This window comes from Pseudoalteromonas sp. T1lg23B (assembly GCF_002964665.1).
In the GTDB taxonomy this organism is placed as follows: Bacteria; Pseudomonadota; Gammaproteobacteria; order Enterobacterales; family Alteromonadaceae; genus Pseudoalteromonas.
The window spans coordinates 1,326,873-1,384,543 of record NZ_PQBZ01000034.1 but is presented as its reverse complement, the minus strand read 5'-3'; the positions used below and the strand labels follow the sequence as shown (position 1 = coordinate 1,384,543).

At 43.4% G+C, this 57,671-nt stretch carries 46 protein-coding genes and 1 pseudogene (2 of these 47 cut by a window edge); 24 read left to right on the top strand and 23 right to left on the bottom strand.

The annotated features are described in order from the left end of the window. A protein-coding gene (locus tag C2M32_RS21180; RefSeq protein ID WP_442792711.1) for a S41 family peptidase crosses the window boundary here: on the bottom strand, positions 1 to 158 show its 5' portion. It extends 1,195 nt beyond the left edge of the window; the window shows 158 of its 1,353 coding nt (coding positions 1-158); its start codon is at positions 156 to 158; its stop codon lies beyond the left edge, outside the window. 116 nt (positions 159 to 274) lie between these two features. Next, positions 275 to 1,126, bottom strand: coding sequence for a GNAT family N-acetyltransferase (locus tag C2M32_RS14800; protein ID WP_105169082.1), 852 nt, complete (start codon positions 1,124 to 1,126; stop codon positions 275 to 277). A 254-nt stretch (positions 1,127 to 1,380) separates the two neighbouring features. On the opposite strand from C2M32_RS14800, the gene C2M32_RS14795 reads away from it, so the two are divergent. From C2M32_RS14795 to C2M32_RS14775, 5 genes are all read left to right on the top strand, one after another. Beyond that, entirely contained in the window at positions 1,381 to 2,061 is a 681-nt protein-coding gene (locus tag C2M32_RS14795) for an alpha/beta hydrolase (protein ID WP_234401304.1), read from the top strand. A 187-nt stretch (positions 2,062 to 2,248) separates the two neighbouring features. Continuing rightward, a complete protein-coding gene (locus tag C2M32_RS14790; RefSeq protein ID WP_105169081.1) occupies positions 2,249 to 2,428 on the top strand; it encodes an alternative ribosome-rescue factor A in 180 nt (59 codons plus the stop codon). Positions 2,429 to 2,734: 306 nt separating this feature from the next. Beyond that, on the top strand, positions 2,735 to 3,370 hold the full coding sequence (gene pnuC / locus C2M32_RS14785) for a nicotinamide riboside transporter PnuC (RefSeq protein ID WP_105169080.1): 636 nt from the start codon (positions 2,735 to 2,737) through the stop codon (positions 3,368 to 3,370). A 44-nt stretch (positions 3,371 to 3,414) separates the two neighbouring features. Further along, complete coding sequence (locus C2M32_RS14780) at positions 3,415 to 3,795, top strand: MmcQ/YjbR family DNA-binding protein (protein ID WP_105169079.1); 381 nt, start codon at positions 3,415 to 3,417, stop codon at positions 3,793 to 3,795. 457 nt (positions 3,796 to 4,252) lie between these two features. After that, on the top strand, positions 4,253 to 4,702 hold the full coding sequence (locus C2M32_RS14775) for an Hsp20 family protein (RefSeq protein ID WP_070993300.1): 450 nt from the start codon (positions 4,253 to 4,255) through the stop codon (positions 4,700 to 4,702). A 71-nt stretch (positions 4,703 to 4,773) separates the two neighbouring features. Here the strand turns inward: C2M32_RS14775 and C2M32_RS14770 are convergent, their stop codons facing one another. From C2M32_RS14770 to C2M32_RS14755, 4 genes are all read right to left on the bottom strand, one after another. Then, positions 4,774 to 5,721 carry a bile acid:sodium symporter family protein gene (locus C2M32_RS14770; protein ID WP_105169078.1) on the bottom strand — a complete coding sequence of 316 codons (948 nt, stop codon included), beginning with the start codon at positions 5,719 to 5,721 and terminating at the stop codon, positions 4,774 to 4,776. A 129-nt stretch (positions 5,722 to 5,850) separates the two neighbouring features. Then, entirely contained in the window at positions 5,851 to 8,181 is a 2,331-nt protein-coding gene (locus tag C2M32_RS14765; RefSeq protein WP_105169077.1) for a TonB-dependent receptor, read from the bottom strand. Positions 8,182 to 8,249: 68 nt separating this feature from the next. Further along, entirely contained in the window at positions 8,250 to 8,489 is a 240-nt protein-coding gene (locus tag C2M32_RS21175; protein ID WP_442792719.1) for a helix-turn-helix domain-containing protein, read from the bottom strand. A 128-nt stretch (positions 8,490 to 8,617) separates the two neighbouring features. Next, the gene (locus C2M32_RS14755) at positions 8,618 to 9,400 is read right to left on the bottom strand and encodes a hypothetical protein (protein WP_105169075.1); all 783 of its coding nucleotides are present in this window, start codon (positions 9,398 to 9,400) and stop codon (positions 8,618 to 8,620) included. Positions 9,401 to 9,544: 144 nt separating this feature from the next. On the opposite strand from C2M32_RS14755, the gene C2M32_RS14750 reads away from it, so the two are divergent. Then, positions 9,545 to 10,237, top strand: a complete 693-nt coding sequence (locus C2M32_RS14750; protein ID WP_105169074.1) for a hypothetical protein — start codon at positions 9,545 to 9,547, stop codon at positions 10,235 to 10,237. A 13-nt stretch (positions 10,238 to 10,250) separates the two neighbouring features. On the opposite strand, the gene C2M32_RS14745 is transcribed toward C2M32_RS14750, so the two are convergent. Together C2M32_RS14745 and C2M32_RS14740 are read right to left on the bottom strand one after the other, a co-directional pair. After that, on the bottom strand, positions 10,251 to 10,985 hold the full coding sequence (locus C2M32_RS14745) for a substrate-binding periplasmic protein (RefSeq protein WP_105169073.1): 735 nt from the start codon (positions 10,983 to 10,985) through the stop codon (positions 10,251 to 10,253). A gap of 258 nt (positions 10,986 to 11,243) precedes the next feature. Further along, positions 11,244 to 11,600, bottom strand: a complete 357-nt coding sequence (locus tag C2M32_RS14740; protein ID WP_105169072.1) for a RidA family protein — start codon at positions 11,598 to 11,600, stop codon at positions 11,244 to 11,246. Positions 11,601 to 11,953: 353 nt separating this feature from the next. Between C2M32_RS14740 and C2M32_RS14735 the strand changes: the two genes are divergently transcribed. Then, the gene (locus C2M32_RS14735; protein ID WP_234401303.1) at positions 11,954 to 14,203 is read left to right on the top strand and encodes a cytochrome c peroxidase; all 2,250 of its coding nucleotides are present in this window, start codon (positions 11,954 to 11,956) and stop codon (positions 14,201 to 14,203) included. A 74-nt stretch (positions 14,204 to 14,277) separates the two neighbouring features. Here the strand turns inward: C2M32_RS14735 and C2M32_RS14730 are convergent, their stop codons facing one another. The 5 genes from C2M32_RS14730 to C2M32_RS14710 form a co-directional block, all read right to left on the bottom strand. Then, on the bottom strand, positions 14,278 to 15,945 hold the full coding sequence (locus C2M32_RS14730) for a hemolysin D (RefSeq protein WP_234401302.1): 1,668 nt from the start codon (positions 15,943 to 15,945) through the stop codon (positions 14,278 to 14,280). Between the two features lie 217 nt (positions 15,946 to 16,162). Continuing rightward, positions 16,163 to 17,350, bottom strand: a complete 1,188-nt coding sequence (locus C2M32_RS14725) for a DUF1624 domain-containing protein (RefSeq protein ID WP_158678230.1) — start codon at positions 17,348 to 17,350, stop codon at positions 16,163 to 16,165. A gap of 393 nt (positions 17,351 to 17,743) precedes the next feature. Beyond that, a complete protein-coding gene (locus tag C2M32_RS14720) occupies positions 17,744 to 19,012 on the bottom strand; it encodes a Xaa-Pro dipeptidase (RefSeq protein WP_105169069.1) in 1,269 nt (422 codons plus the stop codon). A 97-nt stretch (positions 19,013 to 19,109) separates the two neighbouring features. Beyond that, a complete protein-coding gene (locus C2M32_RS14715; protein ID WP_105169068.1) occupies positions 19,110 to 19,724 on the bottom strand; it encodes a 1-acyl-sn-glycerol-3-phosphate acyltransferase in 615 nt (204 codons plus the stop codon). Positions 19,725 to 19,752: 28 nt separating this feature from the next. Continuing rightward, a complete protein-coding gene (locus C2M32_RS14710; protein ID WP_070993288.1) occupies positions 19,753 to 20,010 on the bottom strand; it encodes a helix-turn-helix domain-containing protein in 258 nt (85 codons plus the stop codon). A 259-nt stretch (positions 20,011 to 20,269) separates the two neighbouring features. On the opposite strand from C2M32_RS14710, the gene C2M32_RS14705 reads away from it, so the two are divergent. Next, on the top strand, positions 20,270 to 20,995 hold the full coding sequence (locus C2M32_RS14705) for an XRE family transcriptional regulator (RefSeq protein WP_105169067.1): 726 nt from the start codon (positions 20,270 to 20,272) through the stop codon (positions 20,993 to 20,995). A 43-nt stretch (positions 20,996 to 21,038) separates the two neighbouring features. Here C2M32_RS14705 and C2M32_RS14700 read toward each other — a convergent pair whose 3' ends face one another. After that, entirely contained in the window at positions 21,039 to 22,184 is a 1,146-nt protein-coding gene (locus C2M32_RS14700; protein WP_234401301.1) for a S8 family serine peptidase, read from the bottom strand. 480 nt (positions 22,185 to 22,664) lie between these two features. Between C2M32_RS14700 and C2M32_RS14695 the strand changes: the two genes are divergently transcribed. Further along, positions 22,665 to 23,978 carry an amidohydrolase gene (locus C2M32_RS14695; protein WP_105169065.1) on the top strand — a complete coding sequence of 438 codons (1,314 nt, stop codon included), beginning with the start codon at positions 22,665 to 22,667 and terminating at the stop codon, positions 23,976 to 23,978. 38 nt (positions 23,979 to 24,016) lie between these two features. Here the strand turns inward: C2M32_RS14695 and rluA are convergent, their stop codons facing one another. Together rluA and rapA are read right to left on the bottom strand one after the other, a co-directional pair. Then, positions 24,017 to 24,670 (bottom strand): bifunctional tRNA pseudouridine(32) synthase/23S rRNA pseudouridine(746) synthase RluA, encoded by a 654-nt coding sequence (rluA, locus tag C2M32_RS14690; protein ID WP_105169064.1) that lies wholly within the window; start codon positions 24,668 to 24,670, stop codon positions 24,017 to 24,019. Between the two features lie 132 nt (positions 24,671 to 24,802). After that, entirely contained in the window at positions 24,803 to 27,700 is a 2,898-nt protein-coding gene (rapA, locus tag C2M32_RS14685) for an RNA polymerase-associated protein RapA (protein WP_105169063.1), read from the bottom strand. Positions 27,701 to 27,977: 277 nt separating this feature from the next. Here rapA and C2M32_RS14680 point away from each other — a divergent pair, with 277 nt between their 5' ends. From C2M32_RS14680 to C2M32_RS14665, 4 genes are all read left to right on the top strand, one after another. Continuing rightward, positions 27,978 to 29,384, top strand: coding sequence for a PhoH family protein (locus tag C2M32_RS14680; protein WP_105169062.1), 1,407 nt, complete (start codon positions 27,978 to 27,980; stop codon positions 29,382 to 29,384). 114 nt (positions 29,385 to 29,498) lie between these two features. Further along, the gene (locus C2M32_RS14675; protein ID WP_105169061.1) at positions 29,499 to 33,218 is read left to right on the top strand and encodes an ATP-binding protein; all 3,720 of its coding nucleotides are present in this window, start codon (positions 29,499 to 29,501) and stop codon (positions 33,216 to 33,218) included. Between the two features lie 568 nt (positions 33,219 to 33,786). Next, positions 33,787 to 35,529, top strand: coding sequence for an arginine--tRNA ligase (gene argS / locus C2M32_RS14670; protein WP_105169060.1), 1,743 nt, complete (start codon positions 33,787 to 33,789; stop codon positions 35,527 to 35,529). Between the two features lie 429 nt (positions 35,530 to 35,958). After that, positions 35,959 to 36,861, top strand: a complete 903-nt coding sequence (locus C2M32_RS14665; protein WP_105169059.1) for a diguanylate cyclase domain-containing protein — start codon at positions 35,959 to 35,961, stop codon at positions 36,859 to 36,861. A gap of 24 nt (positions 36,862 to 36,885) precedes the next feature. On the opposite strand, the gene C2M32_RS14660 is transcribed toward C2M32_RS14665, so the two are convergent. Further along, entirely contained in the window at positions 36,886 to 37,260 is a 375-nt protein-coding gene (locus C2M32_RS14660) for a DUF3192 domain-containing protein (protein ID WP_105169058.1), read from the bottom strand. Between the two features lie 154 nt (positions 37,261 to 37,414). Next, the gene (locus tag C2M32_RS14655; RefSeq protein WP_105169057.1) at positions 37,415 to 38,362 is read right to left on the bottom strand and encodes a D-2-hydroxyacid dehydrogenase; all 948 of its coding nucleotides are present in this window, start codon (positions 38,360 to 38,362) and stop codon (positions 37,415 to 37,417) included. Between the two features lie 74 nt (positions 38,363 to 38,436). Here C2M32_RS14655 and zntR point away from each other — a divergent pair, with 74 nt between their 5' ends. The 7 genes and pseudogenes from zntR (at position 38,437) to C2M32_RS14620 (ending at position 46,810) form a co-directional block, all read left to right on the top strand. Then, on the top strand, positions 38,437 to 38,850 hold the full coding sequence (gene zntR / locus C2M32_RS14650) for a Zn(2+)-responsive transcriptional regulator (protein WP_105169056.1): 414 nt from the start codon (positions 38,437 to 38,439) through the stop codon (positions 38,848 to 38,850). Next, entirely contained in the window at positions 38,834 to 40,033 is a 1,200-nt protein-coding gene (locus C2M32_RS14645; RefSeq protein WP_105169055.1) for an SO_0444 family Cu/Zn efflux transporter, read from the top strand. Before zntR ends, C2M32_RS14645 begins: the two co-directional genes overlap by 17 nt. Positions 40,034 to 40,132: 99 nt before the next feature. After that, positions 40,133 to 41,242: a 1-acyl-sn-glycerol-3-phosphate acyltransferase gene (locus tag C2M32_RS14640; RefSeq protein ID WP_199886160.1), complete on the top strand. Its 1,110-nt coding sequence runs from the start codon at positions 40,133 to 40,135 to the stop codon at positions 41,240 to 41,242. Between the two features lie 118 nt (positions 41,243 to 41,360). Further along, positions 41,361 to 41,608 (top strand): annotated as a pseudogene (locus C2M32_RS14635) (DUF1289 domain-containing protein). A 78-nt stretch (positions 41,609 to 41,686) separates the two neighbouring features. Further along, entirely contained in the window at positions 41,687 to 41,893 is a 207-nt protein-coding gene (locus tag C2M32_RS14630; protein ID WP_105169053.1) for a DUF3283 family protein, read from the top strand. 1 nt (position 41,894) lies between these two features. Further along, positions 41,895 to 42,296, top strand: coding sequence for a GNAT family N-acetyltransferase (locus tag C2M32_RS14625; RefSeq protein ID WP_105169052.1), 402 nt, complete (start codon positions 41,895 to 41,897; stop codon positions 42,294 to 42,296). Positions 42,297 to 42,313: 17 nt separating this feature from the next. Continuing rightward, positions 42,314 to 46,810 carry an EAL domain-containing protein gene (locus tag C2M32_RS14620; protein WP_105169051.1) on the top strand — a complete coding sequence of 1,499 codons (4,497 nt, stop codon included), beginning with the start codon at positions 42,314 to 42,316 and terminating at the stop codon, positions 46,808 to 46,810. 53 nt (positions 46,811 to 46,863) lie between these two features. Here the strand turns inward: C2M32_RS14620 and C2M32_RS14615 are convergent, their stop codons facing one another. Beyond that, positions 46,864 to 47,811, bottom strand: coding sequence for an ion transporter (locus C2M32_RS14615; RefSeq protein ID WP_105169050.1), 948 nt, complete (start codon positions 47,809 to 47,811; stop codon positions 46,864 to 46,866). A gap of 2 nt (positions 47,812 to 47,813) precedes the next feature. Continuing rightward, the gene (locus tag C2M32_RS14610) at positions 47,814 to 50,483 is read right to left on the bottom strand and encodes a bifunctional acetate--CoA ligase family protein/GNAT family N-acetyltransferase (protein WP_105169049.1); all 2,670 of its coding nucleotides are present in this window, start codon (positions 50,481 to 50,483) and stop codon (positions 47,814 to 47,816) included. Between the two features lie 255 nt (positions 50,484 to 50,738). On the opposite strand from C2M32_RS14610, the gene C2M32_RS14605 reads away from it, so the two are divergent. Continuing rightward, positions 50,739 to 51,410: an SIMPL domain-containing protein gene (locus C2M32_RS14605; RefSeq protein ID WP_442792718.1), complete on the top strand. Its 672-nt coding sequence runs from the start codon at positions 50,739 to 50,741 to the stop codon at positions 51,408 to 51,410. On the opposite strand, the gene C2M32_RS14600 is transcribed toward C2M32_RS14605, so the two are convergent. The 3 genes from C2M32_RS14600 to C2M32_RS14590 all read right to left on the bottom strand — a co-directional run bounded on the left by C2M32_RS14600 (position 51,395) and on the right by C2M32_RS14590 (position 53,970). Beyond that, positions 51,395 to 52,159: a substrate-binding periplasmic protein gene (locus C2M32_RS14600; protein WP_105169047.1), complete on the bottom strand. Its 765-nt coding sequence runs from the start codon at positions 52,157 to 52,159 to the stop codon at positions 51,395 to 51,397. The genes C2M32_RS14605 and C2M32_RS14600 overlap by 16 nt on opposite strands. A 132-nt stretch (positions 52,160 to 52,291) precedes the next feature. After that, complete coding sequence (locus tag C2M32_RS14595) at positions 52,292 to 52,798, bottom strand: NUDIX hydrolase (protein WP_105169046.1); 507 nt, start codon at positions 52,796 to 52,798, stop codon at positions 52,292 to 52,294. Positions 52,799 to 52,917: 119 nt separating this feature from the next. Further along, the gene (locus tag C2M32_RS14590) at positions 52,918 to 53,970 is read right to left on the bottom strand and encodes an aldo/keto reductase (RefSeq protein ID WP_105169045.1); all 1,053 of its coding nucleotides are present in this window, start codon (positions 53,968 to 53,970) and stop codon (positions 52,918 to 52,920) included. A gap of 311 nt (positions 53,971 to 54,281) precedes the next feature. Between C2M32_RS14590 and dinB the strand changes: the two genes are divergently transcribed. The 3 genes from dinB to C2M32_RS14575 form a co-directional block, all read left to right on the top strand. Continuing rightward, complete coding sequence (gene dinB, locus C2M32_RS14585; RefSeq protein WP_105169044.1) at positions 54,282 to 55,340, top strand: DNA polymerase IV; 1,059 nt, start codon at positions 54,282 to 54,284, stop codon at positions 55,338 to 55,340. A 1,020-nt stretch (positions 55,341 to 56,360) separates the two neighbouring features. Then, a complete protein-coding gene (locus C2M32_RS14580; protein ID WP_105169043.1) occupies positions 56,361 to 57,080 on the top strand; it encodes an HlyD family efflux transporter periplasmic adaptor subunit in 720 nt (239 codons plus the stop codon). Further along, positions 57,081 to 57,671, top strand: partial view of an efflux RND transporter permease subunit gene (locus C2M32_RS14575; RefSeq protein ID WP_105169042.1) — the start only. The gene runs 2,478 nt beyond the window's last position; only the first 591 of its 3,069 coding nucleotides appear in the window; it begins with the start codon at positions 57,081 to 57,083; its stop codon lies beyond the right edge, outside the window. It begins immediately after the preceding gene.

The window sequence follows — 57,671 nt, the reverse complement described above, 5'->3', positions numbered from 1 at the left end:
CAGTTAAACCATTGTTCGAAATCTTGCTGAGCCTGTTCGACAGAAAGGGGTGTTTGTAATGGTATAAATGATGTCGTTTGGGCTTTACTTGTTATTGAGGTCAGGGTACAAAAAATGAAAATTACAGCGAGGGAAAGCCATTTGTTTAGATACTGCATTTAAATAGTCCTTTGTTATTTTTGCAAGGTATGACGCAGGTATTTGCAAAAAGGTTTAAGGCACTTTTGTATTATTAATAAGTCATGGTTAAACGAAAAGTGCCTGGTTTGGTTAGTTAACCAATTTCAAATGAGGTTACGCCGTATATTCTATCTAATGGTAGATTTGGCGTTTCAAGAGTGTACATTCTGGCGGTTTCAAAAGCTGGCTGCATATCATTACGCTGTGCCAAGGTAACGGCTGCTGCATTAACTTCGGGGACATCCAAGTAAACTGTATCACTGGGAAGGGTCTTTGCTCGCAGTGCTTGGAATAATTGCTGTGCCTGTTGAGCGCTGTTCGCAAACAGTGGGCCAATTTTATATCCGCTTTGGCAGGGGCGGATCACCCCATAACCTGCCAGTTTTCCAGCTTCCATAATGGCCAAAGCATGACAATTTGCTTGGTTAACCCACGCGCGGAGAAAGCCATTTCGATCGGCTGGAAAAAACGCCTGCTCGTAGTCAAAGAGCATTGCCAAGGATAGGGTGCTTATCGGTACAATTTGACTGAGTTCAGACGCAGAACTCCCGCCCGTTCCAGCGAAGCGAATATTGCGATAGGCGAGCTTAAAGCCTGATTTTCTATAATTGTCTTGTTGGGCTACGACGCCATCTAGCGCGATATTACATCCCTTTAAATATTGCAATCCTGCTTGCCATATTTGCCAGCCATAACCTAACCCACGGTATTGAGGGGCGACGATATAAAAACCCAAGAAGCCAAACATGTCGTTGTATTTCACTACAGAGATAGACGCGATGGGCTCATCGCCCAAGTAACCCATTAGAAAACCATTCGGGTCTGCCTGATAATAACATTGTGCATCACTGAGGCCTGGGTTCCATCCCTCGTTAGCAGCCCATTCGACGGCAATATCCAGCTCATTAGGTGTCATGGTTTTTATTGTAAAGGGCTTATTTTTCATGCTTTCTCCTAAAGCGTTACGCAAAGCGAGCGTTGTTAAACTCATACTAGCAAGCTCGGACTTATCCGTACAAGCTTAGTTGAGCCAAGAGGTTTTTCGAATATAATCACGATGTTGGCCTGTACTACGCCTGTGTTAATTCAGTCAGACTTAAGATTAAGCGATTAGTATGAGTGGGGTTACGGGTCTTTCAGGTGGTGGGGCAGACACCTATGTCTCTCATGCTAAGAAAGTAATGATACAAGATAAGGAAAATGATGAAATTAAGTATGATAGCGGTTATTTGCTTGGCCGCGCTGACATCTTTTAGCAGTTGGAGTACAACCATTTTGGATGCACCTCCTGAGTCTGTATCAACAAGCGACAAATTTGTATTTTACGCACATGGTTATATCGTCGAGGGAAAGGATCCAAAGCCTATAAACACTAAAAATGGTTGGGGTGTGTATGATTTTCCTGCCATTAAACAAGCACTGTCCGACAAAAGCTATACTTTAATTGCACATCATAGAGAAAAGAATACCGATCCCTTTGCCTACGCTTATGAGTTAAATAAGCAAGTTCGTAGCTTAGTTGAAAAAGGTGTTTCAGCGAGAAATATCACCTTAATTGGCTTCTCTCGTGGCTCATTTATTTCCGCGATTGCGTCTGACAAACTCTCTGATTTAGAAATCAATACCGTTATATTGGCAGGATGTGGTGGACTCACAGCTAGCAAACACACGGATATAAAAGTATTTGGGCACGTATTGTCGGTTTATGAGCAATCGGATGAGGCTCAAAGTTGTGCTGCATTACATAAACGAAGTACACAAACACGTTCGTTTAATGAGATTGTGATTAATACAGGGCTTGAGCATGGTGCTTTCTATAAGCCTATGAACGAGTGGGTGACACCGGTAAAAGCTTGGGTTAAGGCTCATATGGGTAGATAACCTAGCTTTGTATACCTCACTACGAAAAATTCAATGTGTAGTTTTTCAACCATATGTTTTTATTGGTTTTAATCTAGTTATTGACAGTGAGTGAAAATAATATGAAAAGTACTTGCGTGGGCCATTATTTACATTAATAATTCGCCTCGTCATACGACGTTTAAATAGACAATTATTAGGAGCTCTAATGAGTAAAAAGCATCATCATCATGCGCATCAGCGTGGTGAAATAAAAGACAATGCATTAAAAGCACTGGTCACCAGCCCACTGTTTAAAGCCAAAGTTGAGAAAGCGAAAAAAGGTAAGGGGAGTTTTAAGCGCAATGCAAAACATAAAGGCCAAGAGCCTTATCTTAAGGCAGCGTAAGTAAGCTTTAAGATAAGGTTTTTGTTTGTCTGCAAATAGCCCACAGCAACAGTATATTGAGGGTGAACATACAAGATCCTAAAGCCCGATATGTTCACTCATTAAAGCGCATAGCCGCACCTCATTCCCTCCATGTTTAATACCAGCACATCATCATGCAATCAGTAAAATCAGAGATTGAAATTTAACGGCATTCACAAGGCACTCATAATTCAATAGTGGTACTATATTGCGACTTAATTCAATTGACTGCGTAAGGATGCGTCAGCATTGATACCCGTTAATGATAATTGAGCACCAAAAAATATGAATGAATTAGTTGGCTTTTTCCAACACGTGATCAGTGGCTTTCAGGCGATGTCGGTTTGGGAATATAGCGCCGTTGTATTATCAATCGCTTATATGTTGCTAGCGATGAAACAGAGTGCTTGGTGCTGGGTTGCCGGTGGTGTCAGCACCTTGATTTATACTCTGTTGTTTTTCAACGGTGCATTACTGATGGAGTCATTGCTGAACTTTTTCTACATGGCGATGGCGGTTTATGGCTGGTGGCAATGGCGACAAGGCCAGATGTTAGGGGCGAGACTGACTCTACATGAAGAAAATCAGTTACCTATCAGCAGCTGGTCATTGCGCGCCCACACTTGGTTGATTGTTATCACTAGCATAGTTGCCGTGGCAGTGGGATATGTCATGGAGCATTACACTTATGCAGACTTTGCTTATTTAGACTCCCTCACTACCTGTTTTGGAGTGGTAGCCACCTATCTCTTAGCAAAAAAAGTATTGGAGAACTGGCTATACTGGGTTGTGATTGATGCTGCATCAATTTATCTTTACGTAAATAAAGGCTATTTTCCAACTGTGGTGTTGTTTGTATTTTACACTGTGCTGGCGGCGGTAAATTATCTCCAGTGGAGAAAGTCCATACTGAATAATTAACCATGAATAGGTGTGTCTTACACTCACAATTACAAGGAGGTTTTATGGATCATCGGCAAGTTCATCAGTATTTTATGAGCAAACCAGAAGCCACGGTGAGTCAGCCATTTGGCGAAGGAGTGGATGTCTATAAAGTGAAAGATAAGATGTTTGCCACTTTGGCCCAAGGTAAGGCTATGGGCGATACTCACGGTGAGACTTGGCGGATCAATCTAAAATGTGATCCTGATGAAGCTCAAGCACTTAGAGATATCTTCCCATCGGTGTTACCCGGTTATCATATGAATAAAAAGCTTTGGAATACGGTGTTACTTGATGGCTCAATCCCGCAGGGAGAAATTGAGCGTATGATAGATAATTCATACCTCTTGGTGGTGAAGAAAATGCCGAAAAAGGCACAAACATCACTGTTGTTACATCTATAACAAGCCACAATACGGATTAGGGATGAGTCCCTAATCTCACTTTGGCAATCTTTTGCTTGCTCTTCGGCGCTCATAGCACGTCCTTGCTGAGCTATTTATCAATCCATCACGCATAACATTAGCCGTCAATAGCCTTAACCGCAGCAGTGCGCTTAATTGTTGGATAGATGACGCCTACATGATGCACTCTCAGTTACAGCCTCTTTCTTGGGGTCTTTGCCCATGTAGAGCGAATGATGATAAATGTAAAATTAAAATTCTCATAAAATCATGGGGTTATATTTTTTATAAGAAAATTTAAAAAAAATCTCTTGAAAAGAATTAGCCCCGTCCATAGATAGGATTATGAGGACGCCGACAGGGTCCAAAACAAATTTAACTTTATGTTTTATATGCTGTTTATTGGTTTATTTTAAAGAGTAAACAGCTTAGTTATTGCTTTATGAGGATACAAATTATGCAAACAGTCGATCTATCTCCACTATACCGTTCATTCATTGGTTTTGACCATTTAGCATCACTGATGGATGCCGCTGCCAGAAATGAAAAGCAGCCTAGTTTTCCGCCTTACAACATTGAGGCATTAGGTAAAGATAAATATCAGATCACCATGGCGGTGGCTGGATTTGCTGAGCATGAATTATCTCTACAGTCTGAGGGAAATGCCTTATTGGTTAAAGGCGAAAAGCAGCAACAAAAAGAGCAAGACGAAGATCGTCGCTTTATCCATCAGGGTATCGCACAGCGCAACTTTGAGCGTAAGTTCCAGTTAGGGGACCATGTGAAAGTACTTGGTGCAGAACTGGAAAATGGTCTGCTAGTGATTGACTTGGAACGTGAAATCCCAGAGGCGCTAAAACCTCGAAAAATTGAAATTGGCACGAGTAAGCTACTCGAGAAAAAATAGCCCGTAATTATTCCTTATTACGTTGTTGATCCTAATCAAGCCGCCCTAAGGGCGGCTTTTTGTATTGTGCACTAGGAGTGTTTTGTTTCAGGCTGCTGTCCTGAACCTGACTTACCTACGCAGTGTTTACTCCAAAACCCCGCTAACATTGAGCCACTGACATTGTGCCAAATCGAAAATAATGTGCCAGCGATGGCTGCAGTTGGCGTAAAAAACTTCATCGCCAAGGCCACTGCCAGTCCCGAGTTTTGCATACCCACTTCGAATGCGATGGTTCGACAAACGGTTTCATCTTGCTTGAAACACTTAGGTATCCAATAACCGAGTAGTAGCCCTGTCGCGTTATGTGCGACCACGGCCACAAACACTAGTAATCCAATGCTTTGCAGCTTAGTGCTATTTAATGCCACGATGATGGCAATAATTAGCACAATGGTCGCCATCGAGATGAGTGGTAAATGGGGCTTGATAGGTTTGAGCTGAGCGGCAAAAGCGTGATTTATCAGCACGCCTATTGTTACCGGGAGTAGCACTATTTTTAGCAAGCTGGCGAGCATCGCCGTAACGGGAATATCGACGACCTGACCAATCAGTAGAGCCGTGAGAAATGGCGTGAACATCACGCCGAGTAAGGTACTGATTGCGGTCATGGTGATAGATAAAGCCACATCGCCCTTGGCTAAATAGCACATGACATTACTTGCTGTACCTCCTGCCACTGTGCCAACCAGTACCATACCAATCAGCAAGTCAGTATCAAATCCCAGTACGGTTGCTAAAGCGTAAGCCATCAAGGGCATCACAGTAAATTGCAGCAGCACGGCGATTAATACTGCTTTTTTGTGCTGAGTTACCCGCAGAAAATCTTGGCTAGTCAGTGTGAGGCCCATACTCAACATAATCACCATCAACATGGGAATGATGGCAGACTTAAAATTGATAAATAAGTTTGGAAAAAATAATGCGAATGCACTGAGTAATATTGCCCAAACGGGAAAGAGTTGTGTGGCAGCTATCATGATAAGGGTCGCTTTAGTTAAAACTTCTTCTAAATTATTAGCAAGATAGTATCTTGTGTTACCTCAACATGCTATGCCAAGCTGCACCGACCTCTTTGCGAAGTAATGCCCGAGATTACTATTGGGCAGTTAAAATTGATAACTAAACGACAGTCCAAAGCGTCTTGGCGGTGCCAAATAGTATTCCGCTACTCCAAAGGCGCTGGTAAAGTCATTGGCCCCTATCACATGATATTCATCGGTCAGGTTGGTGACAAAGGCCGATGCTTTAAGGTGTTGATTGATAGGGTAGCTGACGTAAAAGTTCAGTAGAGAAATTGCCGCTTGCTTGGCATGTTCGCTATTAAACACATCGTTGTAGACCTCACTGCGATAGGCCCAACTGAGCCGAGTTGTGAGTGTGTGTTTTTGGGTGAGGGGCCAGAGTTTTTGCAGGCTTAAAGCGGCGGTCCAACGTGGTGTTTTTATCAATTTACTGGCAGTGCTTACTTCTGTAGCGTTACCCACATCGATAAACTTCGCGTCTGTGTAAGACACGCTGAAGCTGAGATTTAGGGTGTTAGAGAGTAAGGCTTCTGCTTCAAGCTCAATGCCCTTGCTTCGTGTATTACCCACATTGTCGATAAATATCTCAACACCAGAGTCTTCTCCTGACTCTCCGCCGCGCAACTGCATATCTTGATGCTCAAGTAAAAACGCGGTGCTGTTGAGTCGTAATCGACTGTCAAACCATTCAGAACGGACGCCAAACTCAAACGAGGTGAGGTATTCAGGTTCAAAAGGTCGGGCTGATATGGTGGAATTAGCAACGCCGTTAAACCCTCCTGACTTAAAGCCTCGTGCGGCATTAAAGAAGTACATGGTATCTTCCGATGGGGTATATTGTAGCCCTAATAGTGGTGAAAAAACTCGCCAACTTTTCTCAATTGCACCATCAGGGGTGCTATCTGTTCGGTTAATCGCGATAACGTCAGCAACATTCAAACGCGTGATCACCTGCTGTTTTTTTCGCTCCCAAGTTAAACGCGCACCGCCAGTTAAACTCCAAGAGGGCGCAAACTGATAGGTACTGTGGGCAAACAGTGCAACGCTTTGGTTGTCGACTTCATTGTTAAAGGTGTTATCTAAGTCAAGGCCTAGATTAAGCGGGTTGTTTGGGCCACCAATGGTTGTCGGCGCGTTCAAAGGAGAGCCATCAAGTGGCTCTGGTAGGGCTTCCAAGCCCTGATATAAGCCCTCAAGAAACACGAATCTAAAGTCATAATCTATGTGCTCATCAATGGCAAACAGCCCTAGCAACCATTTAAAATCATCACTCTGGTAGCCAGAAAGGTTAAACTCTTGGCTAAGTTGGCGCTGAGTTTGCTCATCATGAGTAAAGCCGATATTGACAGGGTTATTATCGAAGTCTCGGCCATAGATAGCATCCAGAGTACGATAACTGGTAATGGATTTTAAATGTGTCTGCTTATTGATATCCCACTCGAGCGTGCCACGGTAACCGATTTGACTCAGGCGGTTTTCATTTTCAGCGGTAGCAGCACTCATAAATGGGTCTGCAAAAATTTGTAACTCAGGGAGCGGGTCAATGGCGGGTGAAAGCTGTGCGACTGAGTTAAAAAGTGAGATCAAATCTGCTTGGTCATTTTTTTTAGACAGCACCGATGGCGCACTGCCATTGCTTTGTAACTGCCTGTCTAAACTAAATTCAACGCTTAACGTTTTTGAAGGTTGGTAAGCTAGCTTCGCGAGTACTCCCAATTCATTCTGACCACCTTCCAAACCACCATTTAACCGCTTAACAAAGCCATCTTCGTGATACTTAGCAACGGCTAATCTGACGCCCCATTGCTCAGTAAATGGCTGGTTGATAAGCAATGAAGCGTCAAACCGATTGAATTGCCCCGCTGTAAGTTGGGTCCGAATCTGTTGCTGATCACTCACCTTGTGGGTCAATATGTTGATGGCACCACCAATCGAATTTTTGCCGTACAAGGTGCCTTGTGGCCCTCGCAGCACCTCAATCCGCTCTATATCGAGAAAGTTAACTATCGACCCCGCCGAACGAGCGTGGTAGACCCCGTCGATGTACAAACCCACGCTAGGATCGGTGGTTGGAATGGGATCTACTTGACCGACACCACGTATGGTAATCCCTGCGCAGTGAGTACAGCCTGAGTTTTCACCCACGGTGGTAATGTCTATGTTAGGTATAAAATAGGCAGCGTCCACCAAGTTATCTAATGCTCGTTGCTCTATAAATTGATGAGACATCACAGAGACGGAAAGTGGCGTGTTTTGTAGGTCTTCTTCCACTTTTCTTGCCTCAACCGTTACATTCATCAGTTCGGTAAGATCTAAAGAGAATAGATCGATGTCATTACTGGCGTATAGATAAGGAGAGCAGGCGACAGTGGTACAGCCAAATATATAGCGAACGTATTTGCTTAACAGCATCATGTCATCCTTACCCTCATTGTTATTGCTGTATTTGTCAATTATTGACCTTAATCAAGGAGGCTCTTAGACTATGTCTTCATGGTCTTTTGGAATTCACTGGGTGTCATATTAGTGCGGCTTTTGAATGCTTTATAAAATGACGATCGGGCGTTAAACCCAACTGACATAGCAACCTCTAATATACTGCACTGACCCGCTCGCAACATTTCCTTCGCCGCCTCGATTCGCGCGTTATTTATACATTCAAAAAATGACGTTTGCATGACCTGACTCAGCGTTTGCGACACGTATTGGCTAGGCTCATTTATATGCTTTGCTAGTTTGTAAAGAGTCAGCTGTGAGTCGAGATAAAGTTTATCACTTTCAATTGCCTGTCGTATTTTCTTGGCGATAAGCTGACTTTGCTGTTCGCTAAGAGCGGAGCGTTGATAGCGCGCTAGGGCGGCACTATCGAGGTGGGCTTGTTCCGTTGCTTCATTATAGAAAGGCTAAATCCAGGTTGTTGGTTTAAGCCAAAATAGCCTAACCCCCATATCGTCAACAAACACAATAGTTGTCCCCAAACGGCTTCAAATAGAACAAAGTTAATATCCGTGATGGCTAACAGTGCCCAAGTACCGTTTATGAACATGGTTGCCACGATAACCCGTAACCATTTCAGTTTTTTATGGGTGAGATCACAAAATACATTGGCAAGTTGTCGGTGATAGCGATGGGAGAGTTTTGCCAGAGAAAGTAAATAACCTATGGTCTGTAGTAACCATACGCCAATGACAAGCATGATAGCGATACTAATAAATATCGAAAGGAAACCGGGCGCTACATCAAGGTCGCTGAAAAACATGTTTTGCAACAGTGTGTTTGGTGCCAATACGATAGCAAGGCTCAGCACTAAACTCGTCATTGCAGGAATATAGTGTTTGATATCTGAGCCATTGAAACGCCATGGAGTGCTGGCAACCAGAGCATTGGCGTAGAGCCAAAGACTGGGTGCTAACAGTAAAAAACACGGTGCCAGAATCGCGATATAGGCAAATACATGTTGCTCAAAACCCACGAAAACAACGCCTCCAGCGCTGAGCAAAGTGAGTGCGAACAGCAGCATAAAAAGCGGAATATAAAATGCCTGTTGGCACATTTTATGGGCAACTAAAAAACAAGAAAATCCACCAACACCAAGAGTTATACCTGATAACAGCATTTCAAAGGGCTGAGACATTACACTTCCTAAATGTTTTATCTTACTGATTAATATGCTTATATTAATTTATTGTGTCTTCGCTAACTGGCTTGGACGACACAGCTACAGATTGAGCATAGCATGAGTCTAAATTTAAATTATGCCTAAATTTTTGGAGTTGTTATGGAGCAATCAATGATGCTTGTTGGTCATATCGTGGCTGGCACAATCGCCATATTTGCAGGTTATATTGCGTTGTTTTCGCAAAAGGGTGGCAAGCGACATATCAAAGCGGGTCACTGGTTTGTTGCTACTATGGTACTAATGACGATATCTGGCGTCGTGGTGGCCTATATTAAACCTATGACCATATCGGTGATCGCCGGTGTTTTTACACTTTATTTAGTACTCACTGCGCTAGCAGTATTTAGGGGCGAAATGCAAAGAAACAGTGGTTTAAACTATGTACTGATGTGTGTCGCTCTGACAATCGGGTTATATGGCTTCTATTGCGTGTATTTGGTGAGTCAGTCACCAATGGGGCGTTTCCAAGGGTTTGCTGCTGAGCCTTTCATCATGTTTGCTGTAATTGCCATAGTCAGTGCTGTGCTGGACTTTCGCTACATCAAAGTTAAAGAAATCAGCCAACGTTCGCGGTTGACGCGTCATGTATGGCGCATGTGCTTTGCGATGTTTATTGCTGTGGGCTCGTTTGTGGAGCAGGGGTTAAAGCGTGTATCAGAGGACATTCGTCACTTTCCTTTAATTGAATACGCAGATCTTATTATTTTATTGCTTATGCTCTATTGGCTCGTTCGTGTGAACCGGTTACTGCCAAGAGCAAAGCAAAAATTATTAAAACGAGCAAAAAGCTAATGGGCGTTATTTATTAGTGGGCTGCTAATTGACTCAGTTGTTGGTAGCGGCCATCAAGCTTCATAGCTTTAAGCACATCAGCAAGTTGATCGGCAAGCTCAGGATGATGTTGCTTGTTGATATAGGTGTGTAGGTTTATTTCAACTAACGGAGGGCTGTGGATTTTTATCTCATTAAATAACCGCGCCGAGCTTTGCATTAAGCGCTGTGCGGTCGCTTTACTGGTCACGGTGATATCGGCCCTACCTGCGAGGATAAGTTCAATGGCTTGGTCAAAGTCGTCGACTAAGATCACATCTTTAAAACGGCTTTGGTTTTTATCTAAAAAAGCGGTGCCTCTTTCATAGGCGATGGTATAGCGCTTCATACTTTGCCAACCATTGACCACCACATTTGCTCTACCGATGACGGATTGATCAATCGTGGCAATGGCTTCGTTGACTCGTGTTAAATTGGGATAGGTTGAAAGGTCTAAATCACTGACTCTGAATAGCTCACCGTCTACTTTTCCCATATTCGCCCAGCTCAAACTGCGTTTGCTCGGTAGCGTCATCACCGTGAGCGTGTAGCCAAGCTCAGCCAAGGCAACGTGCAGCACTTGTACTGTTTTTTGATATAATGGCGTTCTTGGGTCGTTAGTGGTGGCCAAAGTAAACGGTGTTAATGTTTCACTCTGAGCCTTGATTACAGGGCTAAAAAAACCATGTATAGATAAAAAAGCAACGACCAGAAAATACAGCTTTCTCAAGGTAGCTCTTTCTGTTGGCAACAATAATAGTCAGTATAGGCGGTTTTTATTTCGAGTTTGTAGTTTGCGGTGAATGCCTAGATATGTGTTGTAGCGTTAGTAAGGGGACTTTTGAGAGGAATGGGTTGACTAAATTTGCAAGGCAATGCGTGCATAACGTGTATCATGCACAAAATTAGTCAGCTTTATAGTTGAGAATGAAGCTCGCAGATAGCCTGGAGACATCACTCTCTAATTAACTAAATATATTAGTAAACACTAACTTTCTTTAACCGCGGCAACCACCGAAACTTCTACCAATAGCTCAGGGCGCGCCATTGCGGCTTGCACACAGGCTCTGGCAGGGGCGTGGCCCTCCGGCACCCAAGCATCCCATACCGCATTCATTTGCGCAAAATACTGCATATCACTGATGTAGACCGTCGCGCTCAGCAAGTGGTACTTATCGCTGTTGGCTTGAGCGAGTAAATCATCCACTTTGGCAAGCATGGTTTGAGTTTGTTCGGTGATGTCTTTGCTGGCGTCTTCACAGACTTGTCCGCATAAATAAACGGTGTTGTTGTGGGTAACAATTCGGCTCATGCGCTGGTTGGTGTGTACTCTGGTGATCGTCATAAATGCTCCTTGGAAAACCTCTAGTTTACACATGCCTTTTTTACCTTGGATAGCGTTTTATCGTCTTGAGTGTAGGCTGTTTGGTTATATATCATGATTTTTCGATTGTTAGATAAAAAAACATTCGCAGACAAAGTTAACCATAAGTTAACCTTTCTTGTAACTGGCTCATAAACCATTGCTATTTATGGTGTTGTTTTTTCTGGTTATTTATGATTTTTGACAAATAAATCATTTAAAAACAGTGTGTTGTATTTAATTTTGATTTGTTTGTATTTAGTATTTTGCAAATGTAAATTTTTTGGGTTAGTTTTCGGGGTTGAGATCATTCTCAAATTACAAAGGAAACTAACATGATAACAATGAGAAGACGGATTGCTTTACTGATCAGCCTCTGCGTAGTTGCCAGTGAGGTGGCTGCCAGTGATGTACTTCCATCCGAAGAACCGGATTTAGATGCCAAACTCGCGCAGTTGATCGCACAGCATGAATTAACGGGAGATTTAACCACCGGCGCCAATATTCCCGCCGTAGATGACCCCGAAGTACAACTTGGCAAACTGCTATTTTTTACCAAAGCGCTCAGTGGTAACAAAGATGTCGCATGCGCTAGCTGTCATCATCCCTATTTAGGAGGAGGAGATGGTCTCGCGTTGCCAATTGGTACGCTGGCAAAAGATGAGGATGTACTGGGACCGGGCAGAGAAACCTTGACCGATAATCTTTACATACCTAGAAACTCCCCCACTGTTTTTAATGCTTGGACTGAAAAACGTAGCTTGTTTCGCGATGCGCGTGTTGAATTTTTGGATTGGTTAAACCCCGAACGAGGGATTAGTACGCCAGATGTTCCCTATGAGCAGGCTGACCCGAAAGCGGGAGACAGCTTATTACAAGCGCAGTCTCGTTTTCCTGTGATCACCGCTTCCGAAATGCGCGGTTTTGACTTTATGCAGGGGCAATCCAACGAGGCGGTTAGGGCACATTTAGCAGCACGCATTGGCGACTATGGCAGTGGTCAGGGAGAGTTGTTTAAGAACAATTGGCGAGCGCATTTTGAAAAGGTGTATGGTGCAAGCACTTCACCCGGTGAAGAGGTGGTCACCTTTAACAATATCACCAAAGCGATTGCCGCTTACGAAAAGTCCATGAATTTTACCAACAACCCTTGGTTTGCCTATGTTCGGGGTGATAAGTCTGCTATCACTGAGTCACAAAAGCGTGGTGCGTTCTTGTATTTATATTTACCGCCCCCTCCATCGGATGGCGGTGAGCCACCAACGGATATTCCTACGCAGTGTGTTGGCTGTCATAACACCGACAGTTTTACGCAAACCAAGGTATCTAACTATCATCGCCTAGCGTTTCCACAAATTGGCCCAGGTACGGGGGCGGGAGAGACGACAACCAATGATCTTGGCCGTATGCATCGCAACAACAGTGAAGCCGATAAGTTTAGCTTCCGCTCTGGGACATTGTTAAATATCGAAGTGACCGCGCCATATGGGCATGCAGGTAATTACGATACCCTTGAGCAAGTAATGGATCATTACAATGATTATCGCGCCAAATTACGCGATTATTTTGATAACAAAGGTTGGTGTCAGCAGGCGCAATTTAAGCATCGAGAGGATTGTGAGTCACTATTCGTTGATGCTGAGATAAACACCGAAGAAGCCGCCAAAATCGTAGATTTTGAAATATCTGACGGGGCCCCTGTGTTGGTTCCACTGGAGCTCAGTGAGCAAGATCTCACCGACCTTGTTAATTTCATGAAAGCGCTGACAGATCCGTGTGTAAAAGATGCGGCCTGTCTACAAGCGTGGTTACCACAACCACATGAAGGCGACCCTGATGGCTTACAACTGCGAGCCAAAAATGAGCTCGGCGTACCACTTTATCTGCCTGCTAATTGTTTAGAGGGGGATACCGCAAGCTCTGGAGATACTTTGAAGCTTGACCAAGCGGAGTGTGTCAGCGGCAAGATGCAGTACTTTAAGGTACAGGTTGAACATGACAACACGACCTTATATTTGAGTACCCGAGGCGCACAAAAAACCACCCGCTTACTATACAACCCACGACAATGGGCAACGGACAATAATGCGTTGGTGCGTTCGAAACCTGTAAGCGCTGAACAAGTACTGACCGTTACGCTAAACAAGGGCACTCACTATGTGTCAATCGTAGACTCTAAACCTTATCAATCGGTGATGTTGGCAGCAAGCTATGACAGTGCGCTCAGGGAGGCCACGAAGAAACCAAAAGCGTTGCCCGACATGTGCAAGTCTATGCCACCACTCAATTATGGCCAATTATTTGATGCACAGCCGGTCTGCGCGGGCGCGGGAGATAGCCATTTCTACATCAAGATAACGGAGCCTGATAGCCAAGTAGAAATTCGTACTCGCCATGGTTTTGGCAACACCAATTTATATGTTGGACAGTTTTGGCCAAGTCGCAATTTTTACGACTTCTCATCACAGCATTTAGGCAGTGATGAGTATCTCAGACTCGATGGTTTACAACCCGGTTGGTATTTTGTATCAACACTGGGGGAGGGAGCCAATTATGGCACTACAATCGAGGTAGATATCAAATAAGTTCTTTAAATGCAGAACGTTAAAGAAAGGTGATGGCAAACTCAGTGCCTGCCATCGCCTTTATTTGCGTTTACTTACTGTTGGTTGAGGATCCATTTCGCTGAGCTGTGATGTGGCTCGCCATGACGATTGAGGTGTATGCTGTTATCGCTACTATCGAGCCAGAAATACTGTTGCCAATAGGTGTTTTTAATATTCCAAACACCGCCTTGATAAATAAGCTGATAGGCAGATTGGCGCGGTGAATCAACGAGCTTGGCATAACCAGATGACGTTGCGCTGTAGCTGAAAAACAGCTCAGGATTCTGTTTGCTTCTTAAATAAAATGCACCATCCGATGTAGGGACTTTGATAAATTCAGTGGCAGTCCCAGAGGTGGCGACCAATCTGGCGTCATTGCTGAGGCCATTTTGTGTGTGGACAGGTTGGCCGTTTAGCGCAGATTTGAAACTAACTGTTTGGCCCTTGTCGGCGGCTTGTTGAGGCGCTTGCCAATCACTTGGTGGTGTTTTCCAAGTAAGTGACTTCCAGCGCCAGTTATAAGGCATGTCCATGTGTGGGTCAAAGAGGTCTTCATAGCCAGGTTCAGCTTCAATATTATATAAACATTGACGGCGCTCGGCATCGAGTTGAGCCACACGTTCAGCTTGGCTACTGGTGCCGACATTAAGCTCAAGCATACATTCTTCCAGTGTTTTACCCGGCCCCGTTTCATTAGGTGCAAGCACATAGGTGTGATCGCGATGTTGTTGATTGTCATACCAGTTCAGCATGGCTTGTTCATCAAATGATAGCCAATTGTCTACGAGCGTTTGTGCTTCTAATCGAGCGACCTGCTCTCTTTGCTCTGGGTGCACAGCCATCGTACGAATAAATGCGGCCCATAGATCTTTACTGGCTTCAAGCGCAACCAATGCAACTGGTTTCATGCTGCTGATTTTATAGCTATTCCAACCTGAGTCTAGGCGAGTATTTTCATGCCAGATCACATCGCCGCTGCTAAAATTCAACACATCTTTTGTGTCGTGGCTATGTTGCTCGGCACCTTCGGAGCACAAGTAAGCTTTAACCTGCCACACTTTTTCGTAGTTATCTTGAGGTAGCCTAACGGTATGTTCAGGGCTAAATGAGTCTTGGAATAGGTGAACTGCGCGACCAAACAAAAAGTAGTTATGATCAACATCAGCCAGCGCGGAGTAGCCGCCGCCATCCCAGACCTTGATTCGTTTTTGCTGTGCCGTTGCAGCGTCTACAAAATGTTGAATAAAACGTTGCTGACCACGGCGAGCCGCGTCTACACCACCTTGACCTGCAACATCATCATAGCGGCGCATAAAGTGATCTTGTTGTAAATCCGCTGGTTCTTGAGAGATAGCGCTGAAGCAATTTGGGCCGGTTGGATCAATACTGGCATTAGACACATTGAACCCGGCAATATCAACCCAGCGTTCGCCCACAATTGCGGCATACACATTATCAAAGCGAGGTTGATAATTGGTGTTGTTATTGGTGTTTGCGCTGATCTTTGAGATTTCACTGTAGGCACTACTTAGATCGGTATTTTTCGCTAAGCCATATTGCCATGTTGGACGAGGATCGTTGGGATCTGGGCTAATAATATGCTCAGCATCTAATAACTCCAAAGCGGCTGTGCGTGTTAGCCACTCATGGCCCATTGGCATAATACCGCCGCCACCTAGTTGCGTAAAAGCAATACTATTGGTTGATGTTGTTATAGCCATTAATAGGCAAAAGCTGGTTTTTTTCATTGTGTTTCCCGTGTTATTAATGATTTTTTATTAGTAAACACATGCTGGAGTGTTTACGCGGGAAACACTAAATTATTTAACTGAATATTACAAATTTTTTACTATAAAGGTTTAAAATTCACTTTTGTTCCTTTAAAGTAATTATTGTCTTTTTAATGGGGGCAAAATAATGCCCTCCATCAGCTTGGATTTACAAATAACTCAAGATTGCATTGTTAGATTGTCGTTTAAGATTGGCATAGTGTTTACACGGGTAGTACAAGGCGAAAAGTAGCAGTAGCCAAACCGCATAGGTTAGCCACAAACTGGGCTGATAGCTTGCTGGTAAGTCACCTGACGCAAAAAACATATTGATAGGTTCACCAAATTTTTGCCAGGTATATAGGTGGGCAAAACCATTGATGATGGGCACATGAACGACGTAAAAAAACAGCGGTACGGCGCCGAAAACTTTAAGCCAACTAAGGTAGCTATACAGCTTGTGTTTGGTGTTAAGCTTTTCTAATTGCCCCAATAAAATGAGTCCAGGTCCAAGAGTCATGAGCACGTATTGTAATGAGGGTGGATATTTATGGGTGTTTAGAAATGATAACAAGGAGGTAATAGGGTTATGTTGTGATTCAAACATGTACGGGTCGCCATACACGCCCGTAGCTCTGAGTATGACAAAGCTAATGATCAGACCCAATCCTAAATTAGTTAGGTAAGTGATACGCTTATACGGTTGCCACATGTAAACGTTCCCAACAACATACCCCAGAGCCATAACACTGAACCAAGGTATCAATGGATAAGCGACATAGACCGAAACGGCCATATCCGCAAAGTTAATACCGCCTTGTACGTGGAATATATGCCAAAGCCACCCAAGTGGCCCTAAGCTTTCTAATATTGCCGCATCATTAAGCGCATTGTGTAGTATGAGAAAAGGTAGGGTTAGCATAAGGATCCATTTAGCACTCATAGTAATAAGAAGTGACAGCAATACCATTGAGCAACCAATAACCCAGATCACTTGCAATACAATGGTGTTGTAACTCACCTGCCAGCTAGGTGTGATCAGCGCAATTTCTAAGATGATGAGCCAGACACCACGGGTAAATAAGAAGTATCGCAACTGCTTTGAATCTTGTACTTTTTGTGCATATAAAAAGGCGCTAACACCTGTCAAAAAGACAAACAGTGGGGCGCAAAAATGGGTGATCCAGCGGGTAAAAAACCATGCCCAGTTAGTCATTTCTAAATCGGTAGGAGAAAAAGGCGTCACTCCCCAATAGTTTCTTGTGTGATCTAGCGCCATTAGAATGATGATTAATCCACGCAGTAAATCAATTGATAGTAATCTGGCAGGCTGCTCGTTGTGTACTGTATGTTCCATGGTTGTTGACCTTTGTTTGCTGTCCTTTTTAGCTTTTACCACGCAGTGGCTAGGCGGTTTATGTATAAGCGTAGAGTAAATTGGGCTGTTGTAAAATAACTGTAAATTAAGGTGGCGAGTAAACGAGATCAAAGTTTGCTTAAAAGCACCAGATATAGGATGTGAACTACTTGAGGTGGTTAATTTATGTACTAGAGCTGAGTTTTTACTCAACTTCATTCAGCGTGCATTTCAATGTTCTGTCATTCTTCGCTTGCCACTGCTTGTTGCAAACATGATTATGAGCGCTGTTGATGTGCTTATATCAAGTTACCTCAATGATGAAAAATCGAATATCAGAGGCGCAATAAAGACGTAAATTACGCCCCTGAAGTAGAGTGGGTTGCAACGGGCTTATTGTTTGTAAACTTTACCGTCTTTCATCACAAAGCTGACGTTCTCCAGCGTTGCAATATTGCGAAGAGGATCATCGTCAACCGCGATAATATCGGCAAGGTAACCTTCTGAAATCTTTCCTAAATCTGTTCGTTTGAGCAACGTTGCGCTATTAATGGTAGCGGCTTGAATTGCTTGTAGCGGTGTCATACCAAATTGCACCATGCGAGAGAACTGTTTGCCGTTGTCTCCGTGAGGGTAAATCGCCGCATCAGAGCCAAATACCATGTTCAGCCCTGCTTTTACTGCACGGCGAAAACTCTCGCGCTGCGCCTTGGATACCTGTTTTTCTTTATTAATATTTTCTTCGGGAACGCCATTGGCTTCACCGAAGGCCAAGGTGTACTCGGTGTTATAAATATCACAGGATAAATAAGTACCATGCTTCATTGCCAACGAGATGGCTTCGTCATCCATGAAACTACAGTGTTCTATGCTATCTATTCCCGCGCGAATCGCTGCTTTAATGCCATTTGTTCCGTGGGCGTGCGCCGCAATAATGAGACCACGTAAATGGGCCTCTTCTGCTGCAGCTTGCAACTCTTGCTCTGAAAATTGTTGAACGCCAACCTTAGTGCCTTTGGAAAACACGCCACCTGTTGCGCATATTTTTATGGTGTTTGCACCATATTTTATATTTTCTCTCACCTTCGCGCGTACAGCCCAAGGCCCATCAGCGACACCCGCCGCGACTGATTTTTTCTCAGGGGCGCTAAAGTTGTCGTCACAATGCCCGCCGGTGATTGAAATGGCATTGCCAGCACTGTAGATTCTTGGGCCACTCACCTCTTGTGCATTGATGGCATCTCGAACCGCTATAACACTATAGCCCGGTGAACCAAGGTTACGTACAGTGGTAAAGCCCGCCATTAGAGTTGTGTGGGCATTTTTTACGGCTTTAACGGTTTTTCTTGGAATGGAATAATTCTGTGCGGCAAGAAAGTTATCAGATGGATCACCCGTTAAATGAACATGCATGTCCATTAATCCTGGCAACAATGTTTTATCGTCGAGGGTGATGACCTGTGCATCAGTTGGAATTTGTAATTCTCCTTGTTTGGCAATCTTGATGATGCGATTGTCTTTGATCAACAAACTTGGGTTATTGATACGCTGACCCGACTCCACATCAATATAGGCTTTTGCGTTGAGGACAGTCGTGTTTGCCAATGCCTGTCCACAAAGCAGCGCAAATGTGCAAAGAGAATAAGAGAGAGCTTTTTTCATATCGTATTATTTTATGTGTGATTGGTTTGTCCAGTATAGGCAAGGCTAAGTTCGCTGCGAGTATATTGCGATAAAATGAAACCATTGTGAGCTGGGCTTAATCTCCAGAGACCTGTTGTGGGTATTTGGCCATTGCTTTATCAAAGAGCTTACAGAACCGTTGTAACTCTTGTTCTATGTCGCCGTGAATATGCTGAGCAGGCATAATGACAAATTCTTTTTTGCTATAATCCAATGCCATCGGCACCACGGGGACTTTTGCTGACTTGGCAATATGTAAAAAGCCAGTTTTCCATTTCGGTGTTTTTTTGCGGGTTCCTTCAGGGGCAATACCTAAGATTAAGGCATCACTGTGGCTAAACACCTCGCTAATTTGTGCAACCATACCGTGAGCATGGCTTCGCTCTACTGGAATTCCACCCATTTTCTTCAATAGCCAGCCAATTGGTCCAACAAAAATGCTGTGTTTCCCTAAAAATTTAATTTCAATACCTAAACTCAGCTTGACAGAGATTGCCACAAAAAAATCCCAGTTTGAGGTATGGGGAGCGACGGCTGCAACAAATTTACTGTATTGTGGAAATTCACCGCTGATACGCCAACCTAGTATGCGTAGCATAGTCGTACCAAGTTTACGAGATAGCACCCCCGAAGTTCGAGGGATTTGCTCAGGCACCTTAATTAGGTTATCGGTCTCTTTTTTTTGTGTCATGATGTTATCTTGCTTTATTGGTTTGTTATTAGATTTGTTCGTTAGTGCGCATCATACCCAAAATCACATGGGCTACATCGAGAGAATAAACATCCTCTAGCAATCCTATCACGTCATTCCAGCGAGGGTTATATTCATTATTTTCCCAACGTCTAAGAGTTCGCTCTTCAATGCCATAACTGGCGGCCGACTCGGCTTGAGTATACCCTCGACACTTGCGGGCAAACTTTAAAATATCAGCCCCTTTGGGCGTGCGATTGGCTTGAATGTTAATCTGTGTAAGCATAATTTATAAATTCCTTCATTTATTACGCAAAAATACTAATGTCCAGTGAAATGCTTCATAAGTTGATGTATAATGCAGCACTAAATACGCATAGATTGAAATTGAAAGGGAATTCCCATAAGTTGTTGTGCGTATTTTTTTGAATTTTAGATCTAAAAATTACGCATTTCAATAATTATTTTGGCTTTAACGTCACTTTTGATTTGATCAGTGTCATGAAACGCGGGTTTTTACTCTTAATTAATAAGGGAAATCATATATGTATGAAAATTATAGCGATAACGCGGCGAGTGAAGAGGGAGGAGCTGCGTCATTCTCTGCGCGCGTAGAACAAGCCATTAAGCCAGACAGTATTCGTAATTTTGCGTCAAAAATTGGTGTTTCAGAAGGGACGCTGCGTAGAATTCTAAAAGGAGAAGATCCAAAACTGAGTGTTATTGAGCGGATTGCCAAGCAAGCAGGGGTGGATTTTATGTGGTTGGTGAAGGGGGTTGGTGAGGCGTCAAGCAAACGTGATGTTTCCCCGTTACTCAGTCAACGTGTTGTGAGTGTCGATGAGTTCGAAGAAGAATTTATCCTAGTACCTGGGTATCATATTTCAGTGAGTACCGGTCACGGAGCTTTTAATGGTGCGGCACGAATTGAGCGTCATTTAGCCTTTAGGAAAAAATGGGTAGATTATAAAGGGCTGGATAAGAGTCAGTTGGCGGTTGTGTTTGCCAAGGGCGATTCCATGGAGCCAACCATTCATAACAACAACACCATTTTGGTCGACTTATCAGATAAAAAGTTAAGTGAAGGGCTGATTTACGTGGTAAGACTCGGAGAAGAACTTTACGCTAAGCGATTACAGCAATACTTAGATGGCTCGGTTCGGCTCATTAGTGACAATAAGGAATATGTTGATCAGCACGTTCAACCTCATGAACTCGAACAATTAGAGATCATTGGTAAAGTTGTTTGGATTGGAAAAGACTTAGCTTAAAAAACGGTGCGCTATATTAGCGCGCCGTTTTGTCACTGGGAAATTAAAGATGAATGATGCTGTCAGCGTTACCATCTGGATCGTTAGTCGCTTTACCATCAACGCTTGGGTTACCATTACTCATCATGATAACAGCACATGCAGCTGGCGATGCCATTGACGTACCTGACATTGTTGTTGTGCCTCCACCTTTACGTGTCGACAGAATGCTCACACCAGGTGCTGCGTAATCTACCGGCGGGTTGCCATAGTTAGAGAAGCTTGCAAAACGGTCATTTGAATCGGTTGCTGAGATAGTATAAACGCGGTTATGTGATGCGCTCGCTGGAGAAACGTTACCAGCGTGTTGGCTTTCATTACCCGCTGCAACAACAAAGAACGCTCCTGATTGTTGTGCTGCATTTTCAACTGCATCGTTTAACTCTTGGTTAAAACCGCCACCTAAGCTCATATTTGCACAATCACCAGAACTTGCATTCGCTGCTACATGGTCAATACCTGCTAGCACACCTGACCAACTACCAGAACCACGTGCATCTAGTACTTTAACAGGTACAACTGTCGCGCCTGCAGCAACACCAACAACATCAATACCGTTGTCTAATGCTGCGATGGTGCCAGCTACGTGAGTACCGTGACCGTTACCATCATCAACACCCGCATTTCTACCTTTTGTGAATGCAGAGAAACCCTTGCTTGCATCAACATTTAAATCAGCATGGTCAAGGTCGATACCTGTATCGATAACCCAAGCTGTGTACTGGCTACCATCAACCGGACCGCCAACACGTGTTACGCTCCAAGGAGTTTGTTGTGCAGCACTGATATTTACCTCAGGCTTACCTTGAACTTTTGCAGGGCTCGCGTGTACTACGCCATCTGGAGTGAATCGCATAATGTCACTGTGACCTGCGAAGGCGGCTTGAGCCTTTTCACAGCTCATGTTTACAGCCATGCCTTTGATGCTGTTTTTATAGATATGCTTAGCTTGAGCGTTTGCTTTAGCAACCATGCCGCGGGCTTTTCCCTCAACATCAAACTTTGATACGCCATCATTAAAACGCACGATACACGTGTTAGCAATTTCCATATCAGCAGCTGCACCTTGGTAGCTAGGCTCTTGAGCCAATGAGCCAGTACTGGTAATAGCGAAGGCGATAGACAAAGTAAGAAGAGATTTTTTCATCATGTTGTTCCTATTTATAATTATTAGATTATTAACCTTTATTTAAAGGTTGTTACAAAGTTAGCCATTATTTAACAGTTGTCAAAGTCGAAATGGTAAAAAAATTTATATTTCCTTTTGTGGGTGCATAAATGATTTTTCTTATCGTTAAAAATACGGTTTTGTTCGATTTTTGTTATCCATAGCGTATTTTTTATGCTTATTTATAATAATTGAGCGTCTGGAAGTTTGAATGTATAGGAGTGTAATCATTGGTTTTTTTGGTATATTTTGGTTTTAATTTAGGCGCTGTTTAGTTGTTAGAAAGTTGCTCGATTGGCAATAGGCTTGTGCTCTAGGGTAGGCAGATAGAGCTTTGAATTTTAGCTATGCAATCAATCGGCTGTTAAAAAATGGAAGCAGTGCATTATCGACGGGATATTGTGTAACTAGGTGTTAGTTGCTAATTTGAGGCCTGAGTTAAGGAATTAGGAATAATAATAAATGAAAAAGCTACTGATGTGTTTGCCTATGCTGCTTGCAAGCCAAGCGTATGCCACGCCATTGACGCAAAGCATTCAAAACGACATGCCAAATTTAGAATCGTTATATTTACATTTACATCAAAACCCAGAGTTGTCATATCAAGAAAAAAATACTGCTGCGCGATTGACCTCAGAGCTAAAGATGCTTGGCTTTACCGTCACAGAAGGAGTGGGTGGTCATGGCGTGGTTGGCTTACTCAAAAACGGTGAGGGGCCGACAGTGATGATCCGAGCTGATACGGATGCGCTTCCCATAATTGAACAGACGGGGAAAAAATATGCGTCAAAAGTAAAAGTGTTAGATAGTAATAACAATGAAGTCGGTGTGATGCATGGCTGCGGTCATGATATTCACATGACCAGCTTTGTTGGTACTGCCAAACAACTTGTTGCATTGCGCTCCAAATGGCAAGGGACGTTAATGATGGTAGCCCAGCCGGCCGAAGAAGTGGGCGCGGGCGCTAAAGCAATGCTCAAAGAGGGACTCTTTAGTCAGTTTGCAAAACCTGATCACGTATTAGGTCTACATGTCAGCGCGTCGGTACCTGCAGGAAAAGTCGCCATAGCGCCAGGCTACGCCTTGGCAAATGTGGACTCTGTTGATATTACGGTTAAGGGCAAGGGCGGCCACGGCGCATATCCACACACGACGGTTGACCCTGTGGTACTTGCCTCACGTATCGTGTTAGCACTACAAACGATTACTAGCCGAGAAATATCGCCGTTACAACCCTCGGTGATCACGGTCGGGTCAATTCACGGTGGCTCAAAACACAATATCATCTCTAATGAAGTGAAGCTTCAGCTCACGTTGCGCTCCTATGACCCTAAAGTTAGAGAGCAGCAAATTGCCACGATAGAGCGTATGACCAAAGGGATTGCGTTGAGTGCAGGGTTACCTGAAGAGATGGCTCCGACTGTATACGTAAACACCGATGAGACAATTCCTTCGACATACAATGACCCAGACTTGGCCGCTAAGGTGACTAATGCTATTAGACAAGAACTTGGTTCACAAAATGTACTGAAGTCAGAACCCGTCATGGCAGGAGAAGATTTTGGCTTATATGGTTTAACGGATGAGGATGTGCCTATCACAATTTTCTGGTTAGGCGGTGTAGAGCCAGCGTTATATGAAAAAGCGCAAACGCATGGCGAAACCTTACCATCGTTACATTCAAGTAAATTTGCCCCTGATTATCCACTCACCATAAAAACAGGGGTTAGAGCAATGACAGCAAGTGCTCTGGATTTGTTCAATAAAAACAAGTAGCGTTCAGAGTATTTGCTCACTTTGTTAGGCTGTTTATTTTAAAATGGCGCTAGGGCTTCAAAGGTCATCATTTGGCCTGTGTCAGGGTGACAAATTTGCAGCATCTGCGCATGTAACTGTAAACGAGGTGCCCCAGCCAGCGCCTCGTCTTTAGCATACAGTCTATCGCCCAATATGACATGACCAAGTGATAACATGTGTACGCGTAGCTGGTGTGAGCGACCGGTGATGGGGGTCAACTTCACTCGGGTGGCGTTATCTTCATAGCTCAGCACTTCAAAGTGAGTCAATGACGGTTTGCCTGTGTCATGGCAGACCATCTGTTTAGGGCGGTTCGGCCAGTCACAAATGAGTGGTAAGTCTACCGAACCCGTTTGCTGCGCTAATTTGCCGTATACGCGGGCAATATAGTACTTGTTTGTCAATCTATCTTGAAATTGGATACTTAAAAAGCGGTGTGCTTCTTTGCTCATCGCCAAACACAGCACACCTGATGTTGCCATATCCAAACGATGTACAATGCGTGCGCTTGGGAACACCGTGTTGACTCGACTGATAGCACTATCGGCATGTTTGGGATCTTTACCCGGCACAGTCAACAGGCCGCTTGGCTTGTTGATCACCAACATGTGATCGTCCTGATATAAAATTTCTAAGTAAGGGTCGCGCGGTGGCGCATAGTTCAACAACACGAGTATGACCTTAAAGGGAACAAGCGCGACATTTTAACGAGGTTTTTGCTAATCGCAAAGTATAGCGTTAGGGTTGGCTAATAAAGCCTTAGGTTAAGGCTGAATATTGCACCCAGCCTTAACCCAATCACTTTATTCGTGAGTCACTACGATTAAGCGAATAGCGTCAAGTTTTAACTGCGCTTTAGCGATGTGATTGGTCAACTCAGTACGTTGCTGGTCAAACACTTTAATTTCCTCATCTCGAATGTTCGGGTTGACGGCTTTAAGTGCGACCAAGCGACCTTGTTCATCAGCCATCACTTCCAACATTTTCTGCTGGGCTTGACTCTGGATAGCGTCTAACTCCTGCGTCGCCAAGGCATTGGCTTTGGTGATCAGCGGATGAATGGCACCTTGAAGGGCATTTGCTAATTTACTTGCCGTTTGACGACCCACAGCGGAAAGCTGATTGTTGAATGCGTCAAATGCCACGTTCGCTGCCAAATTGTTACCCGCTTTATCTAGCAGGATACGTACCGGTGTTGGTGGTAAGAAACGTCCTAGTTGTAAGGCTTTTGGTGCGGATGCCTCTGCGATAAAAATCAACTCCACGAAGAAAGTGCCAGCGGGGAGTTTTTTGTTTTTCAACAGGGCAACGGATGCGCTGCCAAAATCATCATCACAGATCATATCCATGGTGCCTTGAACCATAGGGTGATCCCAGCTAATAAAGTGTGCATCTTCTTGTGACAGCGCGGTTGCGCGGTCAAAGGTCACTGTGATCCCATCATCTTTTAAGCAAGGGAAAGAAGGATTTAGCATGTGCTCAGTGGGCTTGAGGATAATGGTGTTCTCCCCTTTGTCTTCTTGGCTCACACCAAAAATATCAAACGCATTGATCATGTATGCAGGAAGTACAACGTCATCATCCAGCGCTTCAATTTCTTGCACCAAACGTTCCGCCTTGCCTTGTCCACTTGAGTGTAGTTCCAGTAAGCGGTCACGGCCTTGTTCCATTTGGCTGCGCAACACCGCATTTTTCTTAGCAGCTTGCTCTAGCAAAGGATCCAGCGCGTCTTCATCACAGTTGTGCTCGCCAATTAACTCAAGTAGGTCTTCTGAAAACTCTTTGTAAAGCATCTGTCCTGTGGTACTGGTTGTTTCAAAGGCATCTAGACCTTCTTGATACCAGCGCAATAGGACTTCCTGAGCAGTATTCTCAAAATAAGGTACGTGAATGTTAACATCGTATTTTTGACCTATACGGTCAAGACGACCGATGCGTTGTTCAAGCAAATCTGGGTTTAACGGTAAATCGAACAGCACCAAATGGTGTGAGAACTGGAAGTTACGTCCTTCAGAGCCGATTTCTGAACACAATAAAACTTGTGCGCTGTCATATTCATCAGCAAAAAACGCCGCGGCACGGTCGCGCTCAACAATTGACATACCTTCATGGAATACCGCTGCTTTGATTGCCTCGCGTTCGCGCAATACTTGTTCTAGGCTGATAGCGGTTTGTGCTTCAGCACAAATAAGAAGGACTTTTTCATGCTTCAGTGATTTGAGCGTATCGATTAGCCATTCTACACGAGGGTCAAATGCTGTCCAACCACTGCCAGCACCTTCGAATTCTTGAAAGATCTTCTCCGGAAAGAGTGCTCGCAACGCTGATTTTTCGGCAGTTTGTACTCCCCCCATGCTACCAAGCACTGACATGGCGGTCTTGTATTGCTTTGGTAAGGCAACCGGATAGCTGTGTAGTTTACGTCCTGGGTAACCGTCAATGCCGCTACGACTGTTGCGGAATAGAATTCGCCCTGTGCCATGGCGGTCTAAAAGCATGGACAGGATCTCTTGCTTGGCGCTTTCATCACCCGCTTGTGCGCTGTTAAGCAGGCCAGAAATATCCGTATCTTTAAGCAACTCGATTAAGGTTGCTTGACCCTTTTCATCTAAAGCACCATCTTGTAACAATTGATTGGCCGCTTCGGCGACTTCTTTGTAATGACTTTCTTCTTCTACGAAAACCTCATAATCATAGAATCTGTCAGGGTCAAGCAATTGTAGGCGCGCAAAGTGGCTGTAGTGTCCTAATTGGTCCGGTGTTGCGGTTAAAAGGATCAATCCCGGAATATCTTGGCTTAATTCAGCCATACGTAAATATTCGGTACTGGGTTTGTCTTTAGTTACTGTCAGGTGATGGGCTTCGTCAATGACTAATAAGTCCCAATCGGCAAGTGTGGCTTGCTCAAACCAGCGGCGCTTTTTGGTAATAAATTCAAGACTGACCAAGACTAGCTGTTCGGTTTCAAATACATTGGGTGAGTCAGCGAATGCTTCATCACAACGTTCTTCATCAAAAATCGAAAAACGCAGATTGAAACGACGTAGCATTTCGACTAGCCACTGGTGTTGTAGATTCTCAGGTACGACGATAAGTACTCGGTTAGCGCGACCCGTTAAAATTTGTTGATGCAGGATCATGCCCGCTTCAATGGTCTTACCCAAACCTACTTCGTCAGAGAGTAGTACACGAGGTGCAAAGCGCTTTCCAACTTCATCTGCTATGTAAAGTTGATGAGGGATGAGACTAGCGCGTTGGCCAACAACCCCTTTAAGATGAGATTGCTGACGATTGAACTGATGTTGCCACGTTTGGTAGCGTAATGTGTAACGGTCGAAACGATCAACTTGGCCTGCGAATAATCTGTCTTGAGGCTTGTTAAACTTGATAAAGTGATCAAGAAAGGTTTCTTTTAAAACTGTTTTTTCTTCGGTATCGAGACGTACACCGTGATAGCACAACAGATCGCCTTCTTGTTCAACTTTTTCGACCTGTAATTCCCACTCTTCTACGTGACGGATAACATCTCCGGGGTTAAAGATGACCCGAGTTACTGGTGCTTCTTGCATGGCGTAAACGCGGTTTTCTCCACTGGCTGGGAACAATATTGTTACTTGGCGGCCCTCTAAAGCCACAATAGTGCCTAGTCCTAAATCTGACTCTGTGTCACTGATCCAGCGCTGACCTAAGGAAAAATTCATGTTTGTCTCGTCTTAAGCAGAAAAAAGGCGGCTATGTTACCCGTTCGCTTGATGTTGTTCAATCTTGTTTATTGTCGTTGAATGTGCATGTTCAGGAACGTCAGAAGCGCGCATATAAAGTAACTTGCTTTGTCTAAAAAATGAGCGCTTGATTGTCATGAAACGGACTTTTATGACAAATAGACTAAACTAGGTTTATAGCCTTATGTTTATTGGTGTTATCACCAACGAATGTAATGGGTATAGCATATATCATTGCAAACGACAGGAATGCGCTATGGGAAAAGATCAAGACCTCGACAGAAAAGTGTACGTGCTTGACACCAACGTACTGCTCCATGAACCCCTCGCTTATCTTTCCTTTCAAGAACATGACGTAGTCATCCCGATGACCGTACTTGAAGAGCTAGATCATATTAAAGACAGAAAGCGCGATGTAAGTCGTGATGCCAGAGTTGCTATTCGTAGCCTAGACGATGTACTCAAAGACGCCTCCCCAGAACAAATGCTAGAAGGAGTTCGTTTACCCAGTATTCAATCTGATAAAGAGCATGGTCCACTTGCACGCGGTAAGTTAATTATTGTGAATGATCATTTGTTTCCAGACAGCATTTCCGGCTTGCCCGGTAATGAAAACGATCATCGCATTATTAACTGTGCCGTTCGCTTGCAAAAACAATACTGTGAAAAGAAAGTAGTGTTGGTGACCAAAGACATCAACATGCGCTTAAAAGCTAAAGGAGCGGGGTTAAAGTTTGTTGAAGACTATCGTACCGATCAATTAATCGACGATATTAAGTTACTGAGCACTGGCTTCAAAAAAATAACCGGTGACTTTTGGCAAAACGTGGGAGATTGCACGTCAGAGCAAAAGGGCCGTTACACATTACATCATGTACCAAAATCTCTATTACCCGATGTATTTTGTAACGAATATTTAATTGATGATGGGGAGCATTTTGCCGCCAGAGTGGACAGTTTTGACGACGAGCACATTACTTTAAAAGACCTAAGTCGTGAACGACTAATGCATCAAACAGCTTGGGGAGTGAAACCAAAAAATATCTATCAGGGGATGGCGCTAGATGCCTTACTCGACCCAGATATAGAGCTGGTGATTTTAACGGGCCCGGCAGGGTGTGGTAAAACGCTATTGGCATTGGCCAGTGCCTTGGAAATGATTATCGAAAAAGGTATCTACGATAAAGTCATTGTGACGCGTAATACCCCAGAAATAGCTGAAAGTATTGGCTTTTTACCAGGTACGGAAGAAGAAAAAATGGCCCCGTGGTTAGCGGCGATTACCGATACGCTAGAAGTGCTACATAAAAATGATGAAAGCCCTATTTCGAGTAGGAATTACATCATGGAGAAAGCGAACATTCAGTTTAAGTCTGTGAATTTTATGCGTGGTCGCAGTATTCAAAACGCAGTGGTCATTTTGGATGAGAGCCAAAACCTAACGGCCTCTCAGTTGAAAACCATCATTACTCGTTGTGGAGAGGGCACTAAGCTGATCTGCTCGGGTAATTTAGCACAAATCGACAGTAATTATCTTACACCGGTTACATCTGGTTTAACCTATCTAGTGGAGCGTTTTAAACATTTTGAAGGCAGTGCAACGATTAATTTAAATGGTGTTGTACGCAGTCGTTTGGCTTCTTTTGCAGAAGAAAATTTATAAACCGATATTCGATGCAGGTGATGGGTTTATCACCTGCATCGACCTAATTTTAATAGACATACACCACATTACTGGTAATGTTCCTGCTTAATAATAATTACTTCATTCGGCTCAATGGACGATAATCAAGAGTTTATTCCCCTTAAAAAATACCGAAGGGCAGCCCTCATCGGCCTGTTGATATCAATTATTGTGGCCGGGTTTTTATGTTTACATCTATACCATATTAAGCTCAACCGAGCATTTGAGGAGCATCGAGCTTACTTTGATGCCATAGACACTCAAGTTGTGCAAAAAGTCGCTGAAGCAAGCAACGTAATAGACAATATTTTTATTAGTTTAGATCAGCCCTTAGCCTATGAGTACGATCAGACGATTCTGCGTGCTATCCAAAAAAGTAATAACTATTATCATAAATTAGACAATGATGCGGGTGAGATTATTGCTCGCAAAAGTGAGCAACAGCCGTTTGCCATACCTGAAAATTGGCAGCAAATTTTGGCGTTGGGTCCTGCGTTTAATACCGCATTGGCATTGGTGCCGCCACTGGATGCGATCGGTTATGTAAAAGAAGGGCAATTTGCATTTGTCCGAAGAAAAGACACCTCTACCAGTCACTTGCTAAGCGCGATGTTGGATGGGGCGTTGGCTCCAGATTTTTCCCTTTATAATTTTAGTACCAGCCAGCGTGTTACCATCAATAATAAGCATTACTTCAGCATCGCCAAGCAAAGCGGCAGCGCCCAAGGGGAGTATGTGGTGCTCGTTTATGACAGTGAAGATGTTGCAATTTGGCTTAAGGATATTACTTCTGACCATGTACAGATCAGTTTAATCAATAAAGATAAGCGCAACTTGCTCAGCGACGAACTGGTGCAGTTAAAACCTAAGCATCAAGCCAATCAATTTTTACCTTGGCAAGGTGGTGTGCAGCTCTATACCTTACGCTCCCAATCGCCAATTGATTTAGTTTATGAGCAAGATGAAACTCAGTTTATCAAACCGGTTTTATTTGAAGTCTTGCTCGAATTTGGGTTTCTGTCACTTTTTGTGGTTGCGACCTATATCTTACTTAGCTGGCTAAGTAATCGGATTTTTATTCGACCGGTGAGTTACTTTGTGAGCTATTTGACTCATCAGGACAATGCCCCACAGAATACGTTTGACTATGTCATCCCTGTTGATTGGCAGCCTTGGTTTGCGCGGGTAAAACAAGTGGTGATGCAAAAACAAAGCTTGTTAGAGCAGTTGCAAGAACACAATGAAATGCTTGATGAGCAAGTACAATCACAAAAACGAGCACTGTCTCGTTCATTGGAAGCCAAAGAGCGTCAAGCGGCGCTTCTGAATACGGTGTTAGATAGCGTTCCAGACCTGATTTACTTCAAAAATATTGATGGTTCATTTATTGGATGTAACCGAGCATTTGAGCAGTTTTTAGGGATTGATAAATCACAATTGGTTGGGCGAGAGCTGGGCGATGTGACGAATCTATATCCACAACTACTGACACTAGAACAGCAAATGCGCGATGAACGGTGTGCCATCACAGAAACGATTATGCTGGATCACAAAAGTTATATGTTGACGGTCAGCCCGTTGTTGGATGCACACAGAGGCGTGTTAGGTAGCTTGGGGGTGGCTAGAGATGTCACTGAGCAACAACGTGCCATGAAAGCGTTGCAAACATCCGAAGAAAATTTTAAATCGGCAATGGAATATGCCCCCAATGGCGTGATCTTGGTGTCTTTGGATAAAAGCGTACTGGTGATGAATAAGGCGGCGAAACGTTACCTTAGCTGTGAAGAGCTGCAGGCGAGTACGCACCTGTCATCCTTGTTTAATTCTGACAGTTATCTTGCTATTTCTCATATTCTTAGCATGTTATTGAAAGACAATAAGCATGTTCTAGAGTTGAGCCTATCTCATGGAGAACCGCTTTATTGGTTACAACTCAGCGCTTCTTTGGTTTGGGATAAAAACAAAGAGCCGAAGTATTTTGTTTTGCATTTGCAAGATATTACCAGCTTGACACAAGCAAAGTTAGACGCAGAACGAGCAACATTAGCTAAAAGCCGTTTTATTGCCAATATCAGTCATGAGATCAGAACTCCTCTGAATGTGATCCAAGGCGTCATCGATATCGTCAAAAAGCAAGGTGTCAGTGAGCGACAAAGCAATTTGTTGGGCCAGGTTCAACATGCCTCAAAGCAGTTACTAAGTATGCTAAACAGTATTTTGTCTTTTGCTAAGGTTGAGGGGCAGCATCAAGAACTGACTTTCGCACCATTTTGTATTGCAGCTTTGATTAAAGACTGTCAGGACTTGATTTTGCCTCTGAGCGAGCAAAAACAGTTGCAATTGGACGTTAATGTGGATGAGCGCATTTGGCCTATCCTGAAAAATGATGAAAACAAGATAAAGCAGGTACTGCTTAATCTGCTGAATAATGCGGTGAAATATACCATTAAGGGAACGATTACACTGAGCTTGGAAGTTATGAGCAGTAGCAGTACACAGCAAAGTATTCGATTTAGTATTCAAGACACTGGGGTGGGTATCAAACAGCAAGACCAGCAAAGACTTTTTGACGCATTTACGCAAGGCGATGACTCTCCAGCACGACGTCACGAAGGGATAGGATTGGGTCTGGCGATTGTAAAACATGAGGTGACGAAGCTAGGGGGAGAAATCGCGTTAATCAGCGAACCTGAGCAAGGCAGCGAATTCTATTTTACGCTCACGCTGGATAAGGTGAGTAATATGATGCCAAAACGCGTGACCCATACCTTGTGGTTGTGCAGCACTCATCGCGTGATGGAATACATGAACAAACCTTATATCGATATTATTCATGAGCCTGAAGAGGTACACGGCAAACTATCTGAGCAACATTTTGATTGTCTTATAATTAGTTGTGCCTCTGATGCAAAAGCGGTGCTGCAATCCAAACCTAACGCCCTAAAGTCGCTAAAACATATTTTGCTTCCAGACTCGGTTGCGATAGCGGAATTACCCAACTTAGACCAAATTAAGCTATTGAGTGAGAGGATGTTTTTGCAAAGTGCATATTGCTTTTTATTTGAAGAAGATAAGGATACCGAGCAGCTACTATTATCCGATAAAGCAGTGTCAGGTAGTCTTTGCTTGGTGATTGATGACAATCAACTCAATCTAAGTATTACCGCAAATATGCTGCAAACATTAAGTGTGAATGTTGCAGTACAAACCTCAGCAGAGAATCTGCTAGACATAGTTACACAGCTTCAACCGGATCTGATTTTAATGGATATTCATATGCCAGAAATTGACGGTTATCAAGCTACAGAAGCGCTGCGAACTAGGTTAAGTGATTTTGAAAAGCCAATCATTGCGTTAACTGCAAACTCATTGCTTGGAGAAAAAGAACATGCCTTGTCGGTAGGGATGAATGATTACCTGACAAAGCCTTTGTCTCAGACAAAATTGCTGGAGACATTGCAAATATACCTCAATAACGAGGGAACGTTTTTCGACCAAGATATGGGATTACGGCAAATGATGGGCAGTAGTGAGCTCTTGAGTAAAATGCTAGAGAAGTTCGCTGTGATGTGTACAGACTACCTCCAAAAAATGGATGCAATTGACGATGATAAACAGCTCCAGATGCTGGCTCACAATATAAAAGGTGCTGCGGGTGGAATTGGTTTTAGCAACTTGTCTAAGGCTGCAAAAGACCTTGAACTGCATATTAAAGAAGTGGGTAGATTACAAAAAACAGACCTCAAAGGCACCTTGAAATTGCACCTGCAACAAGTGCGACAGTTTATCTTAATGAGATATAAAGGTGAGTAACTGCGTGGTACAAGGTTTTATGTATGGCTGCCATCCTAACGTTTGAACAAGAATTCCTTAAGCAAAGCGACTAATTGGCCAAAATTATTCAAGTAGGTTTGCATCACGACATGCTAATCATACAACTTAAAATTAAACTTGCTGGCGCTGATATTTCAAGATTTAACATGGTTCGCGAAAAGCAGTATCTGACGTTCAAAACTCTGCCAAAAAAAAGCAATTATGGTAACATGCAAAAAACCAAATAAGTTGTAGTATCGGTACTTGGGTCAAAGGGTGATGAACCAAAAGATAAATACGTGCGGGGCAAGCAATTTACATGGGCAATATTGTTTGCATTGATGGTGAACAATCATCCCATAAGCGTATAATAGCTGGAATATCGTGGCCATAGGACTATTGCATGAAAGCTGAGGGTGCAACGAATTGTAAGACGTAGAGTCTTGACTGTGTTAGTTGGTACAGGTCGTTGTCAGATACGTCCCCCTTAACCAAGTCTGCAGCAACGGATATACGATACAGTGGCCTAGTATGCTGGGCTAACTTGAGTGATGAAATAGAGACGAATATGAATATCAAAAGTTTATTAATTGAAAAAGCATCGAAAGCGATGTTAGCTGCTGGACTACCAGAAGATACTAATCCTGCTGTAACTCAAAGTACCAAGCCACAGTTTGGTGACTACCAAATAAATGGTGTTATGGGCGCGGCTAAGAAGCTAAAGACAAACCCTCGCGAACTGGCTCAATTGGTTGTCGATAACTTAGAGATTGATGAACTAGTGGATAAAGTTGAGTTGGCAGGTCCAGGCTTTATTAATATTCATCTTAAGCACTCATTTCTTGAATCAAGTATTACTGCGGCTAACCAAGATAGTAAGTTGGGCGTAGCGCCTCATCAGCAGACAAAAAAAGTGGTTGTAGATTACTCTGCGCCAAATTTAGCCAAAGAAATGCACGTAGGACACCTACGCTCGACCATCATCGGTGATGCGATAGCGAGAACCTTGGAATTCAGAGGTGATGAAGTAATCAGACATAATCACATGGGTGACTGGGGAACGCAGTTTGGTATGCTCATTGCCCATTTGGAGCAATTAATAGCTCAAGGTGTTGACTTAGAAAAAGTCGCTTTGGCGGATCTGGAAAGCTTCTACCGCGATGCCAAGAAACGATTTGACGATGAAGAAGGTTTCGCTGATTTAGCAAGAAGCTACGTCGTTAAACTGCAAACTGGCGATGAATATTGTAAGTCGTTGTGGCAAAAGTTTATTGATACATCAATCAAACACTCTGAGGAAGTATACGATAGGCTAAACGTGACTTTAACTCGAGAGCATATTCGCGCAGAAAGCTCGTACAACGAGTTACTACCGACGATAATGGAGCGACTCACTGAGCAAAACCTCGTTGTAGAAGATCAAGGAGCTCAAGTTGTTTTCATTGATGAGTTGGCAAATAGTGAAGGGGAGCCTTCTGTCTTTATCGTTCAAAAATCAGGTGGTGGCTTTTTGTACTCCACGACTGATTTGGCAGCCTGTGAATATCGTTCGAATGAATTAAAAGCGGATCGTATTTTGATATTCACCGATGTTCGCCAAGGTCTACACTTTAAACAAGTTGAAATTACTGCGCGTAAAGCACATTTCTTGCGTGAAGAAACAAGTTATGAGCCTAGCCTATTTGGCGCAATGTTGGGTCAAGACGGAAAGCCATTTAAGACTAGAACAGGTGGCACAGTTAAGTTAACCAGCTTACTTGATGAAGCGGTGAGCCGTGCAAGCCAATATTTAGAGCAACGTGATCCAAATATTTCGGCCGATGATCTCAATGAAATTGCTAGGAAAGTGGGTATCGGTGCGGTTAAGTTTGCAGATTTATCTAAGCACCGCTCAAATGACTATGTTTTCGATTGGGATAGCATGCTTAGCTTTGAAGGAAAAACAGCACCGTATTTACAATACGCTTATGCACGTATTCGCAGTATCTTCCGTAAAGCACAAGTTAATAGCGAAGAGCTTAACGGCAAAGTGATCATTTCAAATGAACAGGAAAAAGCATTAGCGATTAAATTGCTGCAATTTGAAGAAGCGCTGGACTTAATGGGCAATGAAGTGACGCCACATGTTTTATGTAACTACTTATATGAGCTAACAAGCCTGTATATGACGTTCTATGAAGCGTGTCCAATTCTAAAAGATGATGTTTCTACAGAGACTCGTGAAAGTCGCTTAAGCCTTTGTCGCTTAGTTTCAAACACGGTCAAAACCGGTTTAGATTTACTCGGTATTGAAGTGATGGAAAGCATGTAATTTCCGTACTGTAGTACAGCCAAGTATTTTAAAAGCCGAGTTCATAGAAGCTCGGCTTTTTTATGCGCGGGTTAGCCTAAAATGAAGTCAATCTCTGATGAAGCGACGTTAAAGTTTGCATTAATCAACCTCGCAGATACTAACCAAGGTATGAGGTGGAGAATAAGCAAACAAAACGCTTGAAAAGTTTGCTATTATGAGTACAGAATATTTACATATAATTAATAGATGCAAAGATGATAAACAGCCTCAGGAGCCAGCCAATCATATTCAAGGCGCTGCTATAAAAGGCTCCTATGGCTGAGAATTCCTTGAACTGCATAAGAATAATGAAGCCGGTACACGATAACACTTGATTTGAAAGACACCTCAACAGTGCATTTACAACAGGTACGGCAGTTTATATTAATGAGATATAAAGGGGAGTAAATGCACAGTAATGCCCAAGTTCTAGTCGTTGACAGCGATCCTTTAAACCGAGTTGTACTTGAAAATACCCTCAGTGAAGACTGTAGGGTCGCTTTGCTGGATAATTGTGAGGAAGCCATTGAGTTTATTGCTACCCACAAAGTAGACTTAATCATTACCGACATTACCTTGGTCGATAGTCAAGGTATCGCCTTTATTCAAAGGCTCAAAGATAACTCTGACACCTATACAATTCCTGTCATTATAGTATCTTCCAGCAATAGCTATAGTGATGAAGTCAAAGGCTTGCAAATGGGAGCGGTGGATTATATCACTAAGCCTTTTAGCCCGTTAATCGTCAGAGCCAGAGTAAGAATACATTTAGTGCTCAAGCAAAAAAGTGACTTACTAGAAGAATTGGCTTCAATAGATGGGCTTACAGAATTACCTAATCGCCGCTTGTTTGATAAACATTTGGCACAACAGTGGCAGTCTTGTCATACCTCAGGTAAGACTTTAGGGGTACTGCTGGTCGATATAGACTATTTTAAGGCCTACAACGACGTCTATGGCTACGGTGCTGGGGATGAGTGCTTAGTTAAGGTGGCACGTTCACTCAAAGAAACGGTTGATTGTCATCAAGGATTTATAGCTCGCTATGATGGGGTGCGCTTCGCGGTGATATTGACCGAGTGTACGATGGCGCACATTGAGGCGCTGTCTCATTTGATGCATGACGCAATCGACAAGTTAATGCTTCCTCATAAATCTTCTCCAATCTGTGCACATGTGAGCATTAGTACGGGCATTGTGTTAATTGAGAAAGAGTTTTCTTTAGGGGTAGCAAGATGTTTACATTATGCTGACAGTGCCTTGTCGCAGGCGCGTATTAACCAAGAGCGTATGGTGCTGCTGATGAGGTGAGTAGCACTCACCTCATCACATGATTTACAGTATTTCTGACATCGCAGTGTCACCAAAACCAATTAACTTGGCATCTTTGAACACCAGCGGAGTGCATTCGTCCTTGGTTACCTTGCCATCCGAGTGTTTACTGTTAGTAGCAAAATACAGTACTTGATAAACACTGTTGCCTTTTTTGACTAATTCGGTGAAGTCAGGGGTGTTAAAGGTGTTTAAAACACTTTGATAGTCAGCGCCAATATTAAGCTGAGAGATCTTTTTTCGATTGTTTCTTTGCGTTTTTTCCCAATTGCTGTGTTCGCTTGTCCAACTATGTTCAACTTCACCATCAGATACGGCAACGATACAACCAGAAAGTAGAGGTGTGGCAAGTGCAGCGATTAAAAGTAATTTTTTCATTTTATATTTGATCCTTAACAATATGTACTAACACCTAAGCAATTTGGTTGCCAATATTAAAAGTCAATTTATATCAATGATTTACTGTCTTTTTTATAGATTGCAGTGTCAATATGACTAATCGATGTGGCTTGATTCATCACAATTTGGTTATTTATATCACTCTATTGAGCTGCTCACCGCGATTAAAACTCTGAATATTGTCAGCAATACTTTGCACTAGGCGTGCGATAGACTCTTTGCTAGCCCAAGCAATGTGTGGGGTAAGAATTAAATTACCAGCGTGATACGAAAGCAGTGGATTGTCACTTTTTGCAGGTTCTAGAGAAAGCACATCAACAGCGGCTCCGGCAAGCTGGTGGGTAGTAAGCGCTTTGACTAAGGCTGCTTCGTTAACTATGCCGCCTCGCGCAGTATTGAGTAGAACACAGCTTGGTTTTAGTGAGGCAAACTCTCTTTCATCAAACAGGTTACGTGTTTGCTCTGTTAAGGGGCAGTGGATGGAGATGATATCGGCTTGTTGTATCGCAGATTCAAAGGGGATACGCCCAGCCCTAATGGTTTTACTGCCACGTTGTTCCGCAACGATAACCTGAGCACCGAACGCTTGCGCCACTTTTGCAACGGCCTGACCCAGCGCACCATAGCCAATAATTGCAAACTGCTTACCTGCTATCTCACTGATTGGGTGGTCCAATCGACAGAACATATCACTTTTTTGCCAAAGGCCTTGGTGACAGTCTTGAATATATTGATGCACGTTTCCTAACAGGTTACCCAGTAGCGTAAATGTGTGTTGCACGACACTCGGTGTTGAATATCCAGCGACATTTGTCACGGCTATATTGCGCTCTTTAGCTGCAACAAGGTCGATGTTATTGGTGCCTGTGGCGGCAACACATATGAGTTTTAACTTTGGTAACTGAGACAGCGTATTGGCATCCAACACCACTTTATTGCTAATAACAACATCCGCGTTTTGGCAACGAGCAACCACATCTTGCGTTGGAGTGTTGTTATATGTTGTTAGATGACCACAGCGCTCTAACGGCGTTAATGGTGTATGTGCAAGGGTTTGTGCATCAAGAATAACTATATTCATCACTTTTCTCAAAAAGGCTTGACCTTGGTGTTAACTCTAAGGTTTATACTGTAACACGAAATAAGGAGGCTCAAATGAAAATTGGTGAATTGGCAAGACTGTTGGGTGTATCTACAGACACGCTGCGTTATTATGAGCAACACAATTTATTGTCGCCGAGTGCCCGCAGTGAGTCTGGTTATCGTCTTTACGACCAAACTCAGCTTAAGCAAATGCAATTTATTTTGCGTGCCAAAGAGGTGGGCTTTAGTTTAAAAGAGACATCTGAGCTATTACAAATTAAAGTAGACAAGAATCAACACAGCTGTGAGGAAGTCAAAGGGATCACATTACAAAAGTTAGAGCTAGTACGCGCACGTATAGCCGAGTTACAGTGTTTTGAAAAGTCATTGTCTAAATTGGCGAAAAGGTGTTGTGGTGGACAAGAAAGTGCAGATTTTTGCTCAATTTTAACCGCGTTGGAGGATGTCGATGGAACTCATAAGTAATTTTTGGCAATTGTTTTTGCTATCAGCGCCATGGTTGATGTTGGGCTTATTTTTGGCAGGCGTGATCAATGTATTTATCGCTAAAGACTTTTTACAAAAGCACTTGGGTCAAGAGGGGCTTTGGACCACAATCAAAGCTGCTTTGATTGGCGCACCTATGCCATTGTGTTCTTGTGGCGTTATTCCCGCCGCTATTGGGCTGCGCAGAGCGGGCGGCTCAAAAAGTGCGACCACTGCATTTTTAGTGTCCACGCCCGAAACAGGAGTGGACTCCATTTCGGTCTCTTATGTGTTGCTTGGACCATTTATGGCAGTTATCCGCCCGATTGCGGCTGTGTGCAGTGCAATTGTCGCCGGTGTGTTAGTTGGCAGAGATACGAAATCTCAATCGTTACCGTTGCAAGCCACCTCAGTACATGAACATACCAAGCAGAGCTGTTGTGACAGTAAGCCAACTGTGCAGACATCAAGTTGTTGCGCCAGTGAACAAACTCAGACTATTACGCAAACGAGCTGTTGTACAACACAGCAAGCACAAGTCCCCGAGCAAAGTACATGTTGTGATACCAAAGATACGCCTGCACAGCAAAGTTGTTGTGATACCGAGCATACAACGCAAGAATCATTTGCAGGAAAAATATGGCAGGCGACTAAATTCAGCTGTAATAAGCTCTTGTCAGACACCATGGTGTGGCTGATGGTTGGATTGTTTTTTGCTGCGTTGGTACAAACCTATGTACCAGAATCGTTTTTGAGTCAGTGGGGAAGTGGCATCATCGCTATGATGGTGGTGATCTTGATTAGTATTCCCATGTATATTTGTGCGACCGCTTCAACCCCCATCGCAGCTGGTTTATTAATGGCGGGAGTTTCCCCCGGTGCGGTTTTAGTGTTTATGCTGGCAGGGCCTGCCACTAATATTGCGACCTTGGGTGTGGTAGGCAAAGAATTGGGTAAACGAGCGGTGATTGCGTATTTAGGTGGTGTTATTGGTGTTGCTATCATATTTGGGTTTTTAACCGACTTTCTGGTAGCGAGTTATGGTTTTGCAGTAGAGCCGATGGTACAAATACAGCATGAGGTGTTACCACAGTGGTTTACGTTACTGACAGGGCTGGTTTTACTGGCATTGATGCTTAGGCTGATACTAATAGATGTATGGCAAAAAGTAGCAGGAAAATAATTATTTACAGACTTGCAAAGGTGGTCAGACTTGATAATCTTAGCTTCCTGCAGTTAAGCACGATAAAATACTGCGTTTTTCGGTTTAATCCTTGTATAAATGAGTAGTTTAGTGGATACGTACGCACAAATAAGACCTTATAACGACGATGAAGTACCAGCTGCACTAGCACGTTTACTGGCAGATGATGACTTCATTGACGTCATTGCAAAGTACAATTTACCTCGCTGGTTAAGTCATTGGTCTGCCTTGTCTCGTCCACTCGTTCGCGCGCGTTTACGTGGCAAGTGGGGCAAGTTTACGAATGTTGAGCAAGTACAACAGGAAGTGGCACGCTACCTAGAGATATTAATAAAAAATACGACTTCGAAGGTCACTTACTCTGGTCTGGATAAGCTTGATAGAAACGCGGCTTATTTGTTTATTTCGAATCATAGAGATATCGTTTTAGACCCCGCATTAATGAACTGGGGACTACACCAACATAAAATGAACACGGTGCGTATTGCCATTGGTGACAACCTGTTACAAGTGCCATATATCACCGAACTCATGCGATTGAATAAGAGCTTCATCGTAAAGCGCTCGGCTAAAGCACCAAAAGAAATGCTTAAAGCGCTAAGTCAGCTTTCCAATTATATTTATGATTCTTTGCAGTCCGGACACTCTATTTGGATCGCGCAAAAAGAAGGAAGAGCAAAAGATGGTGTGGATCAGACCGACCCAGCCTTGCTCAAAATGTTGCAATTACAAGGGCGTAAGCTAAAGCTGCCGTTTGACGAGTATGTTCGTACGTTAAAAATCGTGCCCGTGTCTATTTCTTATCAGTATGAGCCTTGCGCTATCGCTAAAGCCAAAGAGTTGGTTCACAAACGTGAGTTTGGTGCTTATGTTAAGGCCCAAGGTGAAGATATAGAGAGTATCTTGGAAGGTATTCGCTCTGATAAGGGACATGTTCATATTGCATTTGGCGAACCTATCGTCAATGGCTGTGAAACGCCAGACCAACTAGCTCACAGCATAGATCAACAAATTTTGGGTCACTATTACTTGCACCCAAGCAACTATATTGCTGCAGGTGAAGACCAACAAATAAGCTCAAAAGAGCAGCAGGATTTCTCGCAGCGTCTTGAGTTGGTTCCCGAAGAGCTAAAAGCTCAAGTGTTAGCAATGTATGCGGAGCCATTTAAACGTAAGTTAGCGCCTTAACCTAACTAGCTCGTTTATTTGAAAATAATAAAACCACTCGCTTTTGCAGTGTTTTTTTTGTTTGCTATTTGTCCATCAAATCGCGTTATACTGAAACGAGTAAAGTGATGTGGGCATTATGGAACAGATTGAAATTTTTGAGATCCCCAGTCCGTGTAAGGGGATCTGCCAAGTTAACAACCAGGTTACTGCAAGGGGTGCTATCGCAGTAGAGAGGAGCGGTTTGCCTGGAATAATTTCACAGATGCCCAAAAAAAACGGGTTATTGCCCTGTGTCAGCAGCGCTACAAGCGTTATCTTGCCAACAAAAAACATCAGGATACGCAAAATCCTTCACAGGATGAGCAACAATCTCTAGACTTTTAATTGTTCGGCAAAGCACGTAAGAGAGGGCAAAACCTATGTTATACTCTCCGCCCTACTTTAATTTTGATTGTGATAGTTATGAGTTACAACCTTTGCAATTTGCCTAGACAAGAAAAATATCAAATTCAGTTGGACTATGAAGCCTCTTTTTGGGCGTACCAAATAAAACGTGGTAAGAATACCCGTGAAGCCGTATATGAAGCCATCAATAGTCGCCCAATCTCTGATCAGGCAACACTCAAACAGCGCTTTGAATATTATTTGAGCATCATGCTTGCGGGCTGATATGCAAATTTGTTTACTTGATCCCCTTGCAACGCCTTTGGTCAATAAGTTTTATCAACACCACAAAGGGCGTGGTAGAGCAACAAAGCAAGACCAAAATTGGGTTGTTAAAGCGCCGGATATCGTAGCCGCGTGTCGTGTACAGAACAAAGACGGTGAATTGCTTTTATCCTCGGTACTCGTTGCCGAAGGCCTACGAAATCGAGGGGTTGCAAGTGCTTTGCTTACTCAGGTAATTACCGCTCAAAATACCACTGTTTACACCTTTGCCTATCGTCATTTATTTGAGTTTTATCAGCGGCTGGGGTTTTCTAGATGCACATTACCATTGAAATTGCAGCCCTATTTTAACAGTTATGTTGCGCAAAAGCGTGATATTGTGGCAATGTGTTCGTCCAAGTAATGTAATCTATCGCGCTTATGCCAAAGTTCTTGCAGTCCATAATTCTATTTTTCTCGGTCATTTTACTTTGTTTTGCCAACTCAGGTGATGCGTCACAAGTAAAACGCTTATCACCAGCCGAGGGATTATCACAAAGTTATGTAAACACTTTAATGTTTGATAACAAAGGCTTTTTATGGTTATCCACTGAAGGGGGGTTGAATCGCTACGACGGTTACCAAGTACTTAAGGTGAAAGGGCCCGCAGGCGTATTAGATGAAGCCATCATAGATAGAATTTATCAAGACCCTCAAGGTATTATTTGGATCACTTCCAGAGCGTCGGGACTGTACTCCTACGACCCAGAGAAGGACGTATTTCGTAAATATATGAATGGCCCTCGAAATGAACAAGAATTCGTGCAGTTTGGGGTCAATGATATGTTGTCTAAAAGCGCTCATGAGTTGTGGCTTGCTCGTGGTGATAACGTATCTGTTTTGGATGTGAAAAGTGGTGAAATCAGCATAGAAATTCAGCTACCTATAGACAAAGAAGAGGGCTTTGTTCGTGACTTGATGAATGTTGGAGATTACCTCTTTATCGCCAGTTCAAAAGGCGCGTTTGTTTATCACATCAAAAAACAAAAGTTATTGGCTATTGAGCATATCGCATCGCCACAACATGAGTTCCAAACTTATACAAAATCACTGGCCCTACTTGATTCTGAAACACTATTAATAGGCGCGGTACAAGGCCTTTATCAGGTTGATATCAGTCAACTGGAGGGCATGTTCGATTATCAGGATAATCGTTGGCAGTATGAAACACTGATCAATGACTTTAATGTTTGGAAAATATCAGTAAAGCCAGACTCCATTACACTGGGGACTGACAAAGGGCTGATGTTTTTTGATCAGGATACCAAAAAATTGCGCCGCGACCAGCGTATTGCGCAAAGTGCGTACAGCCTAACAGATACCAGCATTATTGACTTTGTTGAGGATCAGCTAGGTTCACTGTGGGTCGCAACGAAAATGGATGGGGCAATGTATTTGCCGAAAAAGAATGAAGCATTTACTAATATAAATGCCCTCACTGTTCAAGGCGACGGCTTTTCACACAGTAATGTCTGGGATTTACAGGCACATAATGGCAATATCTGGGCCGCAACACACGATGGTTTAACGGCATATGATCCAAAAACAGGTAAAACCACCACTTATCTCAAGGGGTATCTAGGTGAAGCTGTTATGCCAGAGTTTTCAGTTTTACAGATTCATTTATACCAAGATGAATTTTGGCTTGTTACCCATCGTGGATTGTTTATCTTCGATCCGATTAGCTATGAAGTTCGCCGCCCAGAGGTCAGTGATGGCCCAAGTCAAAACATTATGGAAGATTATGTTTTTGGCGTCACATTACTGCCTGATGGCGACATGTATCTGGTACACCCCGAGGAAGGTTTTTTTCACTACAATATTGAGCGAAAAACCGTCAAGAAACTCTATGGTGATTTACAAAATAAAGACCCATTCTTGTCATTTGGGTTTCGAATGCCATTGTCTGATAAACCGGATCAGCCGCTATTCTTCTATGGTGGTATATTGTACCGATATATACCTCAGACTCAGGCTTTATCTAAAATCTATGAAACACCGAATGCCAATGAGCACTCACCGGATAACCTACTTACATACACCATAGATAAGAACAACATTCTGTGGCTTGCTATGTCCAACATGGGGCTAATTGGGTTGACGCTTGATGGCTATGAAGTAGCGCACACCATAGATTTGAGGAAGCTTAAGCTCGACACCCCTATGTATGAAATGCGTCAGGATAAGGTCGGCGTTATTTGGATGTCATCGCACAAAGGAATATGGCGGTTAGACCCTGATAATCTTCACATGCAGCAGTTTGCAACCGACGATGGTTTATATACCAATGAATTTAACTGGAATGCGTCAGAGCAGCTCGAAGATGGCAGAATCGTCTATGGGTCATTAAAAGGGTTTACTTGGTTTGACCCCGCGGTAGTGAGGCCAAAGAAGCCATTATTGTCGCGGGTTAACATCACTTCGGTAGAGTTGATGTCGAGGAAATTACAGCAAAATGGTCTCAAAGCCATTGATGAGTTAGTGCTCAATCATGATGACATTGGTCTGGAAGTCGCTTTCTCAGCCATGGTATTCAATTATCAAGACCGTGTCGTGTACGAGTATCAAATATCGGGTGGGCAAAAGACACTGACACGCAGCAACAATCGAGTTGTGTTTCCTAAGCTCAATCCTGGTAATTATCAGTTGAAGGTATGGGCAAAAGACCCATACACAGGCGACTATACAGAGCCGGCAAAGCTCAACATTAAGGTGCGTTATCCGATATGGCGTTCACCTTATGCATTGGCCGCTTATATTCTTTTTGCTTTATGTTCTTTTAGTTTATGGATGTATCGTAAAAACAAAGTTGAGCAGATGATCATCGCGGCACACAAAGAAACTCAAAACAGTGAAGCCAGACTTAAACTCGCGCTCGAAAGTAGTGGTTCCGGTGTGTGGGATTGGCAGCTTGATAATCACCTAATTTACCAGCCGAGGTTGACCACCGAGCTGGATTACCCGCACGATAATGTGACTTTAGATGAATACCTTAACATTGTGCATCCAAACGATAGGGCACTGTTTCGAATAGAATGGCTGGAATTTGTTTCAACCAATAAAGGGACTTTCAATTGCACCTATCGCTTGGCACACAAGCAGGGCCACTGGCGCTGGTATAAAGATTACGGCAAGGTGATGGCTTGGCAAGAAGGGATACCCGAGCGTGTGACAGGCACCTATACCAATTTAACAAGAGAGCGGATTTTCGAAGAGCGAGCGCGTTTGTTTGGTGCTGCCTTTGAACAGACGCGTGATTGGGTGTTTATTCTTGACAAAAATTTGCGAATTCAAGCCTGTAATACAGCGCTACAACAAGCGTTTGACATTGAAGCTGAGCCCGATTCAAGTACCAAACTAAGCCTTGGTTTGAGCAGGCAAGTTAGAATGCGTTATCTGCGAGCAATGACACAACTTCAACCGGGTGAACACTACAGTTCTGAGGAACAATTGACCCAGCCTAGTGGTGAAGTGTGCTATGTATTGATAAAAGTGAGTGCTGTAGCTGATGCTCACGGTGAACTGGCAAACTATGTTGTGGTCATGACCGATATTTCGTCACAAAAGCGGACGGAGCAAGAGCTATATCAGCTTGCAAATTATGATGTGGTCACACAGCTTCCCAATAAAGTGTTGTTTATCGATAGAGTGCAACATGCTTTGTCACAGATGCAGCAACAGAGCCCCGTAGTGATTGTTGCATTACGCTTTAGGCGTCTTAAACGTTATCAGGAATCTTTGCCAGCAGAACAGTACGCAAATGTGATGCGTCACATTGTGGGTATTTTGCGTCAATGCTTTAGAGAGCAGGACAGCGTTGGTGTAGAAGGCAGCCAAGAATTTTATGTGCTGCTGGAGCAAGTAAAAGAACTATCAGAAGCGACGCGATGTATTAGTGAGCTTATCCAACGCTTTGAAAAGCCAATCAATGTCTCTGGATATGAGCTGTCGCTGGATGTGTGCATTGGCGTTGCTTGCGGACCGGAGGACGGTAACGAAGCCTTTGCGTTATGTCAAAACGCTAAACTGGCGCTCAGTCATGCGGTGCAGCAAAATAGTGCCGGTGTGTATTTCTTTAAACAGGAAATGAATCAACAGGTACAGCGTACGTTCGTGTTGGAGAAAGACTTACGTCAGGCGTTGGATAATGGTGAGTTTTCTAATCTTTATCAGCCAATTATTAATGGTACTAGCAAAACCATAGACGGCTTTGAAACCACGATAAATTGGCCGAAAATTGTCGGCTGTGATGGTGACGCTGTTATTACCAATGTCGCTCAGACCGGGTTATCTACCTTAATCATGCTGCAAACGCTTGAACGTGCTCTTTTTGAACTAAAACAGTGGCATACCTATCATTCAGAGTTGTATATTTCAATCAATCTGTCGGCGCTAGACTTTCAAAATGCGCACTTGGTTGAGCAAATCAAAGTTATTCTTCAACGCACCAAAGTGCAGGGGAGATATATCGCCTTTGAAATCACCGAGTCTGTCATGATGAGTGATATCCGCCATGTGATTGATGTGATGTACCAACTAAAGTCGCTAGGTTGTAGATTGTTTATGGATGACTTTGGTACGGGATACGCCTCTTTGACCTACCTTAAACAATTCCCAGTCGATGTGCTGAAAATCGATCATAGTTTCGTCAGTGATATTGGTATTGATAATGAACATGAAGTGATTATTCACGCGAGTTTATCGCTGGCTCACAGTCTGGGCATGCAATGTATTGCAAATGGTATATCGACACAGGAGCAATTACGCTTTTTAAGAATGTTAGGGTGTGACCATTTCCAAGGCCCGCTATTTTGCGATGTTCAATCTGGCGAACAAGTTGCTGCTTTACTGGAAAAAACCTGGCAACCCGTATTTTAATTTTGTTGGTGCGAGTGAATTAGCTTACGCGCACCAACAACCACTCACCTAGTCTACAGCTTATTGCCACAGTGTTTGCAATAAAGCGCGTGCACACGTTGTGAGGTCATGATTTTGATCGCTTGATTGGCTTCTGCATGGCTAAGCCCCAGTTCGATACGCAACATTTCAAGGTGTTCCTTTTCACTAGGGTCAATCTCACCGTCAATCAGACTGTGTAACACAGCCTCATTAAATGCATCTCTGCGTTTACGCAGTTGATCGGCAAAGCTAGAAGCTAATAAGCCGGTCGGGATAGCAACCATCCCCATGCTGAGTAAAGTGATCACTCCGCCAAAAAATCGGCCTGCTGCGGTCACGGGGACCACATCACCATATCCGACGGTGGTTAACGTTGCCATGGCCCACCACATAGACTGCGGGATGGAGCCAAATTTGTCGGGCTGTATATCATGTTCGAGCAAGTAAATACCGCATGAGGCCATGATCAATACCACAGACATGATAAAGAAAGCGGCTAATAAACTACTACCTTCTTCTTTAAAAGCTGCAAGCAATAACTGCATTGCCCGAGAGTAGCGAGTGAGCTTAAAGATACGCAGTAACCTAATCACCCTCAGGAAGCGCAAGTCAAAGGTAATAAACACCATCAGCAAAGTAGGTAAGATAGCGAGTAAATCTATGATAGCCAGTGGTGAAAAGGTGTATGTAATACGTTTTTTCAGGTTACTGCAGGATAGATTTTTGTATTCAATTTTGTCTACACTGCACCAAAGACGAAGCAAATACTCAACGGAGAATATTGCTACGGATACCAATTCAAGTTCTAAAAAGAACGCTTGATACTGCTTGGCCAAACTTGGAACAGACTCAAGCACGATGGCAATAACGTTGACCATAATCAAGGCAATCAAAAAGATATCCAGATAACGCCCTGCTTTGTGGTAGCGGCCGCTGCCTTCCAATAAAGCGGCTGTTTTTTCACGATAAGTAGTTAGCATAATTAATTTAGTATTAGTTGCATGTTGACCGTGCCTTCTTCAAAGTCACGGGTGATGGTGAAACCAAGTTTTCTTGATAATTCAATCATACCGCTGTTTTCAGGCAAAGTAATACCACTGAGCGTTTTTATCCCTTGCTTAGCTGCATAATCGATAATGGCGCTCATCAGAATGCGACCTAAACCCAACCCTTTCGATTGTGACCGTACCACCACCGCAAACTCCGCACTGCTGTTGTCCGGTTCTATCAATATGCGTGACACACCAAGCGTCCGATAGCTGCTTTTGTAGGCTTGGGTAACAATAAATGCCATTTCTCGGTCGTAGTCTATCTGTGTCATTTTAGCCAGTTGTTCATGATTAAACTGTGGCAGTTCACCAAAAAAGCGCCGGTATCTATCTTCTTTTGTTAAGGACTGATCAAACTCCTGATGCGCACGTTCATCTTCCGGTTTTATAGGCCTCAAAATTGCTGTTTCACCATTTTTCAAACTCACGTTTTTGACGAGATCTTTTGGGTAAGGTCTTATCACTAAACGCTTCTTACCCAGCTTGGGCTGATAGGGGATGAGAGTAATGTTGGCATCCAGTACTAAAAACTGCCCTTTACTTGCCAAAATCGGGTTTAACTCAATGCTATCGATGTCACTTTGATCAATGATCAGCTGTGAAATGCGCGTGAGTAAATCGCACAGCCTATATTTATCGACCTTGTCAGGTAGTGCGCGCTCCTTAAGTACGCCTTTGTCTTGGGCCGCTGCTATCAAGTACTTGGCGAGATTCATATTCAAAGGCGGGAATGCTACGGCGGCTTGAGAAAACTCCAATCCTGTACCGGCTTCACCAAGTAGGATAACGGGACCAAAATTTGGCTCGGTTTTAACCGCGATACGCAGCTCTTGCGCACCAGCCCTTGGCGCCATTTTTTGCAAAGAAAACCCTTCAATAATGGCATCTGGATAGGCTTTTTTGATCCGCAGTAACATGGCAAATGCGGTTTGTTCTACTTCGTGAGAGTCGTTCAAGTTGAGTACCACGCCACCCACTTCTGATTTAGAGGCGATGGATGGACTTATCAACTTGAGTGCAACGGGAAAACCCAGCTCGATGGCTTGTTCCTTCGCCTCAGTGGGTGTCATAGCGACGCGAGTCTCAATACACTCAATGTTGTATTGAGACAGTATTTGGCTTGCCTGATGGGTCGAGATCCGCGAATGTCCTTCTCTGAGCAGCATTTGAATGGTCTTTTTCGCGGCCTTACTATTAATTTGGCTATTATCACTGCCAGACTCGGGGGTTTGTGTCAGGTGCTTTTGATTTCGTCGGTAGCTGACCAAATGCATAAACGCACCTACTGCACCTTCAGGAGTACGATAAGTCGGAATATCATGGTCTGCACAAATATCACGTGCCGCATAGGCCGCACCTTCCCCCATAAAGTTTGTCATGACAAAGGGCCTTGCCATTTTAGGAATCGTCTGCAACGTGCTGGCAATTATTTTGGCGTATTCCTCGCTTGGCGCCAGCGCAGAGGGGGTATGAATTATCAATAAATTCTTAACCTCAGGCGCTTTGAGCAAAATTTCCAGTGCTTTTTGATAACGCATTGGCGATGAGTCGCCAAACAAGTCTATAGGATTGGTGGTCATATTGGATTGCGGGATCACCGCATTGAGTGCAGCGCGGGTGGTATCATCTAGTTGTGTCAGTTTACCTGAGCGTTGTAGCAGGGTATCTACAGCCATGATCCCCGGGCCCCCTCCATTGGTGAGTATGGTGAGTTGTTCAACCTGTAGTAACTTCGGATGCAGAGCAAGGGTTTGTGTTGCTGCAAACAACTCTCTGAGATCACTTACTCTGAGCATGCCTGCGCGTTGAAACATTGCGTCATAAACGGAGTCGTCAGACGTTCGCCCTCCGGTATGAATATATGCCGCTTCTGCTCCTGCATGGGTTTTGCCTGTTTTGATCACGATGACGGGTTTACTAAACGCCGCGGCTCTAGCGGCTGAAATAAACCGCCTAACATCATCAATGTTATCGATGTACAACAAAATGGCCTTGGTTTTTGCGTCGCGACCAAGGAAATCTAGCAGCTCATCGAAATCTATGCCCAAGCAATCGCCCACCGATACAAAATAAGAAAAGCCAATGCGTTTGCTTTGGGCCCAATCCAAAATGGTTGAACACACCGCAGCCGATTGCGAAACAAATGCCAATTTACCTGGTTCTGCCACGGTATGGGAAAAGCTGGCGTTCAGCCCGATGTGTGGAACTAATAAACCCAGACAATTGGGACCGAGTAATTGAATGTTATGCTTCTGCGTTACCCCTTTTAACGCTCTCTTTTGTGCGTTACTTAAACCTGCTGCGATGATAACGATGTTATGGCAGCCGATACAGCCAAGCTGTTCAATCAACAGCTCTAGAGTGTTTTTATTAGTGCATATGACAGCCAATTCTGGGGTTTGTGGCAAGGCGGCAATGCTGTCGTAAGCTAACACGCCATGGACCGCTTTATGTTTTGGGCTAACGGGCATGATGGGACCATTAAAACCACCTTGGAGGAGGTTTCTCATGACCACATAGCCTGCGCGTCCAGGAGTATTAGAAGCGCCTATCACAGCCACAGAGCGAGGGTTAAAGAATTGTCCTATTTGTTTTACGCTCATTTACCTTCCCGTTTTGGGTCTTGCCTACTGACATGACTTGTGTATTGGCCAAATCGCACTGGTACATGAGTCGTTCAGGTGCCGAGCCTTAAATTAGCGATTAGGCTGATGAAAACAATGATTTGTGCTATCACTGTAATCAGTTTTTGACGATTGATCGAGTCATATTCAACGAGACTTTGATCTCACAACTAGATATCGGAGTAACAAACGGTGAAAGAAGCGTTAAGCAAACACTTGGGGGCGGCGGGGGTATTGGCTGTTGGCATAGTATTGAGTACATGGCTTATTACTCAGTCTCTACAAGACATTAAGGCGATGGAACGTACCGTACAGGTTAAGGGGCTGGCCGAACAAGAAGTAATAGCGGATACGGTGATTTGGCCGGTATTTTACAAAGATGCTGATAATGATTTAGAAGCGCTGGTGGCGAGAGTAGAAGAAAAAAATGCCGCAATCAGAGCATTCCTAACGCTACATGGCTTTGATGAGCAAGAGATGAGCCAAGCAACCCCTTCAATTGTCGACAAGTTTGCACAAGAGTATGGTCAGAATGAACGAGGTTTTCGGTATATCGCTAAGGCTGGTGTCACCGTGTTTAGCCACCATCCCGACAAGGTGAAACAAGCGCTTGGAAAGCTAAGTACACTTGCTAAACAAGGTATTGCGATCACTCAAGATGATTACCAAAACCGCATAGAGTATATGTTTACTGGGTTGAATGACATCAAACCGAAAATGGTGCAAGAAGCAACGCAAAAGGCACGAGAAGTGGCACTTAAGTTTGCCAAAGATTCAGATTCAAAGTTAGGCAAGATTAAGTCGGCTCGTCAGGGGCAATTCAGTATTAGTGACAGGGACAGCAACACCCCGCAGATCAAAACGGTTCGGGTGGTAACCAGCGTCGAGTATTATTTGTCGGATTGAGGCGCTGACAGTTTCCAACGAGCCAGAATTTGCTGGTACACACCGCTTTGTTTTAGGTGATGAACAGAGGCCTTTAATTTCTGGGCGGTTGTGGCGTCTAGCTGTGGGTTGGCGACTAACCAAAGTTGCGAGGGGAAATCAGTCAGGTGCAGTTTTTTGGCGACCAGCGTTGGGTCTAAGCCGGTGCTCAAAACTTCTTTTTCTAGTGTGAGCGTATTGGTAAGTACCAAATCAATGCGCTTTTTATAAAGTAACTGCCAAAGCTGATGATAGTGGCTCACCAGCACGAGATTTTCTTCTTCGCTGAAGCCTTGTTTACGTAAAAAGTGCTCACTGGAGTAGCCGCGGATGGTGCTAACACGAAATTGCTTAGCCTGTTGTAAGGTATCAAGTGTGATGGGGCTATCAACATGGCTTACCAAGTAGGCATCGGCGAAGTAGGTTTGTGCAATCCAAACAAACTGTTTACTGCGCTGAGGTGTTTTGAGTAAAGAGAGCATCAGCGTATTCGGCTGGGTTTGTAGTTCTTTATAGGCACGGGCCATGGGGACAATTTCGAATTGTCCTTCTAGTTGTGCGTGTGACAGCGCGCTACGCGCTATATCGACCAGAGCACCGGACACTTCTCCTTGCGCATTTTTAAAATGGTATGGTGGGAGGTCTTCTGCATAAAGCGTGAGTGTTTGAGCGTGACTCAAAGTGGATATGAGTAATAGTATCAGGGCGCAAAAAAAGGGTTTTGTCGTCATGTCACCTCCGATATGTTTGTACTTAGCCGATTATGATATCAAGCGAGTACCTCAATGAACCTCGCCCTGAACAAGCGTCTAAGCTATCAACCACTCAGGGCTTGAATTCGCAGAAAACCATCATAAAAAATGTCACATAAGCCTGTCTTTTATCTGTTGCAATAAATACAACTCTCGCAGTAAAGATTGACCTTGTTTGTCGCTATTAGCAAGCGTTTTTTGGTTATGAGAGATAGCTGCATCTATATCCACCCAGACAGGCTTCATACCATTGGCATGTTCATAGTCTTCCATTTGTGGTGACTCGAATTGACCACACACCTCACAAACATAGCAATCAGAGATGATGTGAATCGTATCATAGTCTGGCTTATACCAAGGGCGATACTCTTCATAACGGCCAAACTCGGAGCAACGCTTTAGGCTTTTGGCGCCTGTTTCTTCACGCAGTTCCCTCAATAGTGCTTGCTCAGCGCTTTCATGATCATCAACGCCTCCACCCGGTAGCGAGTAATCATCATATCTTGCGGTATACAGTAAGAGAATTTTACGCCCATCTAACACTATCGCTCGGGTGGTACGACGGGTAAAGCAGGTGCCAGGTAACGGTATAACAGGCTTTGGATTAAGGCTATGCATATCACTGTTAATCATATTCTGGTAATTCGCTTGATTATACGTGACTGGTCAGCAAAATTTAACGACGGTAAGATAAAACTCAGCCAATCAACCGTGGGTGATTGGCTAAGTTGTTTGATTTAAAAAGGAGAAGGGAAGCGTTTCAGTAATTCACCTATTGCTGCCAACTGAGCCTTATCTAATTGAAAATCAAAGGCTTGTAGGTTCTCTTTAAGTTGAGTCATACTCGTGGCACCAATGATGGTAGAGGTTACGCCATCTACTTGATTCACCCAAGCTAAGGCCATTTGTGCAGGGGTTATGCCAAACTCTTGTGCGAGTTGTACATAGGCTTTAACGGCTTGATTGGCTTGAGGGGTATCTCTGAATAAGCCATTTCGTTGCCCATATGTCCAGCGTGATCCTTCAGGCCTTGCGCCATCTATGTATTTACCGGTCAAAGAACCTGCGGCCAGCGGCGACCAAGGTAAGTAAGCAACATCTTCATGGATACAGTTTTCAATGAGATAAGGCCAATCTTTGGTATGCAATAAATTGAACTCATTTTGAATCGATACAGGCTTGGCGAGATTATGTTCAGAAGCTAAACGTAAGTAGGTGTTAATTCCCCAAGTGGTGTCATCAGATAAGCCCCAATGGCGAATTTTACCGTTATCAATACAAGTCTGTAGGGCTTGTAAAATTTCTAGCATTTCACTGAGTTCTTGAGCACGATTCTCGTTTGAAAACTTCACCATACCGGGCCAGTGATTTGCAAAGTGAGGGGAAGTGCGATTGGGCCAATGCAACTGATATAAATCAATGTAGTCTGTATTTAAGCGCTGTAGTGAATCATCCACGGCTTCAAAAATGGTCTTGGCGCTTATTGGTGCTCCCTCTCTTATCCAGCGCAGTCCACCACCTGCTATTTTGCTGGCTAGCACGACTTCCTGTCGTTTTTCCCTATGACGGGCTAACCAATTGCCGATGATTTTTTCTGTTTCACCATAGGTATCAGGTGACGGAGGCACGGCGTATAGCTCAGCGGTATCAATAAAGTTAATTCCATGGCTGAGTGCATAGTTAATTTGCTCATCAGCATCATGCTGATTGTTCTGTAGCCCCCAAGTCATACTGCCTAAACATACTCTTGAGACTTCGAGTGTGCTACTACCTAGTCGACTAAATTGCATGTTAAATCCTTGTTGAAGTTTTATTTGGCAACAAATGCCACGACGCGATCAGTTTAGTGTATTAAAAGAGTGAGTAAAAGTTGCAACGCCAGTAAATTTATGAACATAATATAGCTGTATATAAATACAGTTATTTGCTTGTGTATATATTCAGCATATTGAAAAGGATTGTTGCTAAACATCAAGTGTGTAAAGCCTATGGATAGGACTATATCTAGAGGATAGGGTTAGTTTTTTACACCAAGGACATCGTACTTAAGCGGAAGTGGTAAGTGTAATGATACTTGGAATGAGTCATAGGATTTATTTGCATGCGCAAGATTGCCCATATAGATATGGATGCTTTCTATGTTTCTGTTGAAATAAGAGACAACCCAGAATTAATTGGAAAGCCTGTCGCTGTTGGAGGAAAATCAGACAGAAGAGGTGTGTTGTCTACGTGTAACTATATTGCTCGGCAATACGGTGTTAGTTCGGCTATGCCCACTTCTATAGCACTGAAGAAGTGCCCAGATCTCATTGTCGTTCCAGGTAGAATGGCAGTCTATAAAGAAACAAGCGATGTTATACGAGCAATTTTTGAAAGGTATACAGATATTATTGAACCCTTATCTTTGGATGAGGCCTATCTGGATTTAACTGAATGTCCGCTGCATAAAGGTTCAGCGACGTTGATAGCGCAACAGATCAGGATGGAAATCTTCCGAGAAACGGGCCTAACCGCGTCCGCAGGCATCGCACCATTAAAATTTATCGCTAAAGTGGCGTCCGATCTAAATAAGCCGAATGGACAATATACCGTTACTCCCGACAAAGTGCTTGAGTTTTTAGATACGCTGTCACTTCGTAAGATACCGGGGGTTGGTAAAGTAACATCTGAAAAACTTTCACTTTTAGGGTTTGAAACATGTGGTGATGTTCGAACATCAACAGAAGCTTTTTTGGTAGGCCATTTTGGTAAATATGGCCGCGTGCTTTGGAATAGGTGCCATGGCATTGATGAAAGAGCAGTTCAAACAACGCGGATTCGCAAATCTGTTGGTGTAGAAAGAACCTTTGAAAATGATGTTAGCGAGCTTTCACAGATGATTTTGATTATGAAGCAAAAGCTTTTGCCAGAGCTCGAAAGACGGGCTACTTCATACATCGAATCAAGAGGTATGAATAAGCTTGGTGTAAAAGTAAAATTTTCCGATTTTCAGCAAACTACAAAAGAACAGGCGGCAAACGCCATTAGTGGAGACATTTTAGAGCAACTGCTTATAGAAGCTGTGAAAAGAGGTAACGGAAAACCAGTTAGGCTACTGGGAGTACATGTAGGTCTTGGTGATGAGCCTTCTACAACTACGCAATTAGGTTTTGAATTTTAATAGCAGAGCCTGTCGCTCACTCTGTTCTAAGGCTGTTTGTTATTGCACGTTATGCAACCTCAAGGTGATTCGTAGACACCGGCTTCCCTGTGTCGAGAGTTGATCAGAGTAACCAACATCATTGACACATTAATTTTCACCGCTTTCCTTTTTAGCCAGCCCGTCCTATTAGCTAAGTCCAGCATAGACTCTCGTCGTTCCTTCTACAGTACACATTCTTTGCCAAAATTTTAGATCAGCCTCTTTAAGTGGCTGTATTGGTTTTGAGTAGTGATTAGATTCAATATCTATTGAGCATCCCCAATGGATAGTTTTTATAGTCTATAGAAGTAAGTCATGTTTAATTAACTGTAATTCGTTTTCTCATTAAGTTAGGACTTTTGTTTTTATTTGAAAATGTCATTATATTATTTAAATTATTAATATAGTTTATATTAATTTTATTGGTTATAAGTTGTTATTTATTGTTGAATAATGTGATGTCTAGATGGCTATCTGCTGTTTTTGTAAATATGAGGTTTTATTGCTCGTTATATCCCTCACTTTTGAGATGTATGGTGTCTTATCTTATGGGGTTGATATGTTGGGTTATTTTTTATGTGTCGCCTATTGGTGAAGTAAAAAATTAACAGTGTAGGTGCGTGTTTCTTGTTTCGTTCTTTTTTGTGTGGTTTTGTGTGATATCAAATTTGCATCATAGGTTAATTTGTTGTTAATTTATAAATAATCGCTGAGTGCTCTCAGTTGCAGCTTTAAAGCCGTTGAGCTCAGAGCTGTTTGTCTACAAGATAGTTGAGAAACGAAGAGAAGTTACCCATTGTCTTTTGTTTTTATATTGTATTTATAATGCTTTTATTTAGTGTATAAAGTTTGTATCAAAAATGTATATGTGATTATTGACAGGTTTGAGTGCTTGTTGTTAGTATCTCGGCGCTCGTATATTTTGGCTAAGAAATAGCCTGTGCGGCAAGGATTGAATGTATGTAGTCTATTTTAATAAATAAACTAAACGGAATTTTCATGAAGTATCGAATCTTTTCGCCCAAAATCTCTTTGTCCTACACCTTGAGTGCCGCTTTTGGCTTGCTTTTTTGCACGCTATTCACCCCGTTTTTATCTGCACAAGGCACGGAGTTGTCAGCTGGTCAAACGGTTGACAAAGTGATCCCTTTTTTCGGCATAGTGCATTATCGCAACGCTCGTCCTGTATATTCTCAGTTCGGTGGCATTATTTCACAGCTGTTCGTACAAGGGGGGCAACAGGTCGATGCTGGCCAGTCGTTAGTGAAAATTGAGCGCCTAGAGATAGGTTTTTCTACCATAGAAATGAAAAATGAAATTCCCGATGGTGTTGTTTCTCGTGTCAACGTCAGGGAAGGTCATCATATTGAACCTTATGACCCTATTATGGTGGTAGCGGATGCCAGCGAGTACATTATCAAACTCAACGTTTCTCAAGTCGACTTGAATAAGCTACAGCCGATTGGTAAGGCTGAAGTCGTTTTTGCCCCTAACTCTTCTCAACCCTTTAGCAAAAGTGGTCAGGTTCATGCCATTCATGAACCTAATCAGGGGAAATTTGGCTTATATGAGATCGAAATACTCGTAGATTGCAGCAGCGATTGTGTTGACGTCGTGAAGTCCGGCAGTATCGCAAAGGTGCTGATGAGCCCTAAAACGCCTGTTCAGGTTACGGCTACGGTCAAAGACCAAAGCTCAAAAACACGGCAATTAAATTAAATGATGGCTTATTTCTTAAGGCGAAATCAGAGTGCGTTAATTGCGCTTACCCTGTTTTTGGTTTGCATGGGAGCCTATCAGTTGGCTAATTTGCCAATATCTCTCTACCCCAACACCAGTAAGCCAGTGGTTAGGGTACAGTTGTTTTTTAAAGATGATGTTTCCCAGTTTATGCGGTATTGGGGGGAGAAGGTCGAGACCTCACTAAAAAACATCAAGGATGTGGAGCTGGTTGAAGGGGAATACCGTCAAGGCAAGGCAACCTACCTAGTACATTTTGAATGGCATAAAGATAATGATGAGGCAATCCGTGATGTAGCCTCTGTTTCTGCCTTTTATCAGGCTCAACTTCCTCGTGATTTACCACCGATTAAGGTGGGATTTTTTAACCCAGGTAGTGAGTGCTATATCGTTGTTAATTCAGACACTTTATCCACAGAGCAACTGAGTAAAGAACTTAAAAACAGCTTATTACCAGCCTTGAATGAAATCGACGGTGTGTCTCAATCTTGGGTGTCGGCTCTTGGAGAAAAGCATGTTTCCGTGCGTCTAGATCCCATCAAGGCCGCTGAATACAATCTAGTGATAGAT

Bases quoted from the DNA above. Each gene is read 5' to 3' on its own strand.
- C2M32_RS14800 (WP_105169082.1), bottom strand. From the start codon at position 1,126: ATGAAAAATAAGCCCTTTACAATAAAAACCATGACACCTAATGAGCTG.
- C2M32_RS14795 (WP_234401304.1), top strand. From the start codon at position 1,381: ATGATGAAATTAAGTATGATAGCGGTTATTTGCTTGGCCGCGCTGACA.
- C2M32_RS14790 (WP_105169081.1), top strand. From the start codon at position 2,249: ATGAGTAAAAAGCATCATCATCATGCGCATCAGCGTGGTGAAATAAAA.
- pnuC (WP_105169080.1), top strand. From the start codon at position 2,735: ATGAATGAATTAGTTGGCTTTTTCCAACACGTGATCAGTGGCTTTCAG.
- C2M32_RS14780 (WP_105169079.1), top strand. From the start codon at position 3,415: ATGGATCATCGGCAAGTTCATCAGTATTTTATGAGCAAACCAGAAGCC.
- C2M32_RS14775 (WP_070993300.1), top strand. From the start codon at position 4,253: ATGCAAACAGTCGATCTATCTCCACTATACCGTTCATTCATTGGTTTT.
- C2M32_RS14770 (WP_105169078.1), bottom strand. From the start codon at position 5,721: ATGATAGCTGCCACACAACTCTTTCCCGTTTGGGCAATATTACTCAGT.
- C2M32_RS14765 (WP_105169077.1), bottom strand. From the start codon at position 8,181: ATGATGCTGTTAAGCAAATACGTTCGCTATATATTTGGCTGTACCACT.
- C2M32_RS14755 (WP_105169075.1), bottom strand. From the start codon at position 9,400: ATGTCTCAGCCCTTTGAAATGCTGTTATCAGGTATAACTCTTGGTGTT.
- C2M32_RS14750 (WP_105169074.1), top strand. From the start codon at position 9,545: ATGGAGCAATCAATGATGCTTGTTGGTCATATCGTGGCTGGCACAATC.
- C2M32_RS14740 (WP_105169072.1), bottom strand. From the start codon at position 11,600: ATGACGATCACCAGAGTACACACCAACCAGCGCATGAGCCGAATTGTT.
- C2M32_RS14735 (WP_234401303.1), top strand. From the start codon at position 11,954: ATGATAACAATGAGAAGACGGATTGCTTTACTGATCAGCCTCTGCGTA.
- C2M32_RS14730 (WP_234401302.1), bottom strand. From the start codon at position 15,945: ATGGCTATAACAACATCAACCAATAGTATTGCTTTTACGCAACTAGGT.
- C2M32_RS14725 (WP_158678230.1), bottom strand. From the start codon at position 17,350: ATGGAACATACAGTACACAACGAGCAGCCTGCCAGATTACTATCAATT.
- C2M32_RS14720 (WP_105169069.1), bottom strand. From the start codon at position 19,012: ATGAAAAAAGCTCTCTCTTATTCTCTTTGCACATTTGCGCTGCTTTGT.
- C2M32_RS14715 (WP_105169068.1), bottom strand. From the start codon at position 19,724: ATGACACAAAAAAAAGAGACCGATAACCTAATTAAGGTGCCTGAGCAA.
- C2M32_RS14710 (WP_070993288.1), bottom strand. From the start codon at position 20,010: ATGCTTACACAGATTAACATTCAAGCCAATCGCACGCCCAAAGGGGCT.
- C2M32_RS14705 (WP_105169067.1), top strand. From the start codon at position 20,270: ATGTATGAAAATTATAGCGATAACGCGGCGAGTGAAGAGGGAGGAGCT.
- C2M32_RS14700 (WP_234401301.1), bottom strand. From the start codon at position 22,184: ATGATGAAAAAATCTCTTCTTACTTTGTCTATCGCCTTCGCTATTACC.
- C2M32_RS14695 (WP_105169065.1), top strand. From the start codon at position 22,665: ATGAAAAAGCTACTGATGTGTTTGCCTATGCTGCTTGCAAGCCAAGCG.
- rapA (WP_105169063.1), bottom strand. From the start codon at position 27,700: ATGAATTTTTCCTTAGGTCAGCGCTGGATCAGTGACACAGAGTCAGAT.
- C2M32_RS14680 (WP_105169062.1), top strand. From the start codon at position 27,978: ATGGGAAAAGATCAAGACCTCGACAGAAAAGTGTACGTGCTTGACACC.
- C2M32_RS14675 (WP_105169061.1), top strand. From the start codon at position 29,499: ATGGACGATAATCAAGAGTTTATTCCCCTTAAAAAATACCGAAGGGCA.
- argS (WP_105169060.1), top strand. From the start codon at position 33,787: ATGAATATCAAAAGTTTATTAATTGAAAAAGCATCGAAAGCGATGTTA.
- C2M32_RS14665 (WP_105169059.1), top strand. From the start codon at position 35,959: ATGCACAGTAATGCCCAAGTTCTAGTCGTTGACAGCGATCCTTTAAAC.
- C2M32_RS14660 (WP_105169058.1), bottom strand. From the start codon at position 37,260: ATGAAAAAATTACTTTTAATCGCTGCACTTGCCACACCTCTACTTTCT.
- C2M32_RS14655 (WP_105169057.1), bottom strand. From the start codon at position 38,362: ATGAATATAGTTATTCTTGATGCACAAACCCTTGCACATACACCATTA.
- zntR (WP_105169056.1), top strand. From the start codon at position 38,437: ATGAAAATTGGTGAATTGGCAAGACTGTTGGGTGTATCTACAGACACG.
- C2M32_RS14645 (WP_105169055.1), top strand. From the start codon at position 38,834: ATGGAACTCATAAGTAATTTTTGGCAATTGTTTTTGCTATCAGCGCCA.
- C2M32_RS14640 (WP_199886160.1), top strand. From the start codon at position 40,133: ATGAGTAGTTTAGTGGATACGTACGCACAAATAAGACCTTATAACGAC.
- C2M32_RS14630 (WP_105169053.1), top strand. From the start codon at position 41,687: ATGAGTTACAACCTTTGCAATTTGCCTAGACAAGAAAAATATCAAATT.
- C2M32_RS14625 (WP_105169052.1), top strand. From the start codon at position 41,895: ATGCAAATTTGTTTACTTGATCCCCTTGCAACGCCTTTGGTCAATAAG.
- C2M32_RS14620 (WP_105169051.1), top strand. From the start codon at position 42,314: ATGCCAAAGTTCTTGCAGTCCATAATTCTATTTTTCTCGGTCATTTTA.
- C2M32_RS14615 (WP_105169050.1), bottom strand. From the start codon at position 47,811: ATGCTAACTACTTATCGTGAAAAAACAGCCGCTTTATTGGAAGGCAGC.
- C2M32_RS14610 (WP_105169049.1), bottom strand. From the start codon at position 50,483: ATGAGCGTAAAACAAATAGGACAATTCTTTAACCCTCGCTCTGTGGCT.
- C2M32_RS14600 (WP_105169047.1), bottom strand. From the start codon at position 52,159: ATGACGACAAAACCCTTTTTTTGCGCCCTGATACTATTACTCATATCC.
- C2M32_RS14595 (WP_105169046.1), bottom strand. From the start codon at position 52,798: ATGCATAGCCTTAATCCAAAGCCTGTTATACCGTTACCTGGCACCTGC.
- C2M32_RS14590 (WP_105169045.1), bottom strand. From the start codon at position 53,970: ATGCAATTTAGTCGACTAGGTAGTAGCACACTCGAAGTCTCAAGAGTA.
- dinB (WP_105169044.1), top strand. From the start codon at position 54,282: ATGCGCAAGATTGCCCATATAGATATGGATGCTTTCTATGTTTCTGTT.
- C2M32_RS14580 (WP_105169043.1), top strand. From the start codon at position 56,361: ATGAAGTATCGAATCTTTTCGCCCAAAATCTCTTTGTCCTACACCTTG.